The organism is Bacillota bacterium (assembly GCA_030705925.1).
In the GTDB taxonomy this organism is placed as follows: Bacteria; Bacillota; Clostridia; order Oscillospirales; family Feifaniaceae; genus JAUZPM01.
The window spans coordinates 1-56385 of record JAUZPM010000005.1 but is presented as its reverse complement, the minus strand read 5'-3'; the positions used below and the strand labels follow the sequence as shown (position 1 = coordinate 56385).

The window sequence follows — 56385 nt, the reverse complement described above, 5'->3', positions numbered from 1 at the left end:
TACATATTCGCACGGAAATGAAGCGTAGAATACATGATATAGCTACCTTATACGAAAGTTAATACATGGAGTAAGACGAAAAAGACAAACGGGTTGCCTTGCCCTTTTTATTCAGTTCCAACTATCAAGCCTATCAATGGACGGGTAGTATTTTTCGCTTTACCGCCTGTGAAGATAAGCAGAAGCTTCAGCTGGAAAGCGCCGGGCGGGACGAGCAGAAAAAACGCATCGCCGACATGGGCACCTTCCTTCGGGAGCAACCCACCACCCTGACCGAATACGATGAGCTTCTAGTCCGGCGGCTGATTGAAAAAGTCACCATCTACGAGGACAAATTTACCGTGGAATTCAAGTCTGGTGTGACGGTGGATGTGGATGAATAAAGGTGAAAAACAAGGCGCTCTGCGGAATTTTTGAACGCAGGGCGCCTTGATCTTCAATATGTAAAGATTATTGTGAGAAGGTTAAATTGGATTTTCCCCTACAAATTTTGCAATAGCATTAATTAAATTTATTATATACTCTCTATCATATGATGCTATAGCGGTTATTCCTTGGTTTACAACAATATCGGCGATTGTTGTCTTGATTTCCTTCTCGACGTTCTCATTAAATGTTCCGGGACTGACCGCTGCGGCATCATGAAGCCGATCAGACCAAACTTTTTTTCGCTTTCTAAACTTAGTAGTATTAAGTTCGATATTGAATTTTTCTTTTATTGCATCTGAATAGGTACCAATTTCTACAATATCCTCAAGTTCGCAAACTTTCATTCCAGCACTTTTTATCATCAGTATTTCTCCGGGCAACTTTGTTTTAGATGTAATGAGTTGCTCTTGAGAAGAAAGCCCACTATCGTCAGAGTCCAATAAAACTAAAGAAGAGATCATCAAGCTGTTATATAACCGTACTTGATACTCCATTTTGCTTGCTGAATGAACATTAACAATTTCCAAAGCATTGTGTTCTAATTTATAAGCTATACCTGGATGAAGTGTATTGCAAAGGGCAGTGAGATAACGAAGCTCACTCTCTCCCTCTACAAGAACCACTTTTGCAGCAGACAAGTTATCAGCCATTCTAACCCCGAGGACATCTCTTACCTCTGAAATTGATTTGCACGAAGCTACACGATGATTATCAAATATGACAATATTATTACTTACAGTATCTCGGTCTACAAGAATAGGTGAATGTGTACTAATAATAACCTGCACATTTGAGCGTGATGCTATTTCAAGGATTACATTTCGTAAACTATGAATAGCATCTGAATGAAGATGTGCTTCTGGTTCTTCTATACATAAAATTAGCGCTTTATCTTTTGCATTTTCAAACGAAAGGCTTTGCACTATTCCAATTGCCGCCAAGCTTTTTACTCCATCACCTTTATCTTCAATTGATGTTATATTACCATCATCAATATCAATTGGAGCTTGCCGCATTCTATATGGGATGTGGGTTCCGATTTCAACAGGTGAAATACCCCCTCTCAGTTTAACTTGTTGGACATTCGGCAAAAATGTTTTTAGCGAAGCGGTAAGTCTTGTTTCCAGATTCTCTATCAAAGGAGTTTGTAGCTCCTGTATTTTCTCTATACAACGTTTATATTCTTGGTCATTTTCCAATTGGCGTAGCTCTTTATTGAGTAAACGTGAAAAATATTCTGAGGTAAACTCGGTTGATCGTACACACGGAATATATTGATAATCCAATTTGCTCCGTATAAAGAGACCAATTTCTTGTATCTTTTCTTCCATTGGTCTTTTTGCGCGACCGGGCATTATTATATTATACTCAGTCTGCTGCCTAAAAAGTTGAAATTTCATTTGAAGGCTTTTTGATAGATTAATTGAAAATCTTTCTTTAAATTCGACCTTTTCCTCATCTGAAAATTCAAAAGTTAATTTAAAAGTTGTTGAAGCATTTGCATCATTTTTTAACGAAGCCGGAATATCTCGTTCCCAATTATAATTTTCCCCGTTATATGCATACGAAAACTGACGATTCCTCCTTGCACGTTGAAAATCGCCTTCCAATGCTATTGAAAGAGAAACATAGATTGCGCGTAATAAATTGGATTTCCCCGCATTATTAGGACCAACAATTGCACAATAATGCTTAACATCTTCCAACGTCGCGTCAACTATAGACCGATAGGATTTTACATTAAAGGTACGTAATCGCATATTCCAACCCCCACACTATAAATATCCACTTACATTTCTCTAGCGTCAAGAAATCACAAGTATTTTTACAAATCCCGACCTGTTCCCACGCACACGCCAAAACTCAAAAAACATCTATCCTGTTCTCTCACCAAGCCCCAAAATGACATAACATCTATCCTGTCCTGTCGCGAGAACCCGTTATCAATCCTGTCCTCTCGTGAGCGGAATCTGACCCGATAGACTGATTCCCATGCACAAGCAAAATCACGTTTTGAGTGTACAATTTGAAAACTGCAAAATCACAGAAATGGCTTATTTACTGGGCTTTTCGTACACTCACTCTTTTACCCTTGACATCAACACTACCGTCTCAACGTGGCTTGTTCTCGGAAACATATCCACAGGAGCAACAGACACTGTTTTGTATCCTTTTTCAGAGAAAACCGCAAGATCGCGCGCTAATGTAGCAGGATCGCACGATACATAAACAATCCTGTGCGGTTTCATATCCACAATCGTATCGATCAGGGGAGGGGTAAGCCCTTTGCGGGGCGGATCTACAGTAAGGACATCCGGCATGACACCTTTTTCTTTGAGTTTAAATGCCGCATTTTCTGCGCTCTCACAAATAAATTCAACATTGTTTATATTATTTAAGCGCGCATTATTCTTTGCATCTTCAATAGCTTCCGGTACGATTTCAATTCCATAAACGTATTTTGCATACTTTGCAAGAAGAAGCGTAATCGTCCCAATCCCGCAAAAGAGGTCAACACATATATCATTTTTACTAACACCGGCAAAATCCAGCGCTTTACTATATAATTTTTCACATTGATCATGATTAACCTGATAAAACGCCGGCGCTGATATATTAAATTTCAATCCACAGAGTACGTCGCTAATTGCATCTTTTCCGTAGAGTGTTATAAATTTTTCACCTAAAATTACATTAGTGCTTTTTTTATTAACATTAATACAGATGCTAACTATCCCATCAACTTCCTTGCAAAGCAGAGAGATAAGCTTATCGGAGTAGGGAAGAGCCCTTCCGTTGATGACGAGCATAACCATAACTTCACCGCTAACTGTCCCGGTACGCACAAAAATATGACGCACAAGACCATTTCCGGTCTTTTCGTCATATGCGCTGATTTTATAAGTATCCATAAAACCCTGAACAATTTTGCGTACACTATCTGCAATTGGATTTTGAATATAGCAACGGTCGAATGATATTATAGAATGAGTGTGAGGGGCATAAAAACCTGTTATAATATTACCGTTTTTATCAGCTGAAACTGGATATTCAGCCTTGTTTCTATAACTTTCCGTATTTTCCGCCGGAATAATATCATCTGGTATAATTCCAATTCCACCGATTCTATTGATTGAATCTTTGACTCTCTGCCATTTAAGCTTAAGTTCCGCTTCATATGAAATATGATGATAAACACAGCCTCCGCACTTGTTAAACACAGGGCATATACTATCGATTCTATCTTTAGAAGGGCTTATTAAAGATTCAATCTTTCCGAACGCTCTGTTTTTTTCCACCTTTAATATTTTTACTTTAATTACATCCCCAATAGCTGACAAAGGAACAAACACAGCTAGTCCGTTAAACCGTCCTATTCCTGTGCCGTCATGGCTCATGCCGGTAATTTCAAGTTCTACAATCTGATTTTTATTAATAGTCATTTAATCTTTTATACCTTTACATATGGTTTTAACATGTCAATAAAATAGCCAAGCATCGGAACTATTTCAGTGTTATTATACATATCCCACAGCTCCATAAATTACTCCATTATTCTGTCTAGAAGTGTATATTGTATGTGTCCTTTATTAAAATAAAGCCTTAACGTTAAGCAACATCGGATCAGAATAAACTCCGTTAATGACTGCCGCATATTGAAGAGGCTCTTTTCCTGCTGTGCCTAACTGATCATATTTTGAGACCTTGTCGCCCGCCTTAACGGATATGTTATTTAAAAGCCCGTATATTGTAAATATACCAACACCGTGATCTATTATGACTGTATTGCCTTCACCCGGCAGTTTTCCTGCAAAAACAACCTTTCCGGCATTTGCAGCGGTAACGCCTTCGCCGCTTTCGGTCTGTAGGAGCATACTTTGAACCCGACCTGCTTCTTTTCCACCGCTAATTAATTGCTGCCCGAATGTAACCAGCTGTTTGCCGCTTGCTGGTATTGCAAACAAACCGGCGCTCAGCGGCACATCCGCAGTTGATTTAACAATGCCGTCTATTGTGGTCTTATCCTTACCCGCTAAACTAATTATATTAACCGGAGGGATATCGATGTTTTCAAAGTCTTTTTTCCCAACCTCAAGTTCAGCACTAAGCGGATTTTGCTTATCCGCTGATACTGAAACTCTTATTGTGGTCGTTGGTTCAGCATCGAGGGGCAGAACAAATACTCCTATCATTTTATTATTATAATTATAAGTCGGTATCTTCTGTTCTTCCCCGTTAATAGTAATACTTGCTACCGCATCTTTTGACCCTGTAAAGGAAAATGAAACAAAGTCACCTGGATATGCTATGTTATCGGAAATGGTAAGATTCGAAAGCGTTTCTTCCGCCTGATCTTTTGTTTCTCCAGAACTAGGCTGTGCGGATTGTGCAGGCTGTTCTGATTGTGCTGTCTTTTTATTTCCTGATAAAAATATAGCAGCAGCAGTTAAAATAGCAGCAAATAAAATTACTATAAAAATGACTAATTTTTTATTCATTTTATCTCCCCCTATTGAAGAAAAAACGTAATACCAATAAAATGACATACGGCGCCGAGATTAACAAACAGATGCCAAATCATATGAAAGTATTTTTTTTGATGCTTGCTGTAAAAATAAGCTCCAGCAGAATACATTACCCCACCAGCAAAAATAAGCGAGATCAAAACTGTATTTGCATGGCTCCAAAAAAGAGGGAAGAATAATACGATAGTCCAACCCATTACAAGATAAATTGTAAGGCTAAGTTTAGGGATGCGTTTTTTAGCAAGCGAATTATATAAAATCCCAAAAAGCACCATAACCCATTGTATAGCTGTTATAACGATGCCCTGCCAACCGCCTATAACGGAAAGAGCAATAGGCGTATAGCTTCCTGCAATAGCAAAATAAATAAAAATATGGTCGAATATTTGGAATACCTGTTTATGCCGGGAATCAGGCGACATGACATGATAAAGAGTTGATGATAAAAACATCAAGAACAGGGAAATTACAAAGACTGATACTCCAACCGCAGCAAGCGCTCCCCCATGTAAATATGCTCTGATTGCGGCATATGGAAGCATTCCAAGAGAAATAAGCGCCATGGGTCCATGCGTGGTTCCATGGGCTATTTCTTCTCCAAAAGTGTAGGGCCTTTTAACTTTAGTTTTTGTCATTTTTTCTCCTTTAGTTTTTCTCACTGTAATGAATTGTTCCAGGCTGAGGATATCCGGCGTCGGTAGTAAGCAAATCATCAACCCTTACAAAAGAATATCCCCTTGCTTCAAGTTCATCAATTGCTATTAATGCAGCGTCTACAGATGTCTTGTAGATATCATGTAATATGATTATATCGCCTTTATGTGCATGGGTTACGATATGGTTAGCTACTTTCTTAGCATCTTTATATTTCCAGTCTTCTGGGTCAACATCCCATAAAACCGCGCACATCCTAATATTTTCCATTAACTTTTCGCTGCATTTCCCATAAGAAGGCCGCATAAACAAAACAGATTCTCCTGTTATCCCTTGTATGAGCTCATTTGTATGGTAAAATTCATAATTCTGATCCTCAGCAGAAAGTCTAGTATAATCTGAATGATCATATCCATGGTTGCCAATTAAATGTCCTTCATCATACATGCGCTTAATAAGTTTTTGATTCTGCTCTACACGATTTCCCAAAACAAAAAAAGTAACTTTAACACCACGTTTACTTAATCCGTCAAGCAAACGCTTTGTTGTGGCAGGATTCGGCCCGTCATCAAAAGTGAGCGCGATAGGTTTTGGAGGCAGTTTTACTGTCTTAATAGGCTTTGGTGGCAAAAGAGTATAAATCGTTTCGCATGACAGGGACTTGAATGGAATACTAATAGGGTCCTGAAAATTTTCAAAATAAATTAAAAAAGCTGAATCATTTACTAAATAGTCGGAAAAAGATTCTTTAACAGGCTTTGTTAAACTTACTATTTTATCATCCGTTAGTTCAGGATGCTTTATTTTTAGTTCTTTAGCCGATGCCTGTGATATAGCATTAAGATAATCTGATGTGGATGGGAAAAAATAAGATATAGGAAGGGGATCACCAGTCTTAGCATTAAAAACAAATTCTTTATGTACTTTTTCAGGGGTACTATTCAGCATTGAAAATGTTAAATTAAATCGTATAGAAATAATTTCATCATCATGCCTCAAAACATCATAATCACAAATTAACCTATTCTTTTCGTTAGTGCCAAAAAGCTTTTTTAATAAGTTTTTATCTTTTAATTTTTCAACTTTAGTTAGAAAACCATTTAAAGTATCTTTTACGTAACTATTTAAAATACTATCAACTTGTTCATTTCCTGTTATTGGGCAAAAAATCTGATAGGTAGATCCTTGCTGGGTTGAAGATATCACATTCTCCTTAAATACAGGATTTCTATTTACTGCAATATCTTGTTGAATACTTGCGGGTTTGCTTAAACTATTATAATAAAAATATAAACAAGTTAAGCACACAAGTACTGATAATGCAAATACAACACAGAAGATTGAAATTAACTTAAGTTTTTTCATAAATTCTCTCCGTCCCGCAACAGAGTTTTGTTCTGGTTATATTATACACTTTGGACATGCGCAAAGCAATTAAAGTAAAAAAAATAGGGGTGATTAACCCCTATCTTAATTACTTTTTTAAGCAATTCTAGCTTTTTCAAAAATACACATTACCCAGTGCACTCCAGATAAAATCAATGTTACCAATGGTGCCCCGCTTGCATAAAGCATAATATTTGTATTTTGATTAGAAGGTAAAACAATTATCAAAAACAATATTGATAAAATTAAAACCGCCAAAGAAAACTTATAGCCATATGACACCATTTTAGAGGGCTTTTTTAATATTAAAATAACATAAATTAAATATAAAAGCGGTATTAAATACATCAAAATAGAAATATCACTTAACATAATTATATTATTAATATCTACTGCATTTGCTTTACCTGCATCAATGCCAAAAGCTGAAGTTATAGCCGCTTTTACTGCTGAATTTTGATCACTTGTTGCAGCTTTAAATACAGGGGAATTAAAACCTATCCCCGTCAATGAAAAAATAGGAACATCTCCAACGTAACTTGCATCCGAACCACTATATACGCTGACCCATCCCAGCGCTAGTGATAAAATAATAGCTAATACCGGAAGCCCTATAAAAATAATAAATTTTACAGACAGCTTTTTTCCGGGCATTTGGTTATGTAATGCCATTCCTCTCTCACTCCTGTTTTTAAATAATATTATTATATTAAAATTCACTACTTTCGTCAAGATAATAGCGTCACTTTAATTATTTCTATAAAAATAAGGCGGGATTTAACCCGCCTTATTTAGAAAATTCAATTATTACTTTAAGCTGTTTTCAGCCATAGAAATCATTTTCTTAACCATCTGGCCACCGATATGCCCAGCGTTTTTAGCTGTAATGTCGCCGTTGTAACCCTGCTTCAGAGTTACTCCAACTTCATTTGCTGTCTCCATCTTTAAACGATTCAACGCTTCACGAGCCTGAGGTACTAATGTGTCGTTACTATTGTTATTTGCCATCTTTGTATCACCTCCTAATTTCGTTGGTGTCATTATTATAAGCTAGAGGAGATAATTTAATTCAATTTTAAGCATAGTAAATGATGGAACTTTAGTTTAAAAAATTACCTTTTTGCATCTCAAACAATTTAATCATATTATTTTTAAATAATGCATAGTCTGATTTACGTAATTCCGGATCTTCAGAAATAATTGATTTTGCTGTATCCTGAGCAAGTTTTAAAATCCTTGTATCAGATGCAATATCAGCAATTTTCAAGTTGGGAAGACCATGTTGATTTTTGCCGAAAAAATCGCCAGGCCCGCGTAATTCCAAATCTTTTTGCGCAATCAAAAAACCGTCGTTAGTGGAAGCAATAACCTTAAGTCTTTCTAATGTATCAGGATTATTGCTGTCTGTGACCATTATGCAGTATGATTTGTTATTGCCCCTGCCAACTCGCCCGCGTAGTTGATGAAGCTGTGAAAGTCCAAAACGTTCTGCATTCTCTATAATAATAAAAACGGCGTTTGGAGCATCGACTCCTACCTCGATTACCGTTGTAGAAACTAATATTTGAATTTCTCCCTTTAAAAAAGACTGCATGATCTGTTCTTTTTCCACTGCTTTCATCCTGCCATGCATAAATTCAATGGAAGCAGTAGGGAAAGTCATTTTTAAGTTTTTTGTATAATCTTTTACATTGTTAAGCCCATCTGCACTTTCATTATCATCCACAAGGGGGCACACAATATAGCCTTGTAAACCCTGTGATAATTTTTGTGCAATAAATTTATCAATAGTATCTCGTTTTTTACTGTTCACTAAATGTGTAATTACAGGTTTACGTCCAGGCGGAAGTTCGTTTATGACCGAAATATCCAAGTCTCCGTAAATCATTAAAGCTAGTGTTCGTGGTATAGGTGTCGCACTCATTGCAAGTAAATGCGGATTATCACCTTTAAGAGTCAAACGGGCACGCTGCGCCACCCCGAATCGGTGCTGCTCATCGCATACTATAAGGGCAAGTTTTTTAAATATAACATCTTGCTCGAGAAGCGCATGTGTTCCAACTATTATATTAATTTCTCCGGATGCAATTTTTGAAAGTGCTTCACTTCTATTTGCCTTTGACATTGAACCTATAATGAGCGAAACTGATAATCCCGTGTCAGCCATCATCTTTTTCAAAGTTTCGGCATGCTGAACTGCCAAAATTGATGTTGGCGCCATAAAAACGCACTGCCCGCCTGATGTTGCAATTGCATAAGCTACGGCAGCCGCAACTACTGTTTTACCGCTTCCTACATCACCTTGAATCAACCGGTTCAAAGAAGTATTGCTTTTTATATCGTTTAAACACTCGTCTATTGATTTTCTTTGCGCTTGCGTCAGAGAGTAGGGAAGTGAAGCCACAAATTCATCTGCTGATTTATTGCAAACAAAATTATTTTCTGCAGTTTTCCGATTTTTTATCATGAAAAGTCCAAGTTGAAGTGTTAAAAATTCGTCAAAAATCAATCTTTTTTTAGCAAGCTCAAGTTCTGCAAAGCTTTCCGGTTTATGAATCGATTTTATAGAAGACTTTAAATCCGATAATTCAAGTTTTATTCTCAAATCATTCGGTATTGGATCTTGAACTTTATCAATGCAAAGTTTAACAGCTTCATCAATAGTCTTTGTAATGATTTTTTCTGAAAGTCCTTTTGTGAGCGGGTAAATAGGTACAATGCTTCCGTCAATACCTGCACTTGCAATTGAATCAAAAAAAGGATTGGTTAATGAATGACGTAAAATATCTCCCTCAAACCGTCCATAAAATAGATATGTTTTTCCTTTTTCAAAACTATTTTTCAAATAAATTTGGTTGAAAAATGTTACGTCACAATATCCTGTTCCATCGCCGATCCTGAATTTTAATAATTCCATCCCTTTTCGAATACGGTTTACAACGGGAGGAGTAACAACTGACGCTATGACAGAGCAGCTTTCATAAGGTACAATATCGGAAAGATTTTTGACTACAGTATGATCCTCATAACTTCGAGGGTAATAAGTTATTAAATCATTTACAGTGAGGACCCCGGCTTTTTCCCATAACTTTAACCGAGTCTCGCCGACTCCCTTAATAAATCGGATACTGTCATTTAAAGCCAGTTCCATGCTCTCCTCCATCTTAAAAAAATAACCTGCGCCAAATAGACGCAGGTATAGAGTGCTCAATTTTATTCTACTGAAACGATATAGTAATAAACCGGCTGACCGCCTTCAACTAAACTGACATCTACTCTGTCTCCATATTTCTTTGTCATATAGTCTGCAAGCTCCTGAGCTTTTTCTGACTCAACTTCTTTTCCCGAAAACAATGTCAAAATAGAACTGTTGTTATCCAGCATTGCCGCAACAAGTTCATCTGTGACTTTGGTCAGATCCATTCCGATAGCATGCATTTTTTTACCTGACAAGCCCATATACTGCCCTTGTTTTATTTCCTGTCCGTCAAATGATGAATCACGAACCGCATAGGTTATTTCGCCTGTTTTTACATTTTTAATTGCAGCCTGCATGTTATTTGTATTATCATTTACATCAGCAGTTTCATCAAAAGCGAGTAAAGCAGCAATCCCCTCGGGAATGGTTGTTGTAGGAATCACGATAACTTCTTTTTCAGAAAGGGGCGCCGCCATTTGTGCAGTTAATATTATGTTTTTATTATTCGGCAATACATAAACAACTTCAGCGGGAGTTTTATCGATTTCCTTTAGAATATCTTCTGTGCTGGGATTCATCGTCTGAAAGCCATTAGCAACACCGTCAACTCCAAGATCATGAAACAAATCGGTGAAACCTTCTCCGGCAGAAACAGCAACAAATCCATATTTCTTATCAGGTTGAGCAATTCTCCGCACACCGTCATCAGTCTCTTTTTGTGATTCTTCCTTTTGCGCCTCACGAGCAAGCTGTTCCTTCATGTTTTCGACCTTCATATTAGATAAAAATCCATATTTCAGGCCTTCCTCAAGCGCTTTACCGGGGTTATTTGTATGAACATGCACTTTTATAATTCCGTCATCATCAGCAACAACAACGCTGTCACCAATACTTTCAAGATAAGAGCGCAGTTTTTGCGGCTCATGGAAGCGGGGATTGTACACCTTATTTACGATATATTCTGTGCAGTAAGCAAAATTAATATCTTCCCCGTTAAATGATGCGAAATCAGCTCTGTCAGAAACAGCAGCGGATTCCTGTGTTTCTATAATTACTCCGTTATCAAGAACGCTTTTCATACCCTCAAGTATATATACTAAACCTTGTCCGCCGGCATCGATTACACCTGCAGCTTTCAAAACGGGAAGCATATCCGGCGTCTTTGAAAGAGTATCTTTAGCAACCTCGATGATTTTATCGAACATAAGAAGTGCGTCAGAAGTTTCTCCAGCATAAGTAACAGCTTCTTCTCCTGCAACCCGAGCGACAGTGAGGATTGTACCCTCAGTTGGTTTCATTACAGCTTTATAAGCAGCCTCGACACCCATTTTAAGTGCGCCTGCAATATCTGCGCCATCCGCTGTTTCTTTCCCCAATAACCCTTTGGCAAATCCTCTGAATATCAGGGATATTATAACACCCGAATTTCCTCTTGCCCCTCGAAGAAGCGCTGACGCAGCCGCAGATGCAACTTCTCCTGCACTTTTTCCATCAAGTTTTTTTACATCATTTGCTGCACACCTGAAAGTCATGCCCATGTTAGTTCCGGTGTCCCCGTCCGGCACGGGAAATACATTCAAATCATTTACAGAAGCTTTATGGTTTTCAATATTGTTTGCTGCCGATATGTACATGTCCCGCAGCAAATCACCGCTTATTATCTTACTCAAGTTTCAATACCTCCACCGCACCTTATCGTACGCGTTTTAAAATTTCATATCGTCAACAAAAACCGTGACTCGTGACACTGCAAAACCCGTAAGGTCCTCTACGCAGTATTGAACCTTGTGTACAATGCTTTCAATAATGGCCGGAATGTTTACCCCATAAAGCACAACTATGTGCAAGTCTATTTCAAGCAGGTTTTCGCAGAATGTCACCTTAACGCCCTTTTCATAATTTTCTTTCTTGAGAAGAGAAACTATTCCTTCCGTTGCGCTTTTATTTGCCATGCCTACAACACCGTAGCAGCTTGTAGCAGCTAAACCGACAATTTCACCAAATGCTTCGGAGGATATTATGACGTTGCCCGTTTTATTTTCTATTCTGACCATGGTTTCACCTCGTTTTGCTATTATAATGCTATTTTATTGTACAACATATCCATAAAATTAACAACATTTTATTTTTCAGTAAATTCTATGCCTGAAAAAGCGTCTGAAACTGACGAAGATAGCGCTAGTTTTGAGCTCGGCAATGTAACAAATTCATTTACCCCAAAATATAACGGTATTATCGGCATCTCCTGATCCATTAATTTTATAATATTAGATGCTGATGTTTTGAGGGATGCATCATCTGCTGAATTTTTTACTGCATTAATGCCGTTATTAATATCATTGTTCGAATAACGTCCATAATTAAGTGATCCACCTGAGCCAATAAGAGAAGTTACATCCATGTCGTTTTTAATACTGACCTCTCCTATGTATAAATCAAAATCCCCTGAGGATAGAGCCTCTGTATAGTCTGACCACGACCGCGAATCAACAGTAATTTTAATACCCACTGATAAAAGATTTTGTGCTATATGCTGTGCTAACTCTACCTTATCATAATTTTCTTTATTAACAAGCAAACTTAAATTAAGTATTATGTGCTGACTGTTCCCATTATACCCTGCCGCCTGCAATAGGGAAGATGAAGTTTTAAGGTCAAAACTCCCGCTGATGGCAGAGTGATCGAACAGATACCAGGATGGGTTTATACATGAATACGAAACATACGGCTTAACCGTCACGAAACTTTCACTGTCCTCGACTCGGTTGACAGCCATACTTATCGCACGTCTGACATTCGCGTTTGACAAGCCCCTCTTTCCGGCATTTACACCAAGGTATATCAAGTTGTTATTTACAACTGAACCCGCTGATCTCGTTCCGGTTTCTTTTATTTCATATTTTGTATCACCGCTTAATTCTAGCAGTCCTATTTTCCCGTTTAAAAAATCGCTGACCGAAGTATCAGTATCGCTGTTGGCTATTAAATCAATTTCCTTAACCAATACTTTCGACTCAGATTTGTTGAAATAGTTATCATTATATATTAATTTTCCCTTTTGAAGTTTGTATCGACCCGTTCCGTTGACATCCGATTTACCAGCACCGCTTTTAACAATAGGGAAGTCAAGCATTGATAAAAACAATGCGTCTGTGTTATTAAGCGTTATACGTAAACTGTATGTACCTGTTGTTTCAGTTGAAGAAATTTCCTTCAATCTGTCATAATAAATGCTTGATGAGTTATTAAGTATTGTATCGATAGTATATTTCACATCTGAAGAAGTAAGTTCTGCGCCGCTATGGAAAGAGATTCCCTGTCTAATGGTTATATCGAATATTTTATTATCAGCTATCGTGCAGCTTTCTGCAAGCTCAGGTTGTGGTTTATAACTTTTATCAAGAGAGTACAATCCATTATATATAAGATGAGAAATGCGGCCGTTTATTTTGTCATTTGTATACAAAGGGTTCAGCGGTATCTCTGAGTTATAAAGCAGACCTTGCGTGTGTTCTTGGGCAGGCTGAGCTGAAACAGGTTTATCTGGTTCTGTCGCAGTCTCTACTGAGTTTGAACATGCAGTCACGAAAATAAGAAAAAATGAGAGTAAAATAATCGCTGTCTTTCTCATAGTCAGTTCTCCTTAATTTCAATAAATGCTATATGGCTGCCGCGTGCGTCACCGCATCGACGGTGCGAAAAGAATAGATCTTCCTCACAGTATGTGCACAAGCCGGATATCGTTATGTTTTTTTCAAGCAGTCCGGCTTCCATAAGCAATCCCTTGTTTGCGCCCCATAAATCAACATGATATTTGCCATTTTGGCAATCGACTATATCAAAATCCTTTAAACAAGACTTAAATATTTGCGCCGTTTCTTCTCCCACTTCGAAATGACATTTACAGATTGAAGGCCCGATAACCGCAATTAAATCTTTAGGATTCGTGCCGTATTCATTAGTTAATGTGTGAACCGCCTTTTCCGAAATATGGGCAACCGTGCCACGCCAGCCTGCATGCACTGCCGCAATTGCATTTCTAACAGGATCATAAAAGAGAATCGGTACACAGTCTGCATAAACTGCAGTCAGTACTACTCCCGGAACGTCGGTCACAAATCCATCCGCTTCTTCCTGCTGCATTTCGGGGCAGGGGAAACCGCCTATCGATTTTTCTGAAACCTTAATAATCCTGTCTCCATGTACCTGCTTGTTGCAGACAATATTGCACTCAAGTCCAGCTGCATCACAAATCCTACTGAAGTTCTCTGTGACACATTCATCGTTGTCGCCTCTATGATAACTTAAATTTAAAGATGAAAAAACACCGTCGCTTGTTCCTCCGACACGTGTTGCAAAAGCTGCTTTTATATTATTGAACTGATTTAACGAGTCTGGTTCATAATAAACTACCCCGTTACATCCCGTTTTAAGCATACCGTTCTCCAAATGATATATTTATTTTTATTATACTATATTCCATATATAAAGTATAATAATTTTAAATATAAAAGAACTCACGATCAATGAGTCCTCTTAAATTATTTTATAATAGTTTCAATTCTAATACAATTACCTGTGGCTTCGTCAATATCTAAAAGTGCGGCATTGATTTTTGCAATACCTTCTCCTTCTTTAAATCGAACCGGCATTTTAGTTAAGAATTTCTTTATTACTTCTTCTTTTCCAACCCCTATAATCGAATCTGTAGGCCCAGTCATGCCCACATCGGTTATGAAACCGGTCACTCCTCCCAGAACCTGCGCATCAGATGTCATAACATGTGTGTGTGTACCGAGTACCGCAGAGGCTCTGCCTTTGACATATTCAGCAAATGCGCGTTTTTCGCTGGTTGCTTCTGCATGAAAATCTATAACAATTATTTTCGTTTTGAGGGCTGCTTCTTTAAGCAGTGTATCTGCTACTCTGAACGGACAATCAAGAGCATCTAAAAAAACGATCCCACTCAAACTGATAACGGCTATATCACTTTTTCCTGTATTATAAATGCACATTCCTTTTCCTGGCGCGCCGCTTGGATAATTTGCCGGTCTAAGTATATATTCTTTCTCCGCGAGATACGTATAAATCTCACGTCTTTGAAAAGAATGGTTTCCTCCTGTTATTATATCTACCCCAGCTTCAAACAGTTCGTCCGCAGACTGGGGAGTCACTCCGTTATTATCAGCTGAATTTTCTCCATTTGCTATAACTACGTCAACCCCGGTCTCGCGCCTTAATGCCCATAATGTACTCTTTAGAAAGGCTCTACCCTTGGCTCCTACAACATCTCCGATAAATAATAATTTCATAAATGCTCCTTCATACTAACTATACCACATTGTAATTATATGCCGCGAAATGCCAACTAAGCAATAGATTATTTAAGTAAATTAAAAAACTGACGCCTCTTTGCTGTGGCGCCAGTTTTTGATTATTATTCAGTTACTTCGCGTAATCAACAGCTCTGTTTTCACGTATTACATTTACCTTGATCTGCCCCGGATATTCAAGCTCACCTTCGATTTTTTTAACTATATTACGAGCTAGCAGTACAATATCATCGTCTGAAATTGCAACAGGATTAACCATAATCCTTACTTCACGGCCGGCCTGAATTGCAAATGAACGCTCAACTCCTTCAAAGCTATTTGATATTTCCTCAAGCTTTTCGAGACGTTTAATATAAGTTTCAAGGTTTTCTCTGCGTGCTCCCGGCCTTGCCGCAGATATAGCATCTGCTGCCTGAACTAGAGCTGCGATGATAGAATGAGGCTCAACGTCACCATGATGGCTTTCTATCGCATTAATAATTATGTCGCTCTCTTTATATTTTCTCGCAACATCTACGCCGATTTCAATATGGGAACCCTCAATTTCATGATCGAGCGCCTTGCCGATGTCATGTAAAAGCCCTGCTCGTTTAGCAAGTTTAACGTCGATGCCAAGTTCGGATGCCATGATTCCTGCAATATGAGATACTTCAATAGAATGCAGCAAAACATTCTGACCATAACTGGTTCTATACTTTAATCTGCCCAGCAGTTTGACAAGCTCTGGATGGAGACCGTATGTATTGGTCTCAAACATCGCTTTTTCGCCTTCCTGCTTAATAATGTTTTCAATGTCTCGCTTGGTCTTTTCAACCGTTTCCTCGATCTTTGCCGGATGGATGCGTCCGTCATGCACTAATCTTTCAAGCGACAATCTGGCGATTTCACGTCTTATAGGATCAAAGCTTGATACTGTGATTGCTTCCGGGGTATCGTCAATTATAAGGTCAACGCCAGTAAGTGTTTCAAGCGCCCGGATATTTCTTCCTTCACGGCCTATTATGCGGCCTTTCATCTCATCGTTTGGAAGAGCCACGACTGAAACGGTTGCTTCGGCAACATAGTCGGCCGCGCATTTTTGAATTGCGAGCGTTATGATTTCCTTTGCTTTTTTGTCACTTTCCTCTTTAAATCTTTGATCAAGCTCTTGAATTTTTAAAGCCTGTTCATGAACAATTTCATTTTCTAACCGATTTATAAGATATTCTTTTGCCTGATCGACTGTAAAACCAGATATTCTTTCAAGCACGTCCCATTGCTGCTTTTTAATATTTGAGACGTCCTCCTGTGTAGCTTCAACTTCCTGAAGCTTTTGATTAAGTTTTTCTTCCTTTTTTTCAAGTGTCTCGTATTTCTTGTCTATCGCTTCTTCTTTTTGCTGCAGGCGGTTTTCTGAACGCTGAACTTCTTTGCGCCGCTCTTTTAACTCACGTTCTGATTCCTGTCTGCTTTTTAAAATTTCCTCTTTTGCTTCCAGAACGGCTTCTTTTTTCTTGTTTTCCGCAGTTTTTATAGCATCATTAATAATCCTGGTTGCCTCTGTCTCTGCAGAGCCAATCTTTCCTTCAGCTATGCTTTTTCTATATTTTATACCGACAAAAAAAAGAATAATTCCCGAGAGAATCGCCGAAACCGCACAGGAAACAACTAGCAATAATGTATTGCCCATTGCTTTCCTCCTGTTAATATTCAATGCTTTTATACGATTCCTTTAATTTTCAAACAAAACAAAATTCAAGAAAGTTATGTCAGACTTTAAAGGAAATATAACATGCAATTTGTGAAAAATGCACATTAATACTATAATTATAAAGATTATACCCCTCACTGTCAAGAAAATATCTCAGTTTCATATTATTTGGTTGATTTATTTTTTTATCACGTATTTTGTATATTTTATACAAAATACGTGCAGTACAATATAACGTTTTTGTCACGCAAAACTTTATATTTAAAAACGCAACTCTTTTTAATGAAAAATAGAATCTTCGATAAATAAGAAAGAACGCCGTTGGCGTTCTTTCTTATTTATCTCTTGTGTTTGTGTATATTTAACGTATCAAAATTATACTTGTGGATGTTCTTTATAATTTTATTATTTCTATTATCAATCTTTTTATCAAACGTCCTTCGTGAAAGCCCCGGATCACCAATTATTCCGGGGCCTGCAATGCACCCTCCTGAACATGCCATTCCTTCAATGAAATCCTCGGATAGCTTACCGGCTTTTAACAGTGAAAGTGCCGTTTTGCATTCAGCTATCCCGCTGCATTTTTGAGCAGCTATTGGCTGAACCTCACCTCTTTCTTCAAGCGCTTTCATTACGGCAGCCGTAACACCTCCCGATTTTGCAAATCCCTTGCCGAAACTGGTTGCCAATTCGCTATCCAATTCAAATTCTTTTAAATTAACTTTTTTTGCCTTGAGCATAGCGGATAGCTCCTGAAATGTCAGCACTCCACTTATGAGACCTATATGATTCTGCAAGACATCTGCTTTTTTAGCAATACAAGGGCCTATAAATACTATAACCGCTCTGTTATCGATTTTTTCACGTATATATTTTGCTGTAGCTGCCATCGGAGATAAAAGGCTTGAAACATTATCGCAAAGCTCCGGATAGTTTTTTTCAATAAGATCTACAAAGGCTGGGCAGCAGGATGATGTGAGTTTTTTTCTGGTTGACTTGCAATCAGCCAGTTCGGCTGCCTCTTCTGCCGCAACTGCGTCTGCACCAAGTGCGGCTTCATATACACCGACAAACCCCAATTTCTTTAATCCTTTTTTTATCTGTCCAATTGAAATTTCTCTAAACTGACCTTCTATTGCCGGCGCTGCTACGGCGTAAACATTCAACTCAGGGTTTTTAAGATAATCTATCACATTTGTTATCAAAGACAAGTCCGAAACTGCTCCAAACGGGCAGCCAATGACACAATTCCCGCAGTTTATGCATTTATCCTTATCTATTATAGCTATATCATTGTCGTCTATCTGAATAGCATTTACGGGACATGCCCTTCTGCAAGGGCGCTCCATATCAACGATTGCATTATAAGGGCAAGCCTCATAGCATTTGCCGCATTTTTTACACTTATCCTTATCTATGACCGCACCTTTGCTCGTTTTGGTAATAGCTCCGAAACGGCATGCTTTGACGCACTTTTGAGCAAGACATGACTGACAGTTGTCAGTTACAGTATAACGCTGAATAGGGCAACCCTCGCATGCGCACGGTATAACATGAACAACCTGCGATGGATCAAGTTCAGCGTACTGTGCTTCAGCCGGCAGTTTTCCCATTGCGAGACGCACGCGCTGCCTTATTATTTCCCGTTCACGGTAAACACAGCAGCGAAAACGCGGCTTGATACCAGGTATCATTTGATATGGGATATTCTCTGCTTCTTCTTCAAGTGTGCCATCAAAAGCAAGGGAACATACTTTTACCAATACCTCTTCCTTGATCTCGTTAATATCTCTTATTTCATTCATTGAAATCTCCTTAGTAAAAAGTGCGCTTAACCTTTTTTCCGGCTCGTATCATAAGATTATATAGATCTTCTAAAATACGAAGTTTAATGCTTAAATCAACGGGTAAATTCGGATTTTGATGAGCCGGATTGATCGCTTTGCCAATAAAAAGGTTAAGACTTGTACAATGTTCCATAAGTACTTTTGCAATCATTGCGGCCCCGTGATTTTCATCTATCTGCTCAAGACTTTCGAATTCAGTTGGATCATCAAGATACTTGCGTATTATCTCAACTGTTTTCCTAAGTGTCAATACCCCTTCAGTTACAAGATCAACCCCTTTTATATGGGCGATCGGAGGCACATCAGGATTTGATGAAGACAAAAGTGTCTCAATATTTTTGCCTGTAACGCGGCAGAGCATGTTGGCGCTGCTGCCTCCGCATATGATCTTAAGCCCTTTTGACTCCATAAATTCTCTGACGAGTTTATCATCGTCCTCTCGATTAAGCGGAGGACCTGTCAGTAAATTCACTTCCTGAAGGGGTCTGATTTTTACAGTTGCAACGGTCGCATCATCCCCTGGTTTATGCTGATAAAGCTCGTCGCAGGCAGAGCTGAGCAGGGAAGTAAGACGCGCCGAAGTAGAGGCAGTATTTGATTCATTCGTTACATATTTCGCGACATTATCCCAATCCCATCCGAGATTGAGCAGTGCGCCGATGCCGGCATAAACGACGCCGTCGCTTATCAAAACCAATGTATCGCCGATATCAACCGAGAAACGTGCCTCTTTTATGCTTTTGCCCGCAACAGTTCGTGTAATGTATTCGAAATTTACCTGCTTTCCGTCTCGAACAAAGATGCAACCCGGATTATCAAATTCAACTAAATAACCATTACCGTCGCTCGAAATATGAAGAATAGAGAACGTTGAGTATGCAACCTTCCGCAAACTGCATACTGGAAGGGTATGCACAATCGTATCAACCGTATCCTCTATCGAAGCGCCTTCACGCATCATTGTTGAAATTATTTTCGAGGTAAGCGTTGATAGGATATTTGCTTTAACGCCACTTCCCAAGCCGTCAGAAAGCACTAATATTACGCCATTGTCTGTACGTACAACTTCAACGCGGTCTCCGCACAGCTCTTCACCTAATTTATTGAGGCTTTTAAAACTTGTATCAATATAAACCATACTTACCTGTCCTTCAGGATTAGGTTTTTAAGTTTATTAAGTGTAACCTTTGTTTCAGCTGTCGTCTCGCCAAGCAGACTTGCAATCTCCTGTGCCACTGTCATCTGTTTGTCTATTACCTTCTGTGCCATTTCAACCGATTCCATTCTTAAATTATACATATTTTCAGCCGCTTCGACCTTTTCTGTGATGTCCATTAAAACGCCTACTGCAAGACCGTGCTCTTTAACATAAATAATTGTCTGATCGGTTACAACTCCAAAGTTATCGTAACTAACCTTCTTGTTATAGATATTTTCTTTTTCATCAAACACCTTTAGAAAATCTGTTGTGTCGATATACTCGAAAAGGAAGTGTTTAAGCGCCTCTGTTCTGGACACCCTAAAAAGCTTAAGCGCGGAAGCATTGATTTCTTTGATTTTCATATCCCCGTCTACAGCAACTATAAAATTGGGTGAAGCGCCTAATACGACATTTGAAAGTGTCTGTGAAATATCGTTCATATATGGCATGCACATATAAAGTTCAGCCTTGCCCTGATATACAGCTATAGCTTTGTCCCGGCAGGTGGGGTAACCGCAGCTGCCACAGTTCAGTTCCTGTTCCTTTGTTGGTTTCCCTATTTGAGTTAAGATCTTTCTAATTGTTTCTTCGCCCGGAATGTCAGTTATTAAACCTGCCTGCTTATAATAATACGATATATCGATTGGGCTATATTCAGGCTCTTCTAAAGTATCACCAGCATAGTCCATTACTTTATTTTTGCTTCGGTAAAGAGGAGTGCTCTTTTCCGGCATCATAGGTCCGCCTACACACCCGCCGGTGCAGGCATTAACCTCTATAAAACTATGGTTAAGTCTGCCGCTTCTAATGTCTGCTAGCATTTGTTTAATATTATCAATACCGCTTACACTTATAAAGTCGTAACGGTCGCCCACATGATCCCTGTTTTTTAGGTCATATAAAATGCCATTCTCAATAGGATAGATACGTGAATAGCCTGAATGGCGGTCAAATGTCTCACTAGGCATTTTTAATATAGAAATATTCTTTTCATTAAGCAAATCATCAAGCTGCCTAAAGGTTATGGCCCCGTCTATATATCCGCCGTTCTTTGCTTCATCAAGCTTTGACACACACGGGCCTATGAATACGACACGAGTATCCATGCCGTAATTTTCTTTTATCAGTTTACCATGTGCCTGCATGGGGGAAAGTACAGGAGCTATTAAACTTACAAGGTCAGGATAATATTTCTGCACTAACATGTTTACAGTAGGGCAGCAGCTGGAAAGAATATTACTCATCTCACCAAGTTCTATTAAGTTAGCATACTCATCAGTAACGTATCTGGCTCCAATACTTGTTTCTTCTATGTAGTCAAAGCCTAAACTCCGTAAAGCAGCAGCAACTCTTCCAGCATTTTCTGTCCCATAAGCAGTTATAAAAGATGGCGCCAAACTTACGACCGTACGTTCCTCTCCTATTGCCAACGCCTTAATCGCCTCGACATCATTTGTCAGAGATTTTGCCTTCTGCTCGCAGGTAATTATGCATCTGCCGCAAAGAATGCATTGGTTATCGATAATGTCCACTTTTTCATCTTTATATCTGATAGATTTTACTGAACAATTCTTAAGGCAACGGTAACAGTTCTTACAATTTGCCTTTTTTACTGCAATTAGACCCATAAAATCACCCCAATTGCATCTTAAAAGCAGGAAGTATAACAGCAATAAAAAAATCATCAACCCCGTCCGGCAATATAGAATAATATTTATCGTCAAACTTGACAGATACTCCGCTTCCTGTACACCTTCCCATGCAGAATGACCCCTTTAACGATAGCTTTTCTGCAAGTTTATAATCGCTCATAAGCGCTTCTAACCGACCTATAACCTCGCGCGAGCCTTTAAGGTGGCAAGAGCTTCCGACGCATACCATTAGATCCATAATTTATCTCTCCTTTTCAAAACAAGGGGCACAGGTTAAAGCCCGTACCCCTTGACATCGATATTTTATTTTCCGTAATAGGCTTTTGTTAAAATATCTTTTATTTCACTAACCAGCGGAAGTCTTGGATTAGCTGTCGTGCACTGATCTTCAAATGCTCTGTCTGCAAGTTCATCAAGATTAGCAAAGAATGCGCCTTCATTAACACCACAGTCTTTAAAGCACATCGGAACCTCAAGTTCCTTCATTAGATCCTTAACTGCTTTGACCAGAGACCCGACGCCCTCTTCTGTTGTAGAAGCTTTTAATCCAAGGCGTTTTGCAATTTCAGCATATTTTTTATCCGCAATGAAAGCCTCGTATTTCGGGAAGGAAACACGCTTAGTCGGAGTCTTGCTGTTATAGTCAATTACATAGGGGAGAAGGACAGCATTTGCACGACCATGTGGCACATGGTATTCGCCGCCAATCTTGTGCGCCATAGAATGATTTACGCCAAGAAATGCATTTGTAAATGCCATACCGGCCATGCAGCTTGCGTTATGCATTTTTTCACGGGCTACTGCATCGCTTCCGTTATGGTAAGCACGGGGCAGAAATTCGAACACCATCTCTATTGCCTTCATCGCAAGTCCGTCTGTATAATCCGATGCCATTATTGAAACGTATGCTTCAATGGCATGGGTGAGCACATCCATTCCTGTATCAGCAGTTATGCGTTTTGGAACAGTCATAACAAGTTCAGGATCAATAATTGCGACGTTTGGAGTAAGCTCATAATCCGCAAGAGGATATTTTATATTTTTTTGTTTATCAGTAATAACCGCGAAAGATGTCACTTCAGAGCCTGTTCCAGAGGTTGTCGGAATTGCGACAAGTTTTGCTTTAGTGCCGAGCTTCGGGAATTTGTATGCTCTTTTTCTTATATCAAGGAATTTAAGTTTCATAGCATTTACGTCTGCATCAGGATGCTCATAGAATAGCCACATGCCTTTCGCCGCATCAATTGCAGATCCGCCGCCCAGAGCGATGATAACATCCGGCTCGAATTCATTCATAATAGCCACACCGCGGCGTATAGTATCAAACGAAGGATCTGGCTCGACATCACTGAAGATTTTTGCATGGCAATATTCATGACGTTTACGGAGGTAATACAGGATTTTGTCAACATATCCAAACTCAACCATGTTGGGATCAGTAACTATAAAAGCTTTAGTTATGTCAGGCATTTTTTCAAGATACTGAATAGAACCTCTTTCAAAATATATCTTGTCAGGAACTTTGAACCACTGCATGTTGACTCTCCTTTTTGCCACTCTTTTTTTGTTTATAAGGTTGACAGAAGATACGTTAACAGTCGTTGAATTCCCGCCGAATGTGCCGCACCCTAGTGTTAATGAGGGCATGTTCGTGTTATATATGTCGCCGATAGCACCCTGAGAAGCCGGAGAATTGACGATAATACGTCCTGCTTTCATTTTAGCTGAGTATTCATCAATGATCTCATGATTTTCACTGTGAATAACCGCCGAATGGCCAAGTCCGCCAAAAGAAATTACCTGTTCAGCCCTGTTTATTCCTTCTTTAGCATCTTTAACGACGTAATATGCAAGGATAGGGGATAGCTTTTCTTTAGAAAGCGGGAAGTCAACCCCAACGCCATCCAGTTTTGCAAGTAGGATCTTTGTATCGTCCGGTACATTTACTCCTGCGGATTTAGCAATAAAAGCTGCGGGTTTACCGACTATATCCGCATTCAAAGCGCAGGCTTTTTCTTTATTAAAGCAGAAATTTTCAAGCTTACTTATTTCTTCTTTGGTTAAGAAAACGCATTTGTTATCGGTCATCAATTTCTCAAACGCTTTTGAGATTTCTTTTTCAACGATTACCGACTGCTCAGATGCGCAGATCATTCCATTATCAAACGTTTTGGAGAGAATAAGATCATTTACGGCTCGATCCAAATTAGCGCTTTTTTCAATGAAGCACGGAACATTGCCAGGGCCAACGCCAAGTGCCGGTTTCCCGCAGGAATACGCGCTTTTTACCATTCCCGAGCCACCGGTAGCTAAAATCAATTTTACCTTTGGATGGTTCATTAAGGCATTTGTTGCCGCAAGTGATGGATGTTCAATCCATTGGATGCAGTTTTCAGGCGCTCCTGCAGCTATTGCAGCATCTCTGACTATTCTTGCCGCTTCACTGCTGCTTTTTTGAGCAGAGGGATGAAATCCGAAAATTATCGGATTTCTTGTTTTCATAGCTATTATTGATTTATACATTGTAGTTGATGTAGGATTTGTAACAGGAGTTACACCTGCAATAATGCCAACCGGTTCAGCCACAACTTCAAAGTCCTCATTCTCGTTATCATCTATAATTCCAACCGTTTTATCATATTTGATACTGTGATAAATGTATTCTGTTGCAAAGATGTTCTTTGTGATCTTATCCTCGTAAACACCTCTTTTAGTTTCTTCAATTGCAAGTTTCGCTAGATACATTTGTTTGTCTAAGCCGGCAAGTGCCATAGCTTTAACAATATTATCTACCTGCTCCTGATTTAATGAAAGCATTTCTTCTCCGGCCTTCGCTGCCCTTTCAGCTAAGACATTAATCTCCTTCTCAACATCAAAATCATTAGATTGCTTATTTGTATCCATATTAGATCCTCCTTCTCAAGTTTTTCTTTCTGGTTATAGTATATTCGATTGTTAAACTTTTGTCAATGTATTTCGTTAAACTTTTAACAATTGGCTTGCACATTTTTTTGTATAATTATTCCTACAATTTGTGCATGCTAAACAAAGCAAAGTATACAATAAAGCTATAATTTTCAATTCTATCTCCTTAACATTTTTATTGATGAGGTGTATAATTAAACTCAAATTCCCGCTCGGGAGGAAATATGAACAAAAATTTTAAACTATACTGGACTCTTTTCACATCAACATTTGTGCTGAGTGCTTTTACAGTTGGCGGTGGATACGTGATAGTCCCGCTCATGCAGAAAAAGTTTTCTGAACAGCTAAAATGGATTTCTAATGACGAAATCATAGATATTGCATCCCTGGCTCAGGCCGCTCCGGGCCCGATTGCGGTAAATGCGGCAATGCTTATCGGATATAAAACCGGCTCTGTTTTGGGTGCTTTTGTGACAGTTTTAGGAACTGTATTGCCGCCTCTTATTATAATGGCAGCAGTATCCTTCTTTTATACCGCGTTTATAACTAACGCCGTAGTGGCTGCAGTACTTAAAGGAATCCGTGCAGGAGTTGCAGCAGTAATGGTTGACGCTGTTATTTCAATGGCACAAACATTATTAAAGAAAAAAAGTTCTTTCAATTATATTGTTTTAATTATAGCATTTTTACTTTCATTTGTTTTTAATATAAATTCTGCTTATATTATTTTAGGAGCCGGCATTTTAGGCTACGTTTACTATACTATTATGAAAAAAAGAGAGAAGGTCGCTAAATGATATATCTAAAACTGTTTTTAAGTTTCTTTCAAATTGGCCTTTTCTCCTTTGGCGGCGGTTATGCTGCTTTACCCCTTATTCAGCATCAAATAGTTGATATTCAAGGCTGGATATCAGTTTCCGAAATGACTGATATAGTGGCAATATCACAAATGACCCCAGGTCCTATAGCCATAAATGCAGCTACCTTTGTCGGTACAAAAATCGGGGGGATAATAGGTGGCGTAGTCGCAACTCTAGGATGTATTACTCCATCCTGCATTATCATGATGCTGATTTCCTGGTATTTTTTCAAAAATAGGGAAATACCACTTGTGCAGGGTATATTGACCGGAATACGGCCCACAATCATAGGGCTAATTTCTGTAGCATGCCTTACAATGGCGCTTGGTGTATTTTTTAACAGTGATAATATCTCGTCTCTTTTTATAAATGCACTTACAAAAATAGATATTCGTGGTATAGCTATTTTTATTATGACTATAATATTGCTGAAAAGTAAGAAACTTGGCACTATTCCAGTAATGTGTCTCAGCGGTATTATTGGAGCGTTTTTGTATTTAATATAAAAAATGAGGCACAGTATAACTTTGTGCCTCATTTTTATTGACAAATGTAATCTAATTTGTTAATCTAATAATTAGAGTCGATGAGTAGTTATGATGGGAAGTTATCCGTCTAAGCTCATCGCTTTTTTTATTTAAAAAAAACTTTTGATAGTATCCATAGCATCTTCACAAACCAGTTTGGCGCCTTCCGCTTCTGTAACAAGTTCCCCAAATTCTGAGATAAGAGAATTAATGTTTTTAGCTTCTTGCCCGCCTGTACATATATCAAGGTAATAAACTTCCCCATCATGCAGAAGCCTAGCGGATGTACTTTTTCGGAGGGAGCGGCAAAGCATAATAACGTCCTCAAAATCCTTTAATCTGCAAATTATATGTACGTCACTTAAAATCCTGATAGTAAGATAAAAAATCCGTTCACCTGTGGGGTACGCGCTTATTTCGATCCGTCTGCCCTTTGCTGCAAAGCCAATTTCATTCTCAGCAGTATCAATTGCATCTGTTAACGCTTGTTCAAATGCAGGATTCCCAGTGCTTATTTCTTCAAACCTGCCTATTTTATATCGATCTAGGTCTTCCTCAAAAAAATAAACCTGGCAAAGATCATTGCTTATCGGTTTTAGTTTCATATAATTAGCCTCCGACAGGCCGGATTTATTTCCGGCAAATAATATGTTTTTATTATAAAACATTTCTCAAGCCTGCAAAATGCAAAATTATTGCCAGCAACACCACAATATACTGCGGCTTACATCTTTTAAGCCTTTTCAACAATAGTACGCGCGTTTATAATTATATTATATTTTACTTATACAATTAAGAGGTGAACAAATGGTAAGAACTTTCAGAGGGGGTATACATCCCCAGTATTATAAGGAAAACACAAATACATTAAAAATAGAGCAAATGCCTGCTCCGGCAAAAATGTATTTCCCGGTGCTTCAGCACATAGGTGCTCCATGTGAACCTATTGTGAAAATTGGTGATCATGTAATGATAGGTCAAAAAATTGCCGACAGCAGCGCACCTGTTTCAGCCCCTATACATGCTTCGGTTTCTGGAACTGTATCAGCAATTGAGATGCATCCTCATCCGTCAGGCTCAGACTGTCTTACAATTGTTGTCGATAATGACAGCTTGGATACCTTCTCTCCCAATATTACCGATTGCCAATCCGCCTTTAATGATATTTCCACTGAAGAGCTTCTTACAATAGTGCGCGAAGCAGGCATTGTCGGGATGGGTGGGGCAGGATTTCCTGCGCATTTAAAGCTATCGAGTGCGCTTGGCAAAATAGATACACTGCTCATAAACTGTGCGGAATGCGAACCATTTTTAAGTTCAGATCACCGCATGATAATAGAGGAAACTGACAGCATTATAAACGGCGTGCAGATTTTGCGCAAATTTTTTGACCTCGAAAAAGCAACTATATGTATCGAGGACAACAAACAAGATGCAATAGCAATCTTAAAACAACGTTTATCACGAGATTATGCAAATGGGATAGAATTATCCATTCTTGAGACTAAATATCCACAGGGTGGAGAAAAACAGCTGATAAAAGCCGTAACAGGAAGGGAAGTTCCAAGCGGAAAACTTCCTGCTGATGTTAAATGCATTGTAATGAATGTTGACACCGCTGCATCTATCTTCCGGGCTGTATATTTGAGACAGCCTGTTTATAGGCGCATTGTTACAGTTTCAGGGGACGCAGTAATAAATCCTAAAGTATTATCAGTTAGGATAGGAACTCCATTTCAAGACGTTTTAGATTTTTGCAGCGGTTTAAAAGGCAACGTTTCAAAAATCATAAACGGAGGTCCAATGATGGGAATTGCACAGTATAATCTTTCTGTTCCTGTCATAAAAACTACATCTGGAATACTTGCATTATCAGATTCTCATGACAGAGAAGTAAGCAAGCCGGTATGCATACACTGTGGAAAGTGCATAGCAGTATGCCCGATGAAACTTGAACCTATTTATCTGTCAATGTTTATTAAAAAAGGAAACTATGATGATGCTGAAAATTATCGCATAATGGATTGCATTGAATGCGGAAGCTGCTCGTTTATATGCCCTGGAAGATTAAATCTTGTTCAGGAATTTCGTGTAGGCAAGTTGAAAGTAATTGAAAAACGCCGCAGACAACAGGTTAAATAGGAGGATTAAATGGAAAAATTATTGACTGTTACCTCATCTCCCCATATAAGAAGTGAAGAAAATACCCATTCGATAATGACCGATGTGATAATTGCTCTTATGCCGCCTCTTGTTGCAGCTATGTACTTTTTCGGCTACCGTGCATTGTTGCATACACTTGTAGGTGTAGTATCCTGCATTTTGTTTGAATATATAACACGGCGCATCATGAAACGCAATAATACGATTGGAGACCTGTCTGCTGTTGTAACAGGTATCCTTCTGGCATACAACATGTCTGTATCTGCACCGCTTTGGATGACGGTAATAGGGTCTTTCATAGCCATAGTAGTTGCAAAACAGCTTTTTGGCGGCCTTGGTCAAAATTTTATGAACCCGGCGCTTACAGGAAGGATATTTCTGGCTGCAAGTTTCACCGGTGCAATGACGACATGGGCTCATCCAGTGTTTTTATGGACTGCAAATCTCGGCGCAGATGCTGTTACGACAGCAACGCCGCTGGTAAGCCTTAAGGCGCACACACTTCCAGACACTTCTTTATTTATGATGCTTCTTGGCGGAACCGGCGGGTGCATAGGTGAAACTTCGGCTCTGCTTCTCGTTGCCGGCGGAATCTATCTAATGATGCGTAGAGTAATAACTTGGCATACGCCTGTTTCTTATATCGGAACAGTTGCTATTATTACTTTTCTTTCAAGCGGCGGCCTTAACAGAGGGCAATTTATGCTTTCTGAGTTACTTTCGGGCGGGCTGATGCTTGGCGCGTTTTTTATGGCAACTGACTATGCAACAACCCCCGTTACTGGGAAAGGGAGAATTATTTTCGGAATAGGATGTGGGCTTCTGACGGTTCTGATACGTTATTACGGCGGATACCCGGAAGGAGTCTCATATGCAATAGTGCTTATGAACCTTCTTACATGGTTTATCGATAAATATACAAAGCCAAAAGCATTTGGAAGGGGTGTTAAACTTGGGTGATAAAAAACATAATGAAATAATACGCCTCGGGCTAATTCTTTTTACCATTACTTTTATAACAGCACTTTTGCTTGCCTTTGTAAACGGAATAACAAAGGATAAAATAGCGGAAAACTCAGCAAAAACAAAAAAAGAAGCCATGCAGCAGATCTTTTCTAATGCTGATAGTTTTGACAAATTAAATCTTGCCGCCACGGATGTCGTTACAGAGGGCTATACTGCTAAAAAAGATGGTAAATCCATCGGCTATGTCATCAGTGTAGAACCTCAAGGCTTTGGAGGAGCTATTTCAATGTTAGTCGGTATTACGCCCGATAAAAAGGTTTCTACTTATGTTATTACGAACATGAACGAAACCCCGGGACTTGGGACAAAGGCAAAAGATGCTTCTTTTTCAAGCCAGTTTAAAGATAAAACAGCTAATATTAAAGTAGTTAAAACCACACCATCAAATAATGAAGTTCAGGCGATCAGCGGTGCAACAATTTCTTCAAATGCTGTAACTAAAGGCATAAATGCTGCCCTTGATGCAGTTTCAAAACTAGGATAGGGAGGTAAAAATGAAACTAGATCAACTATCCCAATTGAAAGATGGAATTATAACTCAAAACCCAACTTTTATCCAACTGCTGGGTATGTGTCCTACACTGGCTGTTACGACTAGCGTACAAAACGGCATTGGTATGGGGCTTGCGGCAACAGCAGTTTTGATATGCTCAAACGTTGCAATATCACTGCTCAGAAAAATAATCCCTGGAAAGATCAGGATTGCGGCATATGTTGTAATAATTGCGGGTTTCGTAACAATGGTAGACCTTTTGATGCAGGCATACTTACCGGCATTGTCAAAAGTTCTCGGTATATATATACCATTGATTGTTGTTAACTGCATAATTCTTGCGAGAGCAGAAGCATTCGCATCAAAAAGCAAGCCTTTCCCGTCCTTTTTAGACGGGCTTGGCATGGGATTAGGCTTTACGTTTGCCTTGACTATCCTAGCTTCCGTCCGCGAGTTAATAGGAAACGGTACAATTCTTGGGATAAACTTGCTGGGGGCAAATTATCCAAAAGTAATTATGATGATACTCCCGGCCGGAGGATTTCTTACGCTTGGGTTTCTAGTTGCAGGCGTACAGTACCTTAAACAAAGAAAGGGTGAGGAAAAGAAATGACATCAATATTACTAATTGTAATTAATGCAATATTAATAGAAAACTTCGTTCTAGTTAAATTTCTTGGAATCTGCCCATTTCTTGGAGTTTCAAAAAAGACAGATACTGCAATCGGAATGGGAATGGCTGTCGTGTTTACAATAACACTTTCGTCAGCCCTGACCTGGGCAGTTAATAATTTTATTTTAGTGCCTCTGCACCTGCAGTACATGCAAACCGTTGCGTTTATTCTAGTAATAGCAACCTTGGTTCAGTTTGTTGAGATGGCACTCCAAAAGATAATGCCGGCGCTCTACCAAGCTCTTGGCATATATCTTCCTCTCATAACGACAAACTGCGCTGTGCTCGGATCTGCTTTATTAAATATACAACGAGGATATAACTTTATAGAATCAGTGGTATTCGGTTTTTCCGCTGCCGTTGGTTTTATGCTTGCAATCGTAATCTTTTCAGGCGTACGAGAAAGACTTGCTTACAGTGACATTCCAAAAGCATTTCAGGGATTCCCTATGGCTCTCGTTGCTGCTTCACTGCTTTCTATGGCATTTATGGGATTTCAGGGTCTTAAGCTTCCGCTGTAAGAGAATTTGATATTATAAATCGGTTTGCCCGCTTACCGTAAAAGGGGCTCGCAGCGCCATTTTTTAGCTGCGCAGCATGGAGTCAATTATGATAATGCCAATTTTATATGCGGTGCTCGCCCTTAGCATTATGGGGCTTTTATTTGGTATAACGCTTGCATTCGCATCAAAAATATTTGCTGTTGAAAAAGACGAAAGAATACCTCAGATACAAGAAGTCCTTACTGGTGCAAACTGCGGTGGATGCGGATATGCCGGATGCTCCGCTTTTGCAACAGCAGTTGCTGAGGGAAGAGCAAAAATCAACGGCTGTCCTGTTGGAGGCACAAAAGTTGCTGCTAAAGTAGCCGCAATCATGGGTACAGAAGAAATAGCCGAGGAAAGAAAAAATGCATTTGTACGTTGTGCAGGATCAGCAAACTCAGCAATAAAAAAATACGAATACAAAGGCGAACACGACTGCAACGCTGTTATGCGTTTAGGCGGTGGAGACAAAATGTGCAAATACGCCTGTATCGGTTTTGGCACCTGCGTAAAAGCATGTTCATTCGGTGCATTAAAAATCGAAAACGGGGTTGCTGTTGTTGATAAAGAAAAATGCACCGCATGTGGTTTATGTATTTCTTCCTGCCCTAAGAATCTAATAACGCTTACGCCATACGACAGTGCATATGCCGTTGCCTGTTCATCGCTCGATAAAGGTCCTGCTGTTCGCAAGCAGTGCAGCGTCGGATGCATTTCCTGCCGCATTTGCGAAAAAGCCTGTGAATTTGGAGCAATTGCGATTATAAACAACGTTGCTCAAATAGACTTTGAAAAATGCACCGGTTGTGGAGTGTGTGCCGAAAAATGTCCTTCTAAAATCATACATTGTAATAATTAATTTAATAAGATTCAAAAAATAGGGCAGTAGGCTTAAGATAAAGCTTACTGCCTTTTATATTTGCATACAGTTGACAGAATTGTCTTTAATGACATATAATAATTTTAATAATTATATATTAAATAAATATATAATATACTTATGACTAATCAGAGGTGTCATATGAACGATAGACTGCACAGATATACGGGAAAAAGTAATTGGAAAAAATGGGTGATTATATTTATACTCATTTTTATTCTTTTGTGTGCTACTGGACTTTATGTAATCGGAATTTTCGATATAAACCAAAAAAATTCTAAACCAACACAGCCGGTTACTACGTCTGAAAACAGTTCCACCACTCAAAACTCTGATCAAACAGTACAACAGCAGCCATCTGATACTCAGGCCGGAAATTCCTCTGTTGCAACTGAAGATCAAACAAAAACATCTAAAAGACCTGTTGATTTAAAATACCAACTAGTTACACAGTCTGAAATTACACAGGGGGCAGACGCTTTAATTCAGAAAGCTAAAAATGGGGAAATAAATTCAGTAATTATAGAATATAAAAATCAATTAGGCAACGTAATAGATTCTAATTCTGATTTAAACGAATATATTAAAGAATTAAAGGACAACAATCTATACGTAATTGCAGAAGTTTATGCTTTTAGGGATAATCACGAAGTTACGGTGGATAAAAAATCTGGCATTATGTATTCGAAAAACATGCTTTGGCTTGACTCAAACAATAAAAAATGGCTGAATCCATACTCTGAATCTGCATGCGACTATATAACTTCAGTTACAGATAGCGCATTTGCAGCCGGTGCAGATGAAGTAATGCTAATGGAATGTAATTTTCCCACAAACGGAAAAACTTCTTCAATATATTACGGAGATACAAATGGCGTAACAAAATCTCAATGTATTGAAAACTTTTTAAAAACACTTACACAAAATAGAGTAATTTCATTTGCAGTTCCGGTTCAGGCAACTAAAAGTAAAACTTTCGCCTCAAGTATAGGACTCGATTTTTCATATGCAGAATTGCCTTTTGTCGGAATCTATTCTAATGATGGTAAAGAGTTAACCCCTATAAAATAATAAGAGAAGCCTGAAAAAACAGCAACAGGCGCTCTCTGCTTTTAAGCTGAGATGCCTGTTGCTGTTTTGGCTTCATAAATTATCAAGTCAGCAAATTGGCAAGAATATTAACCAATATACCCCATCATATTTTTTGCGTTTCTTCTTACATAACGTCTGATTTGACGAGCCGTGCGATGGGAAATAGGCATTGGATATACTGAGCTTACAACTGCTCCGATTGCTACTCCTGCAACCATTGCGGGAATTATACCTTTCATTATTTTGTTTCCTCCTATCAAATTTCAATTATGGAACCGAACACTATTATTATTTGTTTTACAACACAGTTAATCACTTAAAATTATGGAAATGAGGACGATTTATGGCAGTTATTTCGGCATTTAAAGGCCTTCGCTTTACAAAAAAAGCAGGTGAAATAAACACACTTGTCTGCCCACCATATGATATTATTTCACCATTACAGAGAAAATCTTATGAAGCATCTAATCCCAACAATATCATTTCTTTGGAATTGCCTGACGGCGGAGAAAATCGTTATAAAAATGCAGGAAAAAAATTAAGTGAAATGATAAATGAAGGCATTTTAAAGCAGGACGAGCATGATAGTCTTTATATTTACGAAGAAGAATTCACGGCTTACGGTATAAGAAAAAAAGTAAAGGGACTTATTACTTTAGTCCGTCTAGAAGAATTTTCAAAAAATATAGTTCTTCCTCATGAAGAAACTCTTTCTAAAGCGAAAGCTGATCGTTTCAATTTAATGTGTGAAACTTTCTGTAATTTTAGTCAGGTATACTCATTGTATATGGATGGTGACAAAAATACCCGTAGTAAGATTGAAAGTGCATCTCAATACGATCCTGATATAGAATTTTCTGACGATGATAATGTTATCCACAGACTTTGGTGTATAACAGATACAAATGTTATCAATGCTATAATCGATGATTTCAAAGACAGGCAATTATTTATAGCAGACGGTCACCACCGTTATGAAACAGCTTTAAATTTCCGCAATAAACTCAGATCCGAAGGCAAAATCAATGATACCGAGCTTGGCGGAAATTATATTATGATGGATTTAGTTGATATAGAGAACGATGGTCTTGTTGTTTTCCCGACACATCGTCTTATTCGTGATGTCCAAAATTTCAGCGAAGAAAATCTGATTAAAGAATGTAAATTATTCTTTGACATTGAAACAAAAACTAATTTAAATGAAATCCAATCTGAACTAATGATAAATAACCAGGATAAATGTTTTGCGATGTATACTGGCAACAATTATTATTATAAGCTTAAACTAAAAGACTCTAATGCCATAACATTAATGAATACTGACAAAAGTGACGCATATAATGGACTTGATGTAACTATATTACATTCACTCGTCCTCGAAAGAACTCTTCATATAGATAAAGAAAATATGGCTAAACAAATAAATTTAACATATACACGCAGCATTGAGGAGGCAATTGCTGGTGTAAAAGAAGGAACATATCAGGCTGCATTTATTTTAAATCCTACAAAAGTATCTGAAATAAAAGATGTTGCTGCGGCGGGAGAAAAAATGCCTCAGAAGAGCACTTATTTTTATCCCAAACTGATAACAGGGCTCGTAATGAACAAAATGGTATAAAATATGCGCAACAGCGCAAAAGGAGTTGCCATGATGAAGATGAAAAAATCGTTTATCTCACGCATTTCCGCTGTGCTTCTTGCTATTTTATTTCTTTTTTCCGTGGAGGCGGAGGGAACCCCCAGTGATTGGTCATCCGACACAATTTCCCGTGCAATAGAAAACGGCATCATTACGGATTCAATTAAAGATAATTATCAGCAGTCAATCACACGTTTAGAATTTTGCGAACTCGTCATGAAACTGTACGCTGCAACAAACGGCGATGACAATATTTCAACCGTTTCAAACCCCTTTACTGATACTGATAATGCTGACGTAATCAAAGCTTACAGTCTTGGTTTTGTGCATGGAGTTGCCGACGATAAGTTTGCGCCGGACGAAAACATAACAAGACAGGAAATTTGCGTCATGCTTTATCGTACAGTTAATATTCTTGGATTTAAATTAAATTTATCGGCATTTCGAAGCTTGGACAGCTATACGGATCTTAAAAATGTTGCAAGCTGGGCAAAAGACGCAGTTGAGTACATGCTTAAAGCCGGCATAATGGCAGGAACAAGCACTAAAACTATATCGCCTAATGACACCACCACAAGAGAACAAGCTGTTGTATTTATGATGCGTGTATTTGATGAAATTAAAATGCCTGATTTTACAGTAGGCGGTACATGTTTGCGAATCGGTTATACTAAGAACTATGTAATCAATCATTTCGGTGCACCAGACAGAATCGATGAAACCGCCTACAATTACGACTGGTATGTTTATGACAAAGATTATAATAATTTTGTAATGATCGGCATTGAAAATAATCGTGTTTCTGCCATTTTGTCAAATGCCCCGACGTTTACATTTGCTGGATTCCCGTCAGGAACTCTTAAATCTTCTGCCGATGAATCAATAAAGCCCTATGCCTCAAATTGCATTATTACTTTACTCGAGGATAAAATAGACAGCGATAAAGTTATAGGTATTTATACTACAATAAGCAGCAAAAAGGATACTGTTGATGATTCGGTTCGCTTCCGCTGCTGTGAGATGGAGATTTTCGACTGCACAAATGCTTTTAGGGTTATGAACGGAAAGGAACCTTTAGCTTATAGCGATACCGTTTCTGAGGTCGCTTTTGTGCATAGCAAAGACATGGGCGAAAAAGATTATTTTGACCATACAACACCGGAAGGGAAGACGCTTGAGGATAGATTATCTGAAGTCGGTATTACTGTTTCCAGTGCTTCAGAAAACATCGCTGGTGGGTTAAACAACGGCTATGAGGCATGCTTTGAGTGGATCAATTCCGATAAAAACCGAGCTAATATGCTTGGGGATTATACAAGTACAGGAATAGGTATGGCTGACGGGAAACATTATTTGCACTACTTTACACAGATACTCTATCGAGAAGATCAGGCACAATTAGTAAAATAATTTATATAGACAACGCCCAAAGCATTTATTTACTGCTTTGGGCGTTGTCTTATTTATCTTTAAAGTAATTCACTTTCAATTTTTTTATCAAATAATGAGATCGCAATAGCGAATACTAAGACCCCAATAACAGCAATAATTCCTAATGCCAGCCAGGCATTGATATTTGTATTTATCTTATAAGCTAAGCCATACAGCGCTTCTGCCGCATATGTCGCGGGGAAAATACGACCGATCCACAGCAATGCATTTGGCAACATGCTCACAGGAAACATAATGCCGCTTACTATTATTGATGGAAAAAATATTATCATTGACAGCATACTTGCAAACGACTGGCTCTTAGCTGTTACTCCAATAAGAAGCCCTATTGCAATACTTGCAATTAAAAGCACCGCAATGACTGCAAAAAAAAGGGCTGGATCTTTTGGCAAATCCGAATGAAAAGCGATTGGCGAACAAACGTAAATTATAATAGATACAATAAACAGATGTATAAACGAACTTAAACCCTGGACAAATATTACCGCCCAGCTGGGTATACCGCTAACTCTGAATGCACGCAAGGTTCCGGATTCACGCATTTTGACTAATGGGATAGGCATTCCCATTATGGCCCCCATTGTTATTGCAAGAATAGACATAGAGGCTGCCAATGTGGGCTTAATGTAAGGGTTGGCAGAAGAGAATACCGGCCCAACGACAAAGAAGAATAATATGGGAACCAGATAAAAATTCAAAAGCGTTCCCTTATCACGCAGGTCCATTTTGAACTGTATAGAAAGATACTTAAAAAATGCTTTCATTTCTACTGAACTCCTTCCGAAAGTGCTATAAACATTTCTTCGAGCGTTGGCCGCTCGACTCTGAGATCTTCCACAGTATCGCCAGAGTCTAACACTTTTTTTACTATTTCGATCACTGATTCTGCAATATCTTGGCTTTTCCATTCAAGATATCCATCTTTTTCACTAATAAACACAGCTTTACCGATGTCGTGCCCGGGGAGGAGAGACCCTTTAGCAGTACGGAGCCTAATCCTTGTCTCTTTATTTCCGGCAGCTGTAATCATCTCTGGTGAATCGCAGACAACGATTTTTCCATGAACTAATATCGCAATACGGTCGCAAAGGCTCTCAGCTTCTGCCATGTCATGCGTTGCAAGAAGCACTGTTATACCTTCTGATTTAATAGTGCGGATTTCATCATGCAGCTGAGCTCTGCTTTGCACATCAAGTCCTGCTGTTGGCTCATCCAAAACCAATACTTCTGGATTATTTAAAAGTGCAAGAGCAAGATGAACACGTCTCTTTTGGCCAATTGATAATTGATGATACTGTTTGTTCAAAAGATCCCTGATACCAAATTTATCTATAATACTACTGTTTTTTGTCGCTCCCTGCCATGAGCAAACTAGTTCAATGGCTTCTTTGACCTTGATACACCCCGGCAAACTGGAAGATTGAAGTTGTACTCCAAGCTTTTTATGTAATTTATATTCATCTTGCTGAGGGTCACAGCCGGCTATGGAAATCTTGCCTTTGTTTACTTTTCTTAAACCTTCCAAGCATTCGAAAGTAGTGGTTTTCCCAGCTCCGTTTGCCCCTAAAAGCCCAAAGACCTCACCTCGCTTTACCTCAAGATCAATACCATTTACTGCAGTAAAATCACCGTATCTTTTGACTAAGCCTTTTATTGAAACTGCAATATCATTCATGATTTTTCACCCCTATATCAGAAATATGAATATTATTATTTTCAAGATAAATCGAAAATGCTTTTGTTAAGAAGTTTTTGATCGGCTCTTTAAGCTTTTTCGCCTCTATTGGCCAATTATCTATGTCCTTACCACTCATAATCAAGGTAGATAACATATCTGAATTTCCGGCTGCAAATTCATTAACCATATCCCACCATTGCTTTGCGAGTTTTTGCCCTTCTGCGCCCGCTGGATCAGCATCTAAACTATTTAGTATTTCAAGCTTAGTGAAAACCTCTTTTGCATTTTGCATAAAAGCATAATACTTATCCTGTGAGTCAAATCTCTTTGAAATACCTGCCATCTGTTCTTCGTTGAAATACCTGATAATAAAAGAGTACGGGTTGCCTTCCTTCATAAGTATAAGTATTGTCATTAATTTTTCGACTGTTATTTCTTTGCCGGTTTTCGCTTCTGCGATTACAATATCTAAAGTTTCAGCAATCTTTCCCAAATTTTCGATTTGCTTACTTAGGATATTACGTTGTGATGTAAAAACATTGATTAAATCAACCAAGCTATCCTGCTTTAATACGTTTTCCTTTATTTCGTTTAATGAAAAACCTAAGGATTTAAAGAAAAGTATTTGCTGAAGATTAAAAATATCTTTACGTGTATAAATCCTTCTGCCGCCTTCCGTATACTTTGAACTGAGCAAATTTATCCTGTCATAGTATTGAAGTGTTCTAACAGAAATTCCTACTGTCTGAGCAAGTTCGCCAATTGAAAATACCTCTTCATCTTCCTCCATATTTACTCACCTCGGTTATATCAAAATCAATCCATATACATACTACTACATTACGTTACGTAACTTGCAATACTTTTTTATATATTTTTTAAATTTGGGGCAAAAAAAAAGCCGCAGGCGAACCTGCGGCTTTAAAACTTTGTTTTTATTCAGCTGTTTTTGTAAGTGAAACCAGGTGTTCATATTTTTCTTTTGCTGTTTCTTCAGCATTATTAAACAGCTTTTGAGCTCTCTCAGGGAATGAGAGATTCAAAGATGAATAGCGAACTTCGCCGGAGATAAAGTCTTTATATGAATTAACCGGCGCTTTGGAATCAAGCTGGAATGGATTCTTTCCTTCTTCTTTAAGACGCGGATCAAAGCGGAAGTTATGCCAATAGCCAGCGGCAACAGCAGCTTTTATTTCAAGCTGAGATTTGCCCATTCCTGCTCTGATACCATGGTTGATACAAGGAGCATATCCAATTACTAGGGAAGGACCATTATAACTCTCAGCCTCGCTTAAAGCTTTTATGGTCTGGTTAAAGTCTGCACCCATAGCAACCTGTGCTGTATAAACGTAGCCGTAAGACATAGCTATTGCAGCAAGGTCTTTTTTCTTAACTACTTTACCAGCAGCGGCAAATTGTGCAACTGATCCAGTAGGTGTAGCTTTTGATGACTGACCGCCTGTATTCGAATAGAGTTCTGTATCAAAGACGAGAACATTTATATCTTCTCCGGATGCAATCACGTGATCAAGACCGCCAAACCCAATATCATAAGCCCAGCCGTCGCCGCCGAATATCCAGATGCTCTTTTTAGCAAGCATATCTGCATTCTTTACAGCATACTCTAAAGCTTCCTTGCCCTCTCCGCTTGCTTTTGCAGCTTTCAGAACAGCCTCGACCTCTTCGGAAGCGGCAAGAGAAAGCTTCTTATCATCTTTTACGGCAAGCCATTTATCAGCGGCTGCCTTAACTTCATTGCCCGCAACGCCTGTTGCAAGTTTCTCCATAGCTTCAATCAGTTTTGCACGGCGATGATTTGTTGCAAGGTACATGCCATACCCAAATTCTGCGTTATCTTCGAACAGGGAGTTAGCCCATGCAGGTCCATAACCTTTTTTATTTACTGTGTATGGGGTAGACGGTGAAGATCCGCCCCAGATGGAAGAACATCCGGTTGCGTTTGCAATCATCATTCTGCTACCGAATAACTGAGTTACAAGGCGAGCATATGGAGTTTCGCCGCATCCTGCGCATGCGCCTGAAAACTCAAGCAAAGGCTGTTTGAACTGTGAGCCTTTAACAGTGTTCTCAGCAAAGGGAAGTTCTTTATCGCTGACTTCAGCAACAGCATAATCAAATACTTTCTGCTCACTAAGCTGTGAATCTATCGGCTTCATAACCAAAGCTTTTTCTTTAGCGGGGCATATGTTAACACAGCTTCCGCAGCCTGAACAATCAAGAGGGGATACAGAGATAGCAAATTTATAACCTTCGCAGCCTTTGCCGATCATCTGCTTCATCTTCATGCCTTCAGGAGCTTTAGCAGCTTCATCCGCATTTAGTGCAAACGGACGGATAGTTGCATGCGGGCAAACGAAAGAACACTGATTACACTGGATGCAGTTTTCCGGAATCCAAACAGGAACGTCCACCGCTATTCCGCGTTTTTCATATGCGGCGCTGCCCTGAGGAACAGTTCCGTCTTCACGGCCCTTAAATACAGATACAGGAAGGCTGTCGCCCTTTTGAGCGTTGACAGGATTCAGTATATCCTTAACGTAATCAACAACTTCTTTTCTTCCAGCAAGTTTAACTTCCGGAACAACTTCATCCTTGGCATTTTTCCAAGCTGAAGGCACTTCAATCTTTTTAGCTTCTTTGACGCCCGCTTCAATTGCGGCATAGTTCATGTTTACGATTTTTTCGCCCTTTTTGCCGTAAGACTTTAATGCTGCTTCCTTCATATATTTAACCGCATCGGCTGCTGGAATAATTCCAGTAAGCTTAAAGAAAGCGGCCTGCAGAATTGTGTTGATTCTTCCGCCAAGACCAATCGGTATTGCAATATCAATACCATCGATTATGTAAAACTTAATGTTCTTATTTGCAAGGTCTCTCTTAACATTTGCCGGAAGGTGCTCGTCAAGCTCATCAGCCTTCCATGGGCAGTTAAGAAGGAATGTACCGCCGTTTTTAAGATCTCCGGTCATGTCATACTTTGTTAGGTAGGAAGGATTGTGGCATGCAACAAAATCTGCCTTATTAACAAAGTAGGTGGATTTAATCGGCTTTTTACCAAAACGCAGGTGAGAAACAGTGACGCCGCCTGACTTTTTGGAGTCATAAGCAAAATAAGCCTGAACGTTAAGTTTAGTATTATCACCGATGATCTTTATCGTATTCTTATTTGCACCAACAGTACCGTCAGAGCCAAGGCCCCAGAACTTGCAGGAAACTGTTCCAGCCGGTGTTGTATCGGCAACTGGTTTAAGTTTAAGAGAAAGATTAGTAACATCATCCTCTATACCGACTGTGAAGTGGTTCTTCGGATTCTTAAGCTTTAAGTTATCATAGACTGCAACAGCGCAAGCAGGGTTGAAGTCCTTAGATCCAAGACCATATCTGCCGCCGACAATTGTCACGCCCTCAAATTTAGGTGAGCTTGCGATAGCTGTGCATATATCGATATAAAGCGGTTCACCAATAGAACCTGGCTCTTTTGTTCTATCAAGAACAGCGATCTTCTTAACTGTCTTCGGAAGAGCAGCGAGGAAATGCTTAACTGAGAAAGGTCTGTACAGGCGAACTTTGAGTACGCCAACTTTCTCACCTTTAGAGCGCAGATAATCTATAACCTCTTCAATGGTATCATTAGCTGAACCCATTGCAATAATAACTCTGTCAGCATCGGGGGCGCCATAATAGTTGAACAGCTTATACTTTTTGCCGGTTAACTTGTTAACCTCATTCATGTAGTTTTCAACTACAGCGGGAAGCTCATCATAGAATGAGTTGCTTGCTTCTCTTGCCTGGAAGAATATATCCGGGTTTTGAGCAGTACCGCGAAGTTCAGGATGCTGAGGATTGAGAGAGTTTTTACGGAATTCTTCAACTGCATCCATATCCAGCATTTTAGCTAAATCAGCATAGTCCCAAACTTCAACTTTCTGTATCTCATGAGATGTTCTGAATCCATCAAAGAAATGCAGGAAAGGAACACGACCCTTTATTGCTGATAAGTGAGCAACAGCACCTAAATCCATAACTTCCTGCGGATTGGTGGATGCAAGCATGGCAAAACCTGTTTGGCGGCATGCCATAACGTCTGACTGATCCCCAAAAATAGAAAGAGCGTGTGATGCAAGTGCACGGGCGGAACAATGAATAACACCCGGCAGGAGCTCACCCGCTATTTTGTACATATTAGGAATCATTAAAAGAAGTCCCTGAGATGCGGTAAAGGTGGTAGTAAGAGCGCCTGCCGATAATGAACCGTGAACTGCACCGGCTGCACCGGCTTCAGACTGCATTTCTACTACTTTTACTTCCTGACCAAAGACGTTTTTTACACCCTTTGCAGACCATTGGTCGACAACTTCAGCCATGACCGAAGAAGGTGTAATCGGGTAAATAGCTGCTACATCGGTAAATGCGTATGCAACATGGGCCGCCGCGTTATTACCGTCGAGCGATTTGATTTTTCTACCCATTTGTTATCCTCCTTATTTATATTTATAAAGTTCTAACTAGCCAACTTATATAATACCATAGGTGGCTATATTTCGCAAATAAAATAGTGCATAAAAATGCCTATTAAAAGCATAATGTTTAACCGCAGTTTCACGAATAATAAGGATACTTACTGTCCAGCTTTAAAGGAAAGATACTCCTCGTATGTGCATTGTCTGTCTATAATCCCTTCGCCTGTTATCTCTATAATACGGTTTGCAACCGTTTGAACAAATTCATGGTCATATGACGAAAATAGAACTAAACCTTTGAAATCGATAAGACCGTTATTAACAGCTGAAATGGACTCAAGATCGAGATGGTTTGTCGGCTGGTCAACAACAAGCGCATTAGATCCCGATAACATCATCCTTGCAAGCATACATCTGACCTTTTCACCTCCGGAAAGAACCTGTACGGCCTTGAAAACATCTTCACCGGAGAACAGCATACGTCCTAAAAAGCCGCGCAGATATGTCTCAGTCGTATCTTGAGAATATTGAGCAAGCCAGTGTAATATCGAAAGGTCACAGTCAGCAAAATAATCTGTATTATCCTTGGGAAAATATGATTTAGTTATACTGACTCCCCATTTAAAAGATCCTTCATCAGGTTCCATTTCTTCCATCAGAATTTTAAAAAGCGTAGTTGTTGCTATTTCATTGTCACCGATGAAGGCAATCTTATCATCTTTATTGACACGGAAACTGACATTATCTAAAACTTTTACCCCATCAATAGTCTTGCTTAAACCGTCAACAGTCAATATCTCTTTTCCGGGTTCTCTGTCCATTTGAAAACCAACATAAGGATAGCGGCGGGAAGAAGCCGGCATTTCCTCAAAAGAAAGTTTTTCAAGCAGCTTTTTTCTTGCAGTAGCCTGACGTGATTTTGATTTATTTGCAGAAAATCGGCTTATAAAGTTTTGAAGTTCTTTAGCCTTTTCTTCATTTTTACGGTTTTGATCCTTTAACATACGCTGCATAAGCTGACTGGATTCATACCAGAACTCGTAGTTACCCACATACATACGGATTTTTGTATAATCTATATCAACTATATGTGTGCAAACTGTGTTCAAAAAGTGACGGTCGTGGGATACTACAATGACTGTGCCTGGATATTCAAGCAAAAAATCCTCGAGCCAGTTTACAGACGGAACATCAAGGTGGTTAGTCGGCTCGTCGAGTAAAATAATATCTGGTTTGCCAAACAGCGCTTGAGCCAATAATACCTTGACGCGTTCATTTCCGGTAAGTGTATTCATCATAGAGTAAAGGATGTCAACAGATAGCCCAAGCCCCTGAATAAGCTTTGAAGCATCTGATTCCGCGTCCCAACCGTTCAGCTCAGCAAATTCCGCCTCAAGTTCAGAAGCGTATATACCATCCTGTTCCGTAAAATCCGTTTTCGCGTAAAGCTTTTCTTTCTCATTAATGATTTCATAAAGTCTTGGATTTCCCTGAATAACTGTATCCAAAACAGTAAAATCCTCATAAGCATAATGGTTTTGCTTCAGCACCGACATTCTGGTATTGGGAGGGATAGTAACCTCCCCAGTAGTTGAATCAAGTTCTCCAGACAGTATTTTAAGAAATGTGGATTTTCCAGCACCGTTTGCGCCTATTATCCCATAACAGTTACCCGGAGTAAATTTCAAGTTAACATCTGAAAATAAATTTGTTCCGTCAAAATTTAAACTAACATTAGATACGGTAATCAAGTTTCCTCCAAATGGCGTGATTTTTATTAGCAAATGCCGCCACGCTCCTGCTCATACAAAAATGTATTATAACAGTTTTTTATATTGTGGACAAGATTATAAAAAGAAAGTTTACAAAGGGAAAAGATTGCTTTGACAAAACGAGTTTAATCTGTTAAAATATTATTTGTTTCGGGGTGTAGCTCAGCTTGGTAGAGTGCTTGGTTTGGGACCAAGATGCCGCAGGTTCGAATCCTGTCGCCCCGACCACAAAAATCCATGTGCCAGTTCACATGGATTTTTATTTTTATACGAAATCTCTATATAATCGTTAGACCGGACAAAACATCACATAAAAAGTCGGGCATGGCCGCATGAAAATTGATATGATTAATATGCAGAGAGGGGGTAGTGATTGTGGGATGGATTGAAGGGATAAGTGAAGCGATCAGTTATATCGAAGAAAATATAACCGAAGAGTTGACAATTGAAAGCATTGCAAAACGGGCATTTGTATCCCCGTTTTATTTTCAAAAAGGGTTCGCTATGCTCTGCGGTTTTACGGTTGGAGAGTACATCAGGCAACGCAGGCTCACACTTGCCGGCAGTGAACTTGTTTCTGCAGATGAAAAAATCATCGATATTGCTCTGAAATACGGTTATGATTCACCCGATAGTTTCACAAAAGCTTTCACACGTTTTCACGGCGTCACCCCTACTGCTGTTCGAAAGGAAGGGGCAATGATAAAATCCTTTGCTTCTCTCAAAATCAAATTTTCATTGGAGGGCGGTTATATTATGGATTACAAAATCGTTGATAAGGATTCATTTACGGTCATTGGCGCATCAAAGGTATTCAAATACGATAATGCAAAAGCAGAGATTCCGCAATTCTGGACGGAGCATTATAAGGCAGGGAAAGGCAAAATTGTTTGCGGAATGTATGGAATATCAATTGATGAGAGTATGGGTTCCGATGAATTTGAATATCTGATTGCAGACAATTATGATCCATGCGCAGAAGTGCCGGATGGGTTTGTTACGAAAGTTATTCCGAAACACACATGGGCTGTGTTTGCCTGCAAAGGTGGAATGCCGAAATCTCTGCAGGATGTGAACCAGAGAATCTTTTCGGAATGGCTGCCTAATTCTAAGGATTACGAAATTGCAGCAGGCTATAATATTGAAATGTACACCAATGTTAATGATTATCCAAAAGGAACTCAGGACGAAAACTACTACAGCGAAATTTGGATTCCTGTTAATAAAAAGTAAGTGCATAAAAATGAAACAATTAATTGATCACACTTACTAGAAAAAGCCATGTGTCAGGATTTAAATTGACACATGGCTTTTAGTTTGTAATTATGATTATGAGCTTAAATACCTCGAGATATATTTTTCTCTTCCCAATGCCTTAAAAAGCTCAATTGTTGTTCCGTGTGAAAATAATGCTCACTATTATGAACAGTCAAATCAGCATTGAATCTTTTGACAAAATCATCGATAACATTCCGTTCTGTCAAAACATCTTTTACGCCGTACAAAATTGCGGTAGGAATGTCCCATTTGGTTATGGGATGCTCTCTAACATAACAATAATAGTCCCAATCAAGAATTTCGCCCATTGGCGTTTGTACTTTTTTCTTATCTTTTAACGTTTCTTCACTGACGCCAAACCATTTCATCATATTTTGAATAAGGCGTTCCATATCAAGGATGGGGGAGAGAAACAGACAGTTTTTAATCGGGTAATTACTGTATGCAAGTAAACTGAAATATGCTCCAAGGCTATTTGCGTATAAACAAATGTTACTCCAATATTTTTTTACATAATTCCAAATAGTGTTGAGATCGTGGATACCATTCCAGACATCACATGGATAATCATCGTTTTTCCGTTCGCCATGCTCAGGAAGATCAAAGCTTAAAACTTGAAAGTCCTTTTCTGCCGCTAAGGCAACAAATTCCTCTGCTTCTTCCTTGCATGACATTTTGCCGTGAACAAAAATATATATATTATCTGATTTTTCACCCCATAAAATAGCAGGGATGTTATCAATCTTCATTAATGTTTTAACCATTGATTTGCTCCAATTTTGTTTTTAAATGTTCAGCATCTTTTCTTAATATTATATTGTTATTAATCCGCGATGTCAACGCTCAGCGTCTTCGCTTAACTTGTTAGGAATCGCTTTAAATAATTGACAAAATAGGATAATTGTTTTAATATATTAGAAATACAAAATTCGAGAGTTTTGAATTAGCCTTAGCATTTTTAATAAACAGCATAATTAAAAAAAATGAAATTCCAAGCAAATACGTATATTAATAAATGTTAATGCCTTCGTCAAATTTTCGAAGGCTTTTTTGTTACCTGTTTTAGTAAATAAAATCTGGAGGGTTAATACATGTACACCGCTTTTGCTGACCGAATGAATCACGTTAAAAAATCATTTATCAGAGAAATACTAAAAGTCACAGAAAATCCAGAGGTCATATCCTTTGCGGGGGGCCTTCCTATTCCATCTTCATTTCCATTAGAGGAAATAAGTGCGGCAGCACAAAAAGTCCTGAAAGAAGATGGTCAAAATGTGTTACAATACAGCACAACGGAAGGATACAAGCCCCTTAGGCAGATGATTGCAAATCGGTATTATAAGCGCTTTGGACTTAAAATTGACGCTGATGATATTTTGATAACAAATGGCTCTCAACAGGGCTTGGATCTTATATGTAAAGTTCTTTTAAATAAAGGTGACGACGTATTAATCGAAAAACCCGGCTACTTGGGTGCAATACAAGCACTTTCAATCTTTGAGCCAACTTTCCATACAGTTCCTTTACTCAATGATGGTGTTGATGTCAACCAGTTAGAATTGCAAATAAAACAGCATGCTCCAAAGCTATTTTACGCTGTAACTAATTTTCAAAACCCTTCTGGCCTGACATATTCATTGGAGAACCGTAAAAAAGCCGCTGGAATTTTAAAAAGTTCAAATACGTTGTTCATTGAAGACGATCCCTACGGCGAACTTAGATTTATTGGTGAAGATGTCCCATCCATAAAAACTTTTCTATATGATAATTCCATACTTTTAGGGTCATTTTCTAAAATAATTGCACCGGCAATGCGGCTAGGGTGGATTTGCGCAAAACATGAAATAATGGAGAAGCTAATTATTGCAAAACAAGCAGCAGATCTTCATACAAACTATTTCTCTCAAAGAGTAGTATACCAGTATTTGATCGATAACGATATCGAAGTACATATCAGTAAAATTAAGGGCATGTATAAAAAACAGCGAGACTGCATGACTGAAATGCTGGGCAGATATTTCCCGCCGGAAGTGTCGTTTACAAAGCCTGAGGGCGGTATGTTTATATGGGTAACGCTTCCTAAGTCAATGTCATCAGTAGAGCTTTTTGAAATTGCCTCTAAAGAAAATGTTGCTTTTGTTCCTGGCGATCCGTTTTACGTCAGTGAAAACAATACAAACACGCTGCGGCTAAATTATACTAACTCAAATGAAGAAGAAATTGAAGAGGGAATAAAAAGACTAGGAAAAACAATTAAAATGTTGCTTAAATAGATAAAATGCTTTGTTCATTTCAGTTTGAACAAAGCATTTTTATCTGTTACTATAATATTCTAATTTTAAAAGTAAAGACTATTATTACTAATCCACAATAGATTTATTTAAATGACTACTAGTTGGAATTTCGGAGGCATATGAATAAGTTTTTTAAAAGTCCCAAAGCAATAATAATTATTATTACTATTATTATAATAATAGTCGCCTCAGTTATATTAACCTCACTATTGAACAAAAATACAAATAAGCTGCACACCGATTCAGCGACTCAAATAACAGAAAGAGAAACTCCAAAAAATATAAGCTTTATAAAACTATAATTAGTTTTAACCTTTCTTTTACTTGCTTATAAATAAATAATATGGTACTATTTCATGGTAAAATAATAGCTTGCTTTTGTAATTATTTTACCTCAGCTAATTTACTTAACGTTTAATAGCTGAATATTATTATTATTTGTATTGTTGGAGGGTGTTAATATGACGTTAATGGAGCAGGAAATCAAAGAACAGCCACAAGTTTTGAAAGATTGTATAAAAAACAATCATGATGTTTTATTACGTATTTCTGACGCAGTTAAATGTAAAAAACCGACATATGCAGTTGTCGCTGCCAGGGGAACATCAGATCATGCCGCTACATATTTTAAATATCTTGCAGGTGTATACGCTGGTATGCCTGTTACACTTTCGGCCCCTTCGATCACCACTGCATACGGCTCAAAGCTTAAATTAAACGGCGCAATCGTAATTGGCGTGTCGCAATCCGGAAAAGCTGCAGACGTTTTGGCGGTATTAGATCAGGCGAAAGAGCAGGGTGCAATAACAATAGCTGTGACCAATTTTGATGATTCACCTCTTGCTAAAATTGCTGATTTTCACTTAAACTGCACTGCGGGGCTAGAACGCAGCGTTGCTGCAACAAAAACATATACTGCACAGCTCATGCTTCTTGCACAAGTTGTTGTTTCAATATCTGGAAACGAGGAACTAGCTAAAAAACTCGATAAAGTTCCAGATTTAGTTGAAAGAACCCTTTCGGATACAACATCTCTTGAAAATCTTGTTTCACGTTTTCGTTACATGAATGAATGCTTTGTGCTTGGACGCGGATATTTATATCCGGCAGCATTGGAGGCAGCGCTTAAAATTCAGGAAACTTGTTACGTTCGGGCGCGCGGCTATTCAATTGCAGATTTCCATCATGGTCCATTTGCAATGGTCAACCGTGATATCCCGGTTTTCTTCATGGGGGCGGACGTTCAAACTGATAAAGACACTATTGAAATGATTGATAAAACTAAAGAAACAGGAGCCGAAATTACTGTTATTACTAATAAAAAAGAAATCGCAAATAAAGCTGATTTTTCAATAATGCTTCCGCCGGAAGCCGAAGGGGATATAGCCGTATTTGCAGCGGCAGCAGTTTCCCAGCTCTTTGCATGCCGGCTTTCAGTGCTGAGAGGAAATAATCCTGATACTCCGCGAGGCTTAAACAAGGTTACAATTACTAAATAAACCGGTTGTATTAACAGGCTTATATATAACAAATTGCATAAATAAGCGACTATAAAAACACCCGAAATATCCACTTATTATGGATTTTCCGGGTGTTTTTTGCAATCTTATTACGTTTGGACTTTTTAACAACCGATTATTTTTTTAGAACAAAATCTCCAATATCATCAATTGCATTTTGTGATACATGAGCGGGATAAGAATATTCATTTACAGTACCTTCAACCGAAGGATCTCCACCTTTATATTCCATAAATAAATGATTTAAACCAGGATATGATTTAAACACTGCTTTTGAATTTCCGGAAAATGCCTCACGCGTAAGATCAAAGTCTTTCTGATAAATTTGAAAATCTGATTCTCCGCGCATAACGAGAATTGGTTTTGTCATTTTTTTTGCTTGATCGTAAGCGTTAAAACTATTTAAGTCCTTCATATAACATGCTGACATTCCATAAATTTTATCTGTAACTTTTTCGCCGTTCATTAATGCCGTAAGTTTATCTGCCTCTGCTTTAAGCTGTTGTTCATATGGTGCTTTCTGTTCAGCATTTAGATTTTGTTTATCCAATAAGTAATTATTTTGGTCTATAATTATCTGATCTAAAGTTCTTACGCTCCCTGCCATCATGATATATCCTGCGGCATCTTTTGTCATACTGTCTAATCTGGGTATAAGCATGCCGCCTAAACTATGTCCAAGTATATATATTTTATTGCTGTCAATCCTACTTTCTTTTTTGGCCGTCTGAATTGCATAAATGACATCATCCAGTGTCTCATCTTTAACAGTAAAATCAGATTTCTGACCCATTTCATTCCCATAGGTATATGTGCGTTTATCATAACGCAGCACTGCTATTCCTTTCTGTGCAAGCCCATATGCAATATCTTGAAACGGTTTGTTTGTATAAACAGTTTCGTCCATATCATGTACGCCCGATCCCTGAACCAGTATTACCAGCGGCAGATTTTTACCCGATTTCGGCATCGTAATACGACCATCAAGTCTCCATTTATCCCCGACCGTTACCTTTTCTTCTGTAACTCCGGAGGGTAGGGATGGGGCAGCATTATTCAAATCGACATAATTAAACCAAAGTCCGCATATTTTATAATCTTTATCATATGTTATTTTAACATTTAGGCCATTGTTTTCAAATTTTAATTTTACATTCATTATATAACTTCCGTTTGATCCAGTGCTCGCAACAGAATATACAGATTTATAAGCTCCTATGGACGACGTGACACTTTTCCATGATTCTTCTAATTTCTGCGGAGGCAGTGCAGCTAGCATTTTATCATCGAAATCTTTTGTTGCATCATTGAAATTTCCATTTGTTAAAGCGTTAGCAAGTGCAATTGACCGAGAATCTATTTCTTTTTGCGCGTCTTGTGGAATTGAGCTTTGCTTTACCTTTAGAGCACATGAAACCATTAGTAAACTAAGAACTGCTAAAGTAAAAATAAAGATTACCTTTTTCATATAATTCTCCTTATATCAGAAAACCTCCCGTTGTTAAACAACAGGAGGTTTTTTTTACTGTTCTTTTTAAAACATGGTCGTTGCATCAAGTGCAACAGTTAGTAATATAAACAGTGCAGCAATAATTGTTGTCCACTTTTTAAGCTTTTCTTCAATCGTCCTTCCCTTGTTTCTTCCAAAGAACGTTTCAGCGCCGCCTGTTATAACACCTAGGTTTGCATTTTTACCTTGTTGCATCAAAACCACTATAATAATTATAAGACACGCAATCATTTGTAGAATAGAAATAACTATCTGCGGGGTTGACATATTAAAAACCTCCAATTAAACAATTCACTTAACAGCAGTATGTTACCACAACCGATAACGGTTTGCAAGTATTTTTTACCTTAGATTAGCAGTTATTCATCCTGATTTTCGATTATTTCTTCATTATCCTCATCTTCAGCAGCATCTTTTTCAGTCCTTGCAAGTGTAACGACTGAAACTCCATCTGCAAGCTTCATAACTTTGACTCCCTGAGTAACTCTGGAATAAATCGGTATATCATTTGCGTCCATTCTGATAATAACACCGTCTGAAGAAATCAAAATTATATCGTCGTCGTCGCTTACTACTTTTATTCCTGCTACTTTTCCCGTTTTATCAGTTATATTATAATTCGAAATGCCCTTGCCGCCACGGCTCTGAACCTTGTATTCACTGGTTTCAGTCCGTTTACCATAACCGTTTTCAGTTACGGTAATAAGTCTGCATCCTGGTTTATCAACAGCCATTCCTACGACATAATCGCAATCCCTTGAAAGCTCTATGCCACGAACACCATGAGCCGGACGCCCCATAGGTCTAACATCTTTTTCATCAAACCTAATCGCTTTACCCATTCTTGTTGCAATCAGCACTCTCTGCTGATCATCTGTTAAGCTAACGCCGACAAGTTCATCATCTTCATCGAGTAAAATTGCAATTAAACCGCCTTTACGCGCTGTATCATACTCTTTAAGCGAAGTTCTTTTAATTGTCCCTTTTTTAGTTACCATAGTTAAGTACTTACTGTCATCAAATTCGTCTAAATGTATGACTGCATTAACTTTTTCGTCCTGTTCAATCTGAATAAGATTTACAATATTAGTTCCCTTTGCTGTTCTACCAGCCTCAGGAATTTGATATCCTTTGACTTTGTAAACTCTTCCCTTATTTGTGAAAAATAGGATATAGCTATGGGTTGACGCAACAAACAATTCTTCAACAAAATCTTGGTCACGTGTCGTCATTGCCGTTATTCCACGTCCTCCTCTTTTCTGAGAACGATAGGTATTAGCGGGTAAACGCTTAATATATCCGAGATGGGTCATTGTTACAACGCAATCTTCCTGTTCAATCAGATCCTCGAATTCAAAGTCATCAACGGCTGTCTCAATAGCCGTTCTTCTTTCATCGCCATATTTATCTTTTATAGCTATTATTTCATTTCTGATAATTGATAAAACAAGCTTTTCATCACCAAGTATTTCTTTGTAATATTTAATATCTGCCATCAGCTTATCATACTCGGCATCTATTTTTTCACGTTCAAGCCCCTGCAAACGGGCAAGACGCATATCGAGTATCGCCTGAGCCTGAATTTCGGATAAAGAAAACGCTTCCATTAATCTTTCTTTTGCATCGTTATAACTTGTCCGTATAATATGGATTATTTCATCAATATGATCAAGGGCGATTCGCAATCCCTCTAAAATATGTGCACGGTCTTCTGCTTTTTTAAGATCATACTTAGTTCTTCGAACAATGACTTCTTCCTGAAAATTAATATAATGTTTTAGTATTTCCAAAAGGGACATAACTTTAGGCTTTTTGTCCACTATTGCAAGAAGATTTATTGAAAAAGTATCCTGCATTTGTGTAAATTTATATAGCTGATTTAGTACAACCTGCGGATTTGCGTCACGCTTAAGCTCAATTACTATTTTCATCCCGTCTCTGTCTGATTCATCGCGTATATCGGATATACCCTCAATACGCTTGTCTTTGACAAGGTCCGCAATGCTAACTATTAATCGTGCTTTATTAACTTGATACGGGATTTCTGTTACAACAATTCTAAACTTGTTTTCTTTAAATTCCTCGATTTCCGCTTTTGCTCGAACGATCATTTTTCCTTTGCCGGTTGAATAAGCTGAGCGGATTCCGAGTTTGCCCATAATAATTCCCGAGGTAGGGAAGTCTGGTCCCTTTATATGCTCCATTATATCTTCTAATGTTGCATCTGGATTATCTATAAGACAAACAATGCCGTCTACAACCTCTCTTAGATTATGCGGTGGAATATTTGTTGCCATTCCTACTGCAATTCCAGAAGATCCGTTAACGAGAAGGTTTGGGAAACGTGAAGGAATAACAACTGGTTCTTTTAATTTTTCATCAAAGTTCGGAGCAAAATCGACTGTATCTTTTTCAATATCTGAAAGCATTTCATTGGCGATCTTGCTCATTCGTGCTTCTGTATAACGGTAAGCAGCAGGAGCGTCGCCATCTATTGAACCAAAATTGCCGTGCCCATCAATTAGGGGATATCTAAGTGAAAAATTCTGTGCCATTCTAACAAGTGAATCGTATACTGCCGCATCTCCGTGTGGATGATACCGGCCAAGCACTGCACCAACTGTTGTTGCAGATTTACGAAATGGTTTATCTGACGTTAGGTTGTCCTCATACATTGTATAAAGGATGCGGCGATGTACAGGTTTTAGTCCATCCCTGACATCTGGAAGAGCTCGTCCAACAATAACCGACATTGCATATGCGATGTATGATTTTTTCATCTCACCTTGTATATCAACATCGATTATTTTCTGATTATCGTAACTCATCGTAATTCTCCAATCTGATGTTTCACGTGAAACATCTTATATATCCAAATTATCTACTGTATGTGCATATTCCTCAATAAACTGTTTTCGCGGTTCTACTTTGTCTCCCATTAAAACTGTAAATACCTCATCGGCTGCAACAGCATCCTCAAGTTCTACCCTTAATAAAATTCTGTGTTCAGGATTCATCGTTGTCTCCCACAGCTCATGCGGATCCATCTCACCTAGACCTTTGTTACGCTGGATATCGACAGTTGCGTTTTTATCTCCGCCTTTTAACTCTTCGCTTATTTGATCTCGTTCACGATCAGTAAATGCATATCTGATGTTTTTTCCTCTAATTAGTTTATAAAGCGGAGGCTGCGCAATGTAAATGTGCCCGTTATCAATAAGGTTTCTCATAAAACGGAAGAAAAACGTCAGTAGTAAAGTACGTATATGTGAACCATCTACATCGGCATCAGCCATAATTATAACTTTATGATACCTAAGCTTAGATATGTCAAAGTCATCACCGATTCCTGCGCCTAAAGCAGTTATTACTGGCATCAACTTTTCGTTATTAAATACCTTATCTATACGTGACTTCTCAACATTCAGCATTTTGCCCCAAAGAGGGAGTATAGCCTGATATTTACTGTCACGCCCGCCCTTTGCAGAGCCTCCAGCAGAATCGCCCTCTACTATATATATTTCGGTTAAGGCCGGATCTTTTTCATAACAATCTGCAAGCTTACCCGGAAGCGATAATCCCTCAAGTGCGGTTTTTCTTCTTGTAAGCTCTCTCGCTCTTCTTGCAGCTTCACGAGCTCTTGATGCCGTCAGAGCCTTGTCTAATATAATCTTGCCAATCTGCGGATTTTCTTCAAGAATGTATGATAATTTTTCATTTACCATACTTTCGACTAATGTTCTGATGTCTGCGTTGCCAAGCTTTGTTTTCGTCTGACCTTCAAACTGTGCTTCACGCAGTTTTACAGATATGACCGCTGTCATTCCTTCACGAACATCTTCGCCTGATAAGTTTTTATCAGCGTCTTTCAGCATATTATGTTTTCTTGCATAATCATTTAAAACTTTAGTTATTGCTGACTTGAACCCAGTTTCATGCATGCCGCCTTCAGTTGTATGAATATTATTGGCAAAGGAAAGAATAGTCTCGTCATACCTGTCATTCCATTGAATTGCAACCTCAGCGATGCTGTCTTCCTTAGTTGCAGTCATATATAAAACATCAGGATGCAATACTTCTTTATTTTTGTTTATATGCTCAACAAAGCTTACAATACCGCCATGATACTGCAAGGTTTTTTGTTTTACTTCTTCGGTTCTTCTATCAGTAAGTGTAATCTTGATCCCAGCATTAAGAAAAGCTTGCTCACGAAGCCTGTTTAACAATGTATCATAATCATAATTAATTTCATCAAAAATCTCAGAATCCGCTTTAAATGTTATCTTTGATCCTGTTTTTGTAGTTTCTCCAACAATTTTCGGTTCGTGAAGTATCTGTCCTCTTTCATATCTTTGTTCCCAGATATTTTTTCCATCACTAACCTGAACACATAGATATTCAGAAAGCGCGTTAACTACCGAAGCGCCAACGCCATGCAAACCACCAGATACTTTATAGCCTGAACCGCCGAATTTTCCTCCGGCATGAAGAACTGTAAATACTACATCTATCGTGCTGATACCCATCTTAGGATGTATCCCAGTAGGTATGCCACGTCCATCGTCATTGACGCATACAATGTTATCCGGCAGTATATCTACCTCTATATGCGTACAGTAACCGGCAAGTGCTTCATCTATCGCATTATCTACGATTTCGTACACCAAGTGATGAAGACCACGAAGTGAAGTAGATCCAATGTACATACCTGGTCTTTTTCTTACTGCTTCAAGCCCTTCTAAAACTTGAATCTGTGATGCATCATATGTTGCATCAACTTTTGTTGTATTTAAGTCTTCCATTCTATCCTCCAGTGATTATATTAGTTCCGCATCCAAAAGCTGACCTTCAGCCCTTTTCAAAAGGGTAGAAGGAGAAACCTGTGTTAAATAAATTACAGTTTTATTATTTTTATTGCAAACAACAAAACTTTTCGGAATATCAGTTACCACATTTATAACAGAGTCATTTTTTTCAGCAAGCTTCAAAAAGTCACGCGTTAATCTAGATGTTGTTGTATTTTCAATATCAAAAATTCCAACAATAGTATCCTCTTTAACCACAACATCCTGACCAAGATGCAAATACATGGCATCACTCCTAAAATAAAGATGATAAATTCCCATTATCCATTTTAAAAAAAGCTGAATCCTTTAAACTTCTATATTTACCTTTATCACAGCTTGTAAGAATAACCTGTCTGTCTTTTATTTTCTTTAATATATAATTTTGTCTACTTTTGTCAAGCTCACTAAAAATATCGTCAAGAAGCATTACTGGCTGTTCTCCAGAAGAATAATAAATCATATCCGCCTCTGCAAGTTTCATAGATAAAACTGCACTTCGCTGCTGTCCCTGTGAAGCAAACATACGCGCTGATTTCTCATTAATTAAAATATCAATATCATCTCTGTGGGGTCCAATGTTTGAAATACATGTTCTAATATCTTCCTCAGTATTCTCCTGTATTTTTAAAAGTAATCTTTTTTTACATTCATTTATATCACTTAAAAATTCAGTATCAGTTGATTCTTCAAAAAATTGATACTTTAATGTTAAAGTTTCTTTCCCCTTAGAAATTTCCTTATGATTTTCATTACAAATCTCTAAAATTTTGTCAATATAACTTTTACGCATAAATGTAATATATGCGCCTG

The 56385-nt window shown here is 38.5% G+C and carries 47 protein-coding genes, 1 tRNA gene and 1 pseudogene; 16 read left to right on the top strand and 33 right to left on the bottom strand.

Features of this window, described 5'->3' with window-relative positions:
• The first annotated feature begins 170 nt into the window (after positions 1-170).
• A pseudogene (locus tag Q8865_01765) lies at positions 171-383 on the top strand (recombinase family protein).
• Between the two features lie 81 nt (positions 384-464).
• On the opposite strand, the gene Q8865_01760 reads toward Q8865_01765, so the two are convergent.
• From Q8865_01760 to adhE, 19 genes are all read right to left on the bottom strand, one after another.
• Complete coding sequence (locus Q8865_01760) at positions 465-2189, bottom strand: AAA family ATPase (protein MDP4152156.1); 1725 nt, start codon at positions 2187-2189, stop codon at positions 465-467.
• A 318-nt stretch (positions 2190-2507) separates the two neighbouring features.
• Positions 2508-3872 carry a 23S rRNA (uracil(1939)-C(5))-methyltransferase RlmD gene (gene rlmD / locus Q8865_01755; protein ID MDP4152155.1) on the bottom strand — a complete coding sequence of 455 codons (1365 nt, stop codon included), beginning with the start codon at positions 3870-3872 and terminating at the stop codon, positions 2508-2510.
• Between the two features lie 147 nt (positions 3873-4019).
• Positions 4020-4928 carry a M23 family metallopeptidase gene (locus tag Q8865_01750; protein MDP4152154.1) on the bottom strand — a complete coding sequence of 303 codons (909 nt, stop codon included), beginning with the start codon at positions 4926-4928 and terminating at the stop codon, positions 4020-4022.
• A gap of 11 nt (positions 4929-4939) precedes the next feature.
• The gene (locus Q8865_01745; protein ID MDP4152153.1) at positions 4940-5590 is read right to left on the bottom strand and encodes a hemolysin III family protein; all 651 of its coding nucleotides are present in this window, start codon (positions 5588-5590) and stop codon (positions 4940-4942) included.
• Positions 5591-5600: 10 nt separating this feature from the next.
• On the bottom strand, positions 5601-6974 hold the full coding sequence (locus Q8865_01740) for a polysaccharide deacetylase family protein (GenBank protein ID MDP4152152.1): 1374 nt from the start codon (positions 6972-6974) through the stop codon (positions 5601-5603).
• A gap of 117 nt (positions 6975-7091) precedes the next feature.
• Entirely contained in the window at positions 7092-7667 is a 576-nt protein-coding gene (locus Q8865_01735; protein ID MDP4152151.1) for a hypothetical protein, read from the bottom strand.
• Positions 7668-7802: 135 nt separating this feature from the next.
• Positions 7803-8003 (bottom strand): alpha/beta-type small acid-soluble spore protein, encoded by a 201-nt coding sequence (locus tag Q8865_01730; protein ID MDP4152150.1) that lies wholly within the window; start codon positions 8001-8003, stop codon positions 7803-7805.
• Between the two features lie 91 nt (positions 8004-8094).
• Positions 8095-10146 carry an ATP-dependent DNA helicase RecG gene (gene recG, locus Q8865_01725; protein MDP4152149.1) on the bottom strand — a complete coding sequence of 684 codons (2052 nt, stop codon included), beginning with the start codon at positions 10144-10146 and terminating at the stop codon, positions 8095-8097.
• Between the two features lie 62 nt (positions 10147-10208).
• Entirely contained in the window at positions 10209-11855 is a 1647-nt protein-coding gene (locus tag Q8865_01720) for a DAK2 domain-containing protein (GenBank protein MDP4152148.1), read from the bottom strand.
• 45 nt (positions 11856-11900) lie between these two features.
• A complete protein-coding gene (locus Q8865_01715; GenBank protein ID MDP4152147.1) occupies positions 11901-12248 on the bottom strand; it encodes an Asp23/Gls24 family envelope stress response protein in 348 nt (115 codons plus the stop codon).
• Between the two features lie 68 nt (positions 12249-12316).
• The gene (locus tag Q8865_01710; GenBank protein MDP4152146.1) at positions 12317-13825 is read right to left on the bottom strand and encodes an ABC transporter substrate-binding protein; all 1509 of its coding nucleotides are present in this window, start codon (positions 13823-13825) and stop codon (positions 12317-12319) included.
• Between the two features lie 2 nt (positions 13826-13827).
• Complete coding sequence (pgeF, locus tag Q8865_01705; GenBank protein ID MDP4152145.1) at positions 13828-14631, bottom strand: peptidoglycan editing factor PgeF; 804 nt, start codon at positions 14629-14631, stop codon at positions 13828-13830.
• A 104-nt stretch (positions 14632-14735) separates the two neighbouring features.
• The gene (locus tag Q8865_01700) at positions 14736-15506 is read right to left on the bottom strand and encodes a TIGR00282 family metallophosphoesterase (GenBank protein ID MDP4152144.1); all 771 of its coding nucleotides are present in this window, start codon (positions 15504-15506) and stop codon (positions 14736-14738) included.
• Positions 15507-15639: 133 nt separating this feature from the next.
• A complete protein-coding gene (gene rny / locus Q8865_01695; GenBank protein MDP4152143.1) occupies positions 15640-17196 on the bottom strand; it encodes a ribonuclease Y in 1557 nt (518 codons plus the stop codon).
• A gap of 359 nt (positions 17197-17555) precedes the next feature.
• Positions 17556-19022 carry a monomeric [FeFe] hydrogenase gene (locus Q8865_01690; GenBank protein MDP4152142.1) on the bottom strand — a complete coding sequence of 489 codons (1467 nt, stop codon included), beginning with the start codon at positions 19020-19022 and terminating at the stop codon, positions 17556-17558.
• Positions 19023-19032: 10 nt separating this feature from the next.
• On the bottom strand, positions 19033-20202 hold the full coding sequence (locus tag Q8865_01685; protein ID MDP4152141.1) for a SpoIIE family protein phosphatase: 1170 nt from the start codon (positions 20200-20202) through the stop codon (positions 19033-19035).
• Between the two features lie 2 nt (positions 20203-20204).
• Positions 20205-21893: a [Fe-Fe] hydrogenase large subunit C-terminal domain-containing protein gene (locus tag Q8865_01680; protein ID MDP4152140.1), complete on the bottom strand. Its 1689-nt coding sequence runs from the start codon at positions 21891-21893 to the stop codon at positions 20205-20207.
• Between the two features lie 4 nt (positions 21894-21897).
• Positions 21898-22155 carry a (2Fe-2S) ferredoxin domain-containing protein gene (locus Q8865_01675; GenBank protein ID MDP4152139.1) on the bottom strand — a complete coding sequence of 86 codons (258 nt, stop codon included), beginning with the start codon at positions 22153-22155 and terminating at the stop codon, positions 21898-21900.
• A 65-nt stretch (positions 22156-22220) separates the two neighbouring features.
• Positions 22221-24821 (bottom strand): bifunctional acetaldehyde-CoA/alcohol dehydrogenase, encoded by a 2601-nt coding sequence (adhE, locus tag Q8865_01670; GenBank protein ID MDP4152138.1) that lies wholly within the window; start codon positions 24819-24821, stop codon positions 22221-22223.
• A gap of 245 nt (positions 24822-25066) precedes the next feature.
• On the opposite strand from adhE, the gene Q8865_01665 reads away from it, so the two are divergent.
• Positions 25067-25639, top strand: a complete 573-nt coding sequence (locus Q8865_01665) for a chromate transporter (protein ID MDP4152137.1) — start codon at positions 25067-25069, stop codon at positions 25637-25639.
• The gene (locus Q8865_01660) at positions 25636-26208 is read left to right on the top strand and encodes a chromate transporter (protein MDP4152136.1); all 573 of its coding nucleotides are present in this window, start codon (positions 25636-25638) and stop codon (positions 26206-26208) included. Before Q8865_01665 ends, Q8865_01660 begins: the two co-directional genes overlap by 4 nt.
• Before the next feature lie 131 nt (positions 26209-26339).
• On the opposite strand, the gene Q8865_01655 is transcribed toward Q8865_01660, so the two are convergent.
• Complete coding sequence (locus Q8865_01655; GenBank protein ID MDP4152135.1) at positions 26340-26834, bottom strand: hypothetical protein; 495 nt, start codon at positions 26832-26834, stop codon at positions 26340-26342.
• Between the two features lie 202 nt (positions 26835-27036).
• Here Q8865_01655 and rsxC point away from each other — a divergent pair, with 202 nt between their 5' ends.
• The 7 genes from rsxC (at position 27037) to Q8865_01620 (ending at position 33080) form a co-directional block, all read left to right on the top strand.
• Complete coding sequence (gene rsxC, locus Q8865_01650) at positions 27037-28371, top strand: electron transport complex subunit RsxC (protein MDP4152134.1); 1335 nt, start codon at positions 27037-27039, stop codon at positions 28369-28371.
• Between the two features lie 9 nt (positions 28372-28380).
• Positions 28381-29352, top strand: coding sequence for an RnfABCDGE type electron transport complex subunit D (locus Q8865_01645; protein ID MDP4152133.1), 972 nt, complete (start codon positions 28381-28383; stop codon positions 29350-29352).
• On the top strand, positions 29345-29902 hold the full coding sequence (locus Q8865_01640; protein ID MDP4152132.1) for an RnfABCDGE type electron transport complex subunit G: 558 nt from the start codon (positions 29345-29347) through the stop codon (positions 29900-29902). Before Q8865_01645 ends, Q8865_01640 begins: the two co-directional genes overlap by 8 nt.
• A 10-nt stretch (positions 29903-29912) precedes the next feature.
• Positions 29913-30524, top strand: a complete 612-nt coding sequence (locus tag Q8865_01635; GenBank protein MDP4152131.1) for an electron transport complex subunit E — start codon at positions 29913-29915, stop codon at positions 30522-30524.
• Positions 30521-31105: an electron transport complex subunit RsxA gene (gene rsxA, locus Q8865_01630; protein ID MDP4152130.1), complete on the top strand. Its 585-nt coding sequence runs from the start codon at positions 30521-30523 to the stop codon at positions 31103-31105. Before Q8865_01635 ends, rsxA begins: the two co-directional genes overlap by 4 nt.
• Positions 31106-31193: 88 nt before the next feature.
• Entirely contained in the window at positions 31194-31988 is a 795-nt protein-coding gene (locus Q8865_01625) for an RnfABCDGE type electron transport complex subunit B (protein MDP4152129.1), read from the top strand.
• Between the two features lie 162 nt (positions 31989-32150).
• Positions 32151-33080, top strand: a complete 930-nt coding sequence (locus tag Q8865_01620) for a putative glycoside hydrolase (protein MDP4152128.1) — start codon at positions 32151-32153, stop codon at positions 33078-33080.
• Between the two features lie 107 nt (positions 33081-33187).
• On the opposite strand, the gene Q8865_01615 is transcribed toward Q8865_01620, so the two are convergent.
• The gene (locus Q8865_01615; protein ID MDP4152127.1) at positions 33188-33340 is read right to left on the bottom strand and encodes a hypothetical protein; all 153 of its coding nucleotides are present in this window, start codon (positions 33338-33340) and stop codon (positions 33188-33190) included.
• Positions 33341-33444: 104 nt separating this feature from the next.
• On the opposite strand from Q8865_01615, the gene Q8865_01610 reads away from it, so the two are divergent.
• Positions 33445-34722 carry a DUF1015 domain-containing protein gene (locus Q8865_01610; GenBank protein ID MDP4152126.1) on the top strand — a complete coding sequence of 426 codons (1278 nt, stop codon included), beginning with the start codon at positions 33445-33447 and terminating at the stop codon, positions 34720-34722.
• 33 nt (positions 34723-34755) lie between these two features.
• Complete coding sequence (locus Q8865_01605; protein MDP4152125.1) at positions 34756-36153, top strand: S-layer homology domain-containing protein; 1398 nt, start codon at positions 34756-34758, stop codon at positions 36151-36153.
• A gap of 59 nt (positions 36154-36212) precedes the next feature.
• Here Q8865_01605 and Q8865_01600 read toward each other — a convergent pair whose 3' ends face one another.
• From Q8865_01600 to Q8865_01580, 5 genes are all read right to left on the bottom strand, one after another.
• A complete protein-coding gene (locus Q8865_01600) occupies positions 36213-36959 on the bottom strand; it encodes an ABC transporter permease (GenBank protein ID MDP4152124.1) in 747 nt (248 codons plus the stop codon).
• A 2-nt stretch (positions 36960-36961) separates the two neighbouring features.
• A complete protein-coding gene (locus Q8865_01595) occupies positions 36962-37870 on the bottom strand; it encodes an ABC transporter ATP-binding protein (protein ID MDP4152123.1) in 909 nt (302 codons plus the stop codon).
• Positions 37863-38663 carry a MerR family transcriptional regulator gene (locus Q8865_01590; protein MDP4152122.1) on the bottom strand — a complete coding sequence of 267 codons (801 nt, stop codon included), beginning with the start codon at positions 38661-38663 and terminating at the stop codon, positions 37863-37865. The genes Q8865_01595 and Q8865_01590 overlap by 8 nt, the downstream gene beginning before the upstream one ends.
• Positions 38664-38808: 145 nt before the next feature.
• Positions 38809-42363: a pyruvate:ferredoxin (flavodoxin) oxidoreductase gene (gene nifJ, locus Q8865_01585; protein MDP4152121.1), complete on the bottom strand. Its 3555-nt coding sequence runs from the start codon at positions 42361-42363 to the stop codon at positions 38809-38811.
• Positions 42364-42512: 149 nt separating this feature from the next.
• Entirely contained in the window at positions 42513-44105 is a 1593-nt protein-coding gene (locus Q8865_01580; protein MDP4152120.1) for an ABC-F family ATP-binding cassette domain-containing protein, read from the bottom strand.
• A 172-nt stretch (positions 44106-44277) separates the two neighbouring features.
• Between Q8865_01580 and Q8865_01575 the strand changes: the two genes are divergently transcribed.
• Positions 44278-44354, top strand: a tRNA-Pro gene (locus Q8865_01575).
• 147 nt (positions 44355-44501) lie between these two features.
• Positions 44502-45359 (top strand): AraC family transcriptional regulator, encoded by an 858-nt coding sequence (locus Q8865_01570; GenBank protein MDP4152119.1) that lies wholly within the window; start codon positions 44502-44504, stop codon positions 45357-45359.
• Positions 45360-45463: 104 nt separating this feature from the next.
• On the opposite strand, the gene Q8865_01565 is transcribed toward Q8865_01570, so the two are convergent.
• The gene (locus Q8865_01565; GenBank protein ID MDP4152118.1) at positions 45464-46168 is read right to left on the bottom strand and encodes an alpha/beta hydrolase; all 705 of its coding nucleotides are present in this window, start codon (positions 46166-46168) and stop codon (positions 45464-45466) included.
• Between the two features lie 327 nt (positions 46169-46495).
• On the opposite strand from Q8865_01565, the gene Q8865_01560 reads away from it, so the two are divergent.
• Both Q8865_01560 and Q8865_01555 read left to right on the top strand, forming a co-directional pair.
• Positions 46496-47677 (top strand): PLP-dependent aminotransferase family protein, encoded by a 1182-nt coding sequence (locus Q8865_01560; protein ID MDP4152117.1) that lies wholly within the window; start codon positions 46496-46498, stop codon positions 47675-47677.
• Between the two features lie 482 nt (positions 47678-48159).
• The gene (locus Q8865_01555) at positions 48160-49197 is read left to right on the top strand and encodes an SIS domain-containing protein (protein ID MDP4152116.1); all 1038 of its coding nucleotides are present in this window, start codon (positions 48160-48162) and stop codon (positions 49195-49197) included.
• 136 nt (positions 49198-49333) lie between these two features.
• Here Q8865_01555 and Q8865_01550 read toward each other — a convergent pair whose 3' ends face one another.
• The 6 genes from Q8865_01550 to Q8865_01525 all read right to left on the bottom strand — a co-directional run.
• Positions 49334-50686, bottom strand: coding sequence for an alpha/beta fold hydrolase (locus Q8865_01550; protein ID MDP4152115.1), 1353 nt, complete (start codon positions 50684-50686; stop codon positions 49334-49336).
• Between the two features lie 66 nt (positions 50687-50752).
• On the bottom strand, positions 50753-50995 hold the full coding sequence (gene secG, locus Q8865_01545) for a preprotein translocase subunit SecG (protein MDP4152114.1): 243 nt from the start codon (positions 50993-50995) through the stop codon (positions 50753-50755).
• Between the two features lie 92 nt (positions 50996-51087).
• Entirely contained in the window at positions 51088-53556 is a 2469-nt protein-coding gene (gyrA, locus tag Q8865_01540) for a DNA gyrase subunit A (protein MDP4152113.1), read from the bottom strand.
• 36 nt (positions 53557-53592) lie between these two features.
• Positions 53593-55530, bottom strand: a complete 1938-nt coding sequence (gene gyrB / locus Q8865_01535) for a DNA topoisomerase (ATP-hydrolyzing) subunit B (protein MDP4152112.1) — start codon at positions 55528-55530, stop codon at positions 53593-53595.
• A gap of 15 nt (positions 55531-55545) precedes the next feature.
• Positions 55546-55818 carry a DUF370 domain-containing protein gene (locus Q8865_01530; protein ID MDP4152111.1) on the bottom strand — a complete coding sequence of 91 codons (273 nt, stop codon included), beginning with the start codon at positions 55816-55818 and terminating at the stop codon, positions 55546-55548.
• 10 nt (positions 55819-55828) lie between these two features.
• Positions 55829-56385 (bottom strand): DNA replication and repair protein RecF (locus Q8865_01525; GenBank protein MDP4152110.1); only part of this gene is annotated, 557 nt, incomplete at its 5' end.

Excerpts from the sequence above, each read along its gene's own strand:
- secG (MDP4152114.1), bottom strand. The coding sequence starts at position 50,995 with ATGTCAACCCCGCAGATAGTTATTTCTATTCTACAAATGATTGCGTGT.
- Q8865_01675 (MDP4152139.1), bottom strand. The coding sequence starts at position 22,155 with ATGGATCTAATGGTATGCGTCGGAAGCTCTTGCCACCTTAAAGGCTCG.
- Q8865_01760 (MDP4152156.1), bottom strand. The coding sequence starts at position 2,189 with ATGCGATTACGTACCTTTAATGTAAAATCCTATCGGTCTATAGTTGAC.
- Q8865_01595 (MDP4152123.1), bottom strand. The coding sequence starts at position 37,870 with ATGAATGATATTGCAGTTTCAATAAAAGGCTTAGTCAAAAGATACGGT.
- rlmD (MDP4152155.1), bottom strand. The coding sequence starts at position 3,872 with ATGACTATTAATAAAAATCAGATTGTAGAACTTGAAATTACCGGCATG.
- Q8865_01550 (MDP4152115.1), bottom strand. The coding sequence starts at position 50,686 with ATGAAAAAGGTAATCTTTATTTTTACTTTAGCAGTTCTTAGTTTACTA.
- rsxC (MDP4152134.1), top strand. The coding sequence starts at position 27,037 with ATGGTAAGAACTTTCAGAGGGGGTATACATCCCCAGTATTATAAGGAA.
- Q8865_01660 (MDP4152136.1), top strand. The coding sequence starts at position 25,636 with ATGATATATCTAAAACTGTTTTTAAGTTTCTTTCAAATTGGCCTTTTC.
- Q8865_01530 (MDP4152111.1), bottom strand. The coding sequence starts at position 55,818 with ATGTATTTGCATCTTGGTCAGGATGTTGTGGTTAAAGAGGATACTATT.
- Q8865_01560 (MDP4152117.1), top strand. The coding sequence starts at position 46,496 with ATGTACACCGCTTTTGCTGACCGAATGAATCACGTTAAAAAATCATTT.
- Q8865_01710 (MDP4152146.1), bottom strand. The coding sequence starts at position 13,825 with ATGAGAAAGACAGCGATTATTTTACTCTCATTTTTTCTTATTTTCGTG.
- Q8865_01685 (MDP4152141.1), bottom strand. The coding sequence starts at position 20,202 with ATGGTTTATATTGATACAAGTTTTAAAAGCCTCAATAAATTAGGTGAA.
- Q8865_01625 (MDP4152129.1), top strand. The coding sequence starts at position 31,194 with ATGATAATGCCAATTTTATATGCGGTGCTCGCCCTTAGCATTATGGGG.
- Q8865_01665 (MDP4152137.1), top strand. The coding sequence starts at position 25,067 with ATGAACAAAAATTTTAAACTATACTGGACTCTTTTCACATCAACATTT.
- rsxA (MDP4152130.1), top strand. The coding sequence starts at position 30,521 with ATGACATCAATATTACTAATTGTAATTAATGCAATATTAATAGAAAAC.
- gyrB (MDP4152112.1), bottom strand. The coding sequence starts at position 55,530 with ATGGAAGACTTAAATACAACAAAAGTTGATGCAACATATGATGCATCA.
- gyrA (MDP4152113.1), bottom strand. The coding sequence starts at position 53,556 with ATGAGTTACGATAATCAGAAAATAATCGATGTTGATATACAAGGTGAG.
- Q8865_01745 (MDP4152153.1), bottom strand. The coding sequence starts at position 5,590 with ATGACAAAAACTAAAGTTAAAAGGCCCTACACTTTTGGAGAAGAAATA.
- Q8865_01615 (MDP4152127.1), bottom strand. The coding sequence starts at position 33,340 with ATGAAAGGTATAATTCCCGCAATGGTTGCAGGAGTAGCAATCGGAGCA.
- Q8865_01635 (MDP4152131.1), top strand. The coding sequence starts at position 29,913 with ATGAAACTAGATCAACTATCCCAATTGAAAGATGGAATTATAACTCAA.
- Q8865_01610 (MDP4152126.1), top strand. The coding sequence starts at position 33,445 with ATGGCAGTTATTTCGGCATTTAAAGGCCTTCGCTTTACAAAAAAAGCA.
- recG (MDP4152149.1), bottom strand. The coding sequence starts at position 10,146 with ATGGAACTGGCTTTAAATGACAGTATCCGATTTATTAAGGGAGTCGGC.
- Q8865_01565 (MDP4152118.1), bottom strand. The coding sequence starts at position 46,168 with ATGGTTAAAACATTAATGAAGATTGATAACATCCCTGCTATTTTATGG.
- Q8865_01740 (MDP4152152.1), bottom strand. The coding sequence starts at position 6,974 with ATGAAAAAACTTAAGTTAATTTCAATCTTCTGTGTTGTATTTGCATTA.
- Q8865_01605 (MDP4152125.1), top strand. The coding sequence starts at position 34,756 with ATGAAGATGAAAAAATCGTTTATCTCACGCATTTCCGCTGTGCTTCTT.
- rny (MDP4152143.1), bottom strand. The coding sequence starts at position 17,196 with ATGGGCAATACATTATTGCTAGTTGTTTCCTGTGCGGTTTCGGCGATT.
- Q8865_01620 (MDP4152128.1), top strand. The coding sequence starts at position 32,151 with ATGAACGATAGACTGCACAGATATACGGGAAAAAGTAATTGGAAAAAA.
- Q8865_01645 (MDP4152133.1), top strand. The coding sequence starts at position 28,381 with ATGGAAAAATTATTGACTGTTACCTCATCTCCCCATATAAGAAGTGAA.
- Q8865_01715 (MDP4152147.1), bottom strand. The coding sequence starts at position 12,248 with ATGGTCAGAATAGAAAATAAAACGGGCAACGTCATAATATCCTCCGAA.
- Q8865_01750 (MDP4152154.1), bottom strand. The coding sequence starts at position 4,928 with ATGAATAAAAAATTAGTCATTTTTATAGTAATTTTATTTGCTGCTATT.
- adhE (MDP4152138.1), bottom strand. The coding sequence starts at position 24,821 with ATGGATACAAATAAGCAATCTAATGATTTTGATGTTGAGAAGGAGATT.
- Q8865_01590 (MDP4152122.1), bottom strand. The coding sequence starts at position 38,663 with ATGGAGGAAGATGAAGAGGTATTTTCAATTGGCGAACTTGCTCAGACA.
- Q8865_01680 (MDP4152140.1), bottom strand. The coding sequence starts at position 21,893 with ATGGGTCTAATTGCAGTAAAAAAGGCAAATTGTAAGAACTGTTACCGT.
- Q8865_01655 (MDP4152135.1), bottom strand. The coding sequence starts at position 26,834 with ATGAAACTAAAACCGATAAGCAATGATCTTTGCCAGGTTTATTTTTTT.
- pgeF (MDP4152145.1), bottom strand. The coding sequence starts at position 14,631 with ATGCTTAAAACGGGATGTAACGGGGTAGTTTATTATGAACCAGACTCG.
- Q8865_01735 (MDP4152151.1), bottom strand. The coding sequence starts at position 7,667 with ATGGCATTACATAACCAAATGCCCGGAAAAAAGCTGTCTGTAAAATTT.
- Q8865_01555 (MDP4152116.1), top strand. The coding sequence starts at position 48,160 with ATGACGTTAATGGAGCAGGAAATCAAAGAACAGCCACAAGTTTTGAAA.
- Q8865_01690 (MDP4152142.1), bottom strand. The coding sequence starts at position 19,022 with ATGAATGAAATAAGAGATATTAACGAGATCAAGGAAGAGGTATTGGTA.
- Q8865_01700 (MDP4152144.1), bottom strand. The coding sequence starts at position 15,506 with ATGAAATTATTATTTATCGGAGATGTTGTAGGAGCCAAGGGTAGAGCC.
- Q8865_01600 (MDP4152124.1), bottom strand. The coding sequence starts at position 36,959 with ATGAAAGCATTTTTTAAGTATCTTTCTATACAGTTCAAAATGGACCTG.
- nifJ (MDP4152121.1), bottom strand. The coding sequence starts at position 42,363 with ATGGGTAGAAAAATCAAATCGCTCGACGGTAATAACGCGGCGGCCCAT.
- Q8865_01730 (MDP4152150.1), bottom strand. The coding sequence starts at position 8,003 with ATGGCAAATAACAATAGTAACGACACATTAGTACCTCAGGCTCGTGAA.